The sequence below is a fragment of the Chromobacterium sp. Panama genome, assembly GCF_003052555.1.
Classification (GTDB): Bacteria; Pseudomonadota; Gammaproteobacteria; order Burkholderiales; family Chromobacteriaceae; genus Chromobacterium.
The window spans coordinates 3,140,623-3,197,201 of sequence record NZ_QARX01000001.1 but is presented as its reverse complement, the minus strand read 5'-3'; the positions used below and the strand labels follow the sequence as shown (position 1 = coordinate 3,197,201).

The following is a 56,579-nucleotide window of genomic DNA, read 5'->3' as shown; positions in this document are numbered from 1 at the left end:
AAATAGTGGACTCAATGGGTAGGTTCCAGACCCATAGCTCCTAGATGTTGATGAGTTAGTGTGGCCGGTGAGGGCATCGTGTGTTTCTTCATCTACCTCAGCTTCTCTGCATATGTCCTTGAAGCTATGCCGGAATGAGTGAAACACCATGCGCTTGTCTGTAATTCCTAATTGCCTTCTACACCACTTTCCCCACCACTGTGACCATAGAGATGAACGCTTTCCATATTTGTCGGGCGTTAATTCTGGGAATAGGTATCCAGTGGGAGGCAGTGTCTCTAGGTAATTGCCAAATCCCATTCGTTCCAGTTCCGAATGAAGAGGAACTCGACGCCTTGACTCGTTGGTTTTCACTGAACCTTCATCGTCTCTGTCCGTGATATGAATATGCCACCCTAGGCTATCCTTAACAATGTCCGATACTTTGAGTTGAGCCAGTTCTTCTAGCCTTGCTCCCGTAAATAGGCCCAACAGCGGCAGCCAGAAAGCTGTTTCTCCCTTGCCAGCTACAGGCCGTGTATTTTCGGTGGCGTAGATCGGGCTGTTGAAGATAGCTTGGAGTGTCTTCAGGTCATAGGAGGTCCGCGACTCTTTTTGAACTTTTCCGACTACGACGCGGACGGAGGCGATGGGGTTTTGTTCGATGTAATCGTTTTGTGCAGCCCAATTCAGTAGCGTTTTCAAGAACGCCAGGTGCTTGGAATTGATCGTTTTGGCGGAGAGGCCTTTCTGCAAGAGGGCTTCCTTGTACTTGAGGCCATGTGCTTTAAGTATCTGCTTGACTGGTAGGGTGCCGATGCAATCATGAAAACGGTTAACCACTTGAAGCATATCGTCAAATGATTTGCTTTTCAGCTTCCGTTCGGTTTGGTATTTGTTGAGAATATCTACTAGAGTCGGCGCTCCCTTGCTGGCTATGGCCGCCCTAGCCTGTAAAGGGGCCAAAGAGGGCATAGGCACATCGTCGACTACTTCGCCCTCGTGGCGGGCTTTCAAGGCATCTACGGTGCGTTTGTATGCCTTGGATGCGGCTGAGACGAGCCTCTTGTAGTCGACAGAGCTTGTATCCAACTCGATGCCTTCAAAGCGGAGGCTGTCTTCAAGGGCATTTACAACTGACCAAGTGTCTCCTCGAGCGATGGCCGCACGTGCATCTTGATCCAGCCGGGAGAGATCGTCTCCTAGTTGTTCATATCTCGCGTTGTCCAGGCCCTGTGATCGTAACTCGCTATCGAACGTCATCATACGAGATTGGTGCATATGAACGATGCGGCTTATGTCATCGTCTGAGAGGGCTACGACTACAGTGGCCTTGTCCTTGGCGCGAAGTTCGGCAAACTGATCGTCCCACTCCACGCGTATTCTTGCGGCAAGGCGGTTCGCCTCTCGGAGGTCTCGTGTTTGCAGTGAGCGCCACACGTCTTTTTTGCCGTTGAAATGGGGGCGTAAATCAGTAGGGATCGTGATGCGGAAGTAGTAGACTGAAGAGCCTGTGCGGCGGAGTACATTGGTATGCTTAGGCATGTCTGGCATGGGGCCAAGTGTAGCACACAACTGTAGCAGTTGGCCTGGAATGGCCTTTGAAATCAGTAAGTTATTGAGGCTTAACAGATTTAATGGTGCGAAAGGAGAGACTCGAACTCTCACGCCTTGCGGCGCTGGAACCTAAATCCAGTGCGTCTACCAATTCCGCCACTTTCGCTTTGATGCCGCTTGCAAATCCGGCCAGAAGCCCTAATTTGCAAGGGAGTGCAAGAATACCCGAAGCGCTTTCCCGGCGCAAGCCGGCCCGCCTGGAAACTTATTGCCACGGCGGCGGTCACTGTCGGTACAATTTGATAAAAATCCCTTTGGAGAAAGGCTTAATTATGCACCCGAACCTTGAGACGGCCTATCAGACGACCGGTATGGCCGAGGTACGCCATAAGGTTCTTCGCAATACTTATGGTTTGCTGGGCTTGTCGATGATCCCCACAGTGATGGGGGCCATCGTCGGCACCAATATGAATTTCGGCTTTCTGGCCGGCAGCCCCATCATCGGCATGCTGGCGATCCTGGCCGTGTTTTACGGCCTGGTGTTCGCCATCGAGAAAAACCGCTACAGCTCGGCCGGCGTGTTCCTGATGCTGGGCTTCACCTTCCTGATGGGCTTGCTGTTGGGGCCCTTGCTGCAACTGGCGTTCAAGTTTTCCAACGGCGGCCAGCTGATCATGACCGCGGGCGCGGCCACCGCGCTGGTGTTTTTCGTGATGGCGGGCATCGCCACCACCACCAAGCGCGATCTGAGCGGCCTGGGCAACTTCCTGACCGTGGGCGCCATCGTGCTGATGGTGGCGGTGGTGGCCAACATCTTCCTGCGCATGCCGGCCTTCCATCTGATGATCTCGGCGGCCTTCGCGCTGTTCAGCTCGCTGATGATTCTGTGGCAGGTCAAGGTGGTGGTGGACGGCGGCGAGGACAGCTATATTTCCGCCGCGCTGTCCATCTACATCAGCATCTACAATCTGTTCACCAGCTTGCTGCAACTGCTGCTGGCCTTCGCCGGCGAGCGCGACTAAAACCCGCGCCGGCATCGCCTTCCAATCAAAACGCCCCGTCCGGGGCGTTTTTTTGTTCCTTTTTTTTCCCTTCCCTAGCGTTTCTGTCTGACAAATCCTGACGCCCGCCCACCGGTCCGGCGGCGCTTTCGGCTGGCCGCTCGCGGCGTGGCTGGCGGTGGCTTGTCTAGTCCTTTCCCTGCTAAGCGGTTGATTTTGACAAGATTTTTCGGGCTTTGTTGCTTCGTGTTGTCATATTTGCGAATGGGAATTATTGCATTTTGTATTATGAAGTTTTTATATACGATAAAAATAAATAGGACTTTGGCATTTTTGGCTTTGATGATTCACTGCTTAGGCAGGCGCCGCTTGGGCCGGCTGAACGCGGCGACGGACGCCGCCTCGGCGGCCCGGCGCGAGCGCCGACGCAGGTTCGCCGCATGGCGCCCGGAGCAGGGCGGCTAGTGTTCCGGGTTTGGGCGCCGGCGAAGAACCGAGGATTTCACCGTCGCTGGCAGGCGGCGGCGAATGGCCGGGAGCGATGGGGTGGCAGCCTCGGACTCACGGCGGTTGTTCCCTATCGACAGCAGTTTCGACACTTAGGAGATGCAATGCGTATCCATATCACGGTGGGCGCGGTTTCGCTGGCCCTGGCGTCCCTGGCCGGTCAGGCCGCAACGCCCTTGCAAGCGGGAGATCCGCTGGTGTCCCAGCAATGGTTCCTGCAAAACACGGGGCAGAACGCGTTCTCGCAGCGCGGCGGCGTGGCCGGCATCGATCTGAATCTGGCGCTCAGCCATTCGCGCAGCATCCAGGGCCGCGGCGTGACGGTGACCGTCATCGACGACGGCTTGGAAATCCGCCATCCGGACCTGGCGGGCAATGTGGTGCCCGGTTCCAAGAACCTGGCCAACAATAGCGACGACCCGACCCCCAGCTCGGCCACCGACAGCCACGGCACGGCCGTGGCCGGCATCGCCGCCGCGGTGGGTTTCAACAATCTGGGCGGCCGCGGCGTGGCGCCGGCGGCCAGCCTGAACGGCTTCAACTGGCTGAAGGCGCAAACCACCGCCGGTTGGATGTTGTCTCACGGCAAGTCGCCGAGCGACAGCGCCGGTCAGTCGTCCACCCTCTCCCGCGTGTTCAACCAGAGCTACGGCAGCTCGGCGATCCGCTCGATCCCGGGCAATCCGGACACCGATATGACGCTGCGGGTGCGCGACGAGGCGCACGAGGACGTCAGCCTGCGCAGCAACGGCGGCAAGGGAGCGGTCTTCGTCAAGTCGGCGGGCAACGCCTACGTCAGCTTCCAGTCCGGCTCTGACGACGACGGCAAGCCCACTTATGTCTTGGCCAAGGCCGGCAACGACGGCCTGCCGATCCAGGACTCCAACCTGACCACCGACAACAGCAATTACTGGAACGTGGTGGTGTCGGCCTTGAACGCCGACGGCGTGCGCTCGTCCTACTCCTCGGTGGGCGCCAACGTGCTCTTGACCTCGCCGGGCGGCGAGTACGGCACCGCCAGCCCGGCGATGGTGACCACCGATCTGGTGGGTTGCGACCGCGGCTCCAACTCCACGCTGCGTCCGTCCACCAATCAGTTGCACGGCGGCACTACGCTGGACCCGAATTGCGATTACCGCGGCACCATGAACGGCACCTCCGCCGCGGCGCCGGCCGCCTCCGGCTCGTTTGCGGTGCTGATGTCGGCGTATCCCAATCTGAGCGCGCGCGATGTGCGCGATCTGCTGATCAAATCGGCGCGCAAAGTGGACGCCAATCATGCCGGCGTGACCCTGGCATTCAAGGACGCCAAGGGCGGCGCGCATAGCTATCAGGCTTTGCCGGGATGGCAGAACAACGCCGCCGGCCTCGCTTTCCACCCGTTCTACGGCTTCGGCCTGATCGATGTGGACAAGGCGGTGGAACTGGGCCGCAATCACAAGCCGCTGACGGCGCTGGAGAAGACGCGCTGGCAGACGGTGTCGGTGATGAAGGCGATTCCGGACGCCAGCGAAGCCGGCCTGGACAGCGCGTACACCCATGCCGAGGATTTGACGGTGGAAGCGGTGCAGGTGCTGGTGGACGCGAAGCACGGCCGCGCCAACGACCTGGCGGTGGAGCTGATCTCGCCGGCCGGCACCCGCTCGGTATTGCTGTCGCCGCGCACCGGCCTGGTGAATGAGAGCTACGGCCTGAACCAGCAGCGCCTGTTGTCCAACCACTTCTACGGCGAATCGGCGCGCGGCCAATGGCGGCTGCGCGTGATCGACACCAACGGCGCCGAGTACTATTACGACTACCGCGACGCTCAGGGTCAGCGCACGCTGAGCCTGCCCAACGCCGCCGGCACCCTGCGGTCTTGGTCCATCCGCTTCATCGGCCACAAAGGAGCATAACGATGAAACATTCCCTGATTCTGGCCGGCCTGCTGGCCCTGGCCGCCGGCGCCCAAGCCGCCGACGTTCCGTCCTTCAAGCAGAAGCCGGGCGGTCAGCCGCTGGTGATCAACGGCAAGACTTATTACAAACAAGCGGCGCCGGCCGGCAAGCTGCCGCTGGGCGTCAGCGCCCGCTCGGCGGCGAGCGAAGGCGGCGCGACGCTGAAGCGCGGCGACGTGCTGCGTTCCGAAGGAGAACTGGCGCCGTCCAAGGTCAGCGGCGTGGTGATGGTGAAGCTGGCTTCGCCGCGCGACGAGGCCGCGCTGGCGCGCGATCACAGCCTAAGCGTGCGCTACCGCACCCAGAGCGTGGTGGTGTTCGACGCGCCGGCCCAGGCCGAGCTGCTGTCCTTGCAGCAGCGTCTGGCCGCGGACAAGCGGGTCAAGCAGGTGCAGTTGGAGGTGTTCAGCAATAGCGAGTTGCCGCAGTAAGGGTGTTCGCCAGTCCAAAGGACGACGCCGGCCCGGGGCCGGCGTTTTTCATGCCTCGGCGGTGTGCGGCTGCAGGTGGCGGGTGTTTTGGCCCAGTTCCACCAGCAAGCGATCCAGCCGCGCGATGGCGTCGGCGATGGCCTGGGTTTCGCCGGACAGGCTGCGCGTGGATTCGCCCACCGCGGTGATGTCGTGGGCGAACTGGGCGAAACCCTGGTTCTGATTGGCTTCCGCTTGAGACATTTGGCTGAGCAGGCTGGCCAGCTCGCCGGTTTCGCGGATGATGCCGGAGAGTTTTTGCTGGGCGTCCACCGAGTGGTCGCGGCCGGTCCGCATCTGCTGATTGCCGTCCCGCATCGCCACCAGCGCCTGATTGGTGCCGTCGACGATCAGCCGGATCTTCTGCTCAATGTCCAAGGTGGCGTTTTGGGTGCGCTCGGCCAGCTTGCGCACCTCGTCGGCCACCACGGCGAAGCCGCGGCCCAGCTCGCCGGCGCGCGCCGCCTCGATGGCGGCGTTGAGCGCCAGCAGATTGGTCTGGTCGGCGATGTCGCGGATCAGCTGCACGATGCCGCTGACCTCGGCGCTGCGTTCGCCCAATTGTTCCAGCCGGCCGGAGGCCAGCGCAATCACCTCGCCGGCCTTGCTCAGCTGGCGCACCGCCTGGTCCATCGCCTCGCCGCCGCCCAAGGCCGCCTGGCCCGCGGTGTGGGCCAGCTGGGTGGCGGTCACCGATTGCTCGGCGTTCTGGCTGGTGACCACCGCCATCTGCTGGGCGATCACCACCATGTCCTCGGAGCGTTCGCGCTGGCTGGCCATGGTGTCGGCCATATTGCCGGTGCTGCCGGCGATGTCGCGGCTGGCGCTGGAAGCGGCCTGGATGGACTGGGTCAGCTGGGCCATCAGCTGCCGCATCGCCTGTTGCGCCTGTTCGGCCTCGCGCCGCGCGCTTTCCAGTTTCTCGAAGCTTTTGACCTTGGCCTTGTCGAAAGCCAGCGCCAGGGCCAGCACCACCAGGGACAGGCCGGCCAGAGATTTGGCTTGCAGCTTGGGGATTTCCGCGTGGGGAATCGGGTTGGCCGGCAGCAGGCCCCGGGCGCTCAGCCACAGGAAGAGGCCGATGGCGGCCGCGGTCAGCGCCAGCCAGACCATGCCGGAGACGCGGGTGGCGACGAAGACGGCGGTGAAGGGAATGGCGGCGAACCAGACAATGCTGGTGGATTGGATGCCGCCGTTGACGTAGACCATCCAGCACACCATCGCGTACATGCAGCTGGTGATGAATTCCGCGCTGAAGCGCACCGCGCCGCTGAGCTTGAGCAGCAGCGGCCCCAGCAGCAGGCCCAGGCCGCCTAGCGCGATGCCGGCGGCCATCGCGCGGTGGCCCAGTTGCAGGTATTCGACGGCGAACAGCGGCGCCACCAGGCCGGCCAGCAGGCCGACGCCGACGACGGTGCGGCCGCGGATCGCCTGTTCCGGGGATAGGCGGACGCGGTCCGGGATGAACCATTCGGTGATGGTTTGAATCGACATGGAGTGCCCCTCTGATGCGTTGTAGACGCGGCTGCGGACGCAGCTTGTTGTTGTGCGGCTCTTATGGCGCTCCAATGTAAAACAATTGTTTGAATTAACGCAATGGCATGACCGGACAGGCCGGCGAAGGGGAGGGGCGCTGTTGCGCGGAACGGCGAAACCGCCTGCCGGGCGGCAGGCGGTTGGGGGAGGGCGGCTTCAGTTCAAGCGGACTCGCCTTGCTCCGCCTGCAGCGCGGTCAGCGCGATGGTGTAGACGATGTCGTCCACCAGCGCGCCGCGCGACAGATCGTTGACCGGTTTGCGCAGGCCTTGCAGCATCGGGCCCACCGACACCACGTTGGCCGAGCGCTGCACCGCCTTATAGGTGGTGTTGCCGGTGTTGAGGTCCGGGAACACGAAGACGGTGGCGCGGCCGGCCACCGCGCTGTCCGGCGCCTTCTGGCGGCCCACCGATTCCACGCTGGCGGCATCGTACTGCATCGGGCCGTCTATCAGCAGGTCCGGCCGCTTTTCCTTGGCGATGCGGGTGGCTTCGCGCACTTTTTCCACGTCCGAGCCGCTGCCGGAGGAGCCGGTGGAGTAGGAGATCATCGCCACTCGCGGCGGAATGCCGAAGGCGGCGGCGGAGTCCGCCGACTGGATGGCGATGTCGGCCAATTGCTCGGCGTCCGGGTCCGGGTTCACCGCGCAGTCGCCGTAAACCAGCACCTGCTCCGGCATCAGCATGAAGAACACGCTGGAGACGATGCGGGCCCCCGGCGCGGTCTTGATCAGCTGCAAGGCCGGGCGGATGGTGTTGGCGGTGGTGTGCACCGCGCCGGACACCAGGCCGTCCACTTCGTCCAGCGCCAGCATCATGGTGCCCATCACCACATTGTCTTCCAGTTGCTGCTCGGCCATCGGCGCGTTCAGGCCCTTGCTCTTGCGCAGTTCCACCATCGGCGGCACGTAACGGCCGCGCACCTCGTTGGGGTCGATGATTTCCACCGATTCCGGCAGGGCCACGCCCTGGGCTTCCGCCACTTGCAGGATTTCGGCGCGCTGGCCGATCAGCACGCAGCGGGCGATGCCCTTCTCGTGGCAGATGGCGGCGGCCTGGATGGTGCGCGGCTCGTTGCCTTCCGGCAGCACGATGCGCTTATTGGCCTTGCGCGCTTTTTCCATCAGCTGATAGCGGAAGGCCGGCGGCGGCAGGCGCAGTTCCTGCGGCGCGCCGATGTATTGCTTCAGCGGCGCCACGTTCAGGTGTTCGGCGACGAATTCGATCACGCGCTCCATGCGCTCGCGGTCGTCGGACGGCACTTGCAAGCTCATATTGTTGAGCGCGCTGCTGGTGTCGAAGGTATTGGATTCGCTGGCCATCACCGGCATGCCGCCGGTGAAGGCTTGCTGGCACAGCAGCATGATGCGCGGGTCCGGCATCGAGTCGCAGGTCAGCAGCAGGCCGGCCAGCGGCACCCCGTTCATCGCCGCCATCGCGGTGGCCAGCACGATGTCCTCGCGGTCGCCCGGGGTGATGATCAGCGCGCCGGGCTTGAGCAGGTGCACGATATTGGGCACGGTGCGGGCGGTCACCACCATGGTGCGCACGCGCCGGCTGGTCAGTTGGCCGGCGTGCAGCAGCCGCGCCTTCAGATGATTGGCCACGTCCAGCGTGCGCGGCGCCAGCAGCTCGGGTTCGTGCGGGATGGCGCCCAGCAGCGGCAGTCTGACCTTCTTCATCAGGCTGCCGCTTTCCAGCACCTCGGTGGCGATGTCCTGGGCGTTCTGATCCTTGGGCACCCGGTTGAGGATGTAGCCGGCGACTTGTCCGCCCTGACCGCCGCCAAAGGCCTGGATGCTCATTTCCAGTTGCTCGGCGATCTCATGGCTGGCCAGATTGTCGGCGGCGCTGACCAGGATGGTCTGCGCCTGCAGATTGCGGGCGATCTTGGTGTTGAGGAAGGTGGAGAACACCTGCTTCTGGTCCGGCACCAGGCCTTCCACCAGCACCACGTCCACCTGATGGGCCGCCTGCTGATACAGGCTGACCACTTCCTCCATCAACTGATCCACCTGGCCCTTGGACAGCAGGTGTTCCACCCGCTCCATCGGAATCGGCTCCGGCGGATTGAGCCGGCAGATGGCGCGCGCGAAGTGGGTGGAGCGCTCCGGCTCCTTGGGGTCCGCGCCCTGGGCGATGGGCTTGACGAAGCCGACGCGCAGGCCGGCCTGTTCCAGGCTGTGGATGGCGCCCAGCGCCACCGAGGTCAGGCCGGCGTTGAAGCCGATGGGTGCGAGGAAAAAGGTTTGCATGGTTTCAGAGACTTTCCTGTGACGCGCGGCGGGAATGGGCGCGAATGGCGGTCCGGCACCGACCGAACGGTGTCGCAGGCTGCAGGCGCTTGGCGCGATGAGTCGTTAAATTCAGCATTTCGGCAAAAATCAGCGGTTTTGTCGCCATTGGACCCGAGCTCGCGGCCGCGGCGGCGGGCATGGATTCCCGCTGCGTCGGACGTGGCTTTCAATCGGTATAGCATTGCCGGAAGCCGGCGTCAGCGCCGCGGGGTCTCCGGCGAAAAGCATGGCTGCGCCTGCTTTTACGCGGCAGGCATTGTAACTGGCGGCATATCGGCTACAGTCCAGATGGGGTCAGACTCCAGGGCCGGACGGCGGCGATGACGGCGATTATAACATCATGAATTAAGCGACTCTAATATTGCATTGCAGCGTGAATGCTAAAGCTTTGATTCCTATCAAAAATATTATTCTAAGTATGATTTGGGTATGGCAAGCTGATGTTTTTACGCCAAGAACCCGCTTCCAGCAGAGAGGAAAGGCTTGCCCCGGTGGGGGGGCGGGGGCATAATCCGCCCCTCGGCCGCAAGGTTCGGCCTTGTTTTTGTTGATTGTTTTTGATAGTCCCGCAAACTCGTTTTAAGCGAGATTCGGCTGGTCTTATATCTTCGGGTCTGTTGACGTTTGTTTTTCTGCCGCGTTCGCTTTCAGTCGGACGCTTAGCGCGAAGGCCGTCTCGTCGCAGTGTCGTTCACTGCCAGAGGTGGCCGACAAAGCGAGGCGCTGGTTGGGCGCAGCAAGGAAGGCAAACGTCAACAGGCCCTACCACGGAGGTGTGGGAATAATGTCTGATCTGGCTTCCGCGCAGTTGCTTCAAGCTTCTGCTGCCCAGCTACCCGTCTATACCTATTTCGATCCTGCCTATTACGCTCAGGAACAGCGGCTGCTGTTTGGAGACGCGCCCCTCTACTATGGCCATGAGCTGATGACGCCGAACGCCGGCGATTATCAGACTCTGGAATGGATGGGCCACGGCAAGATGCTCAAGAACGTGGATGGACGGGTCAAGCTGATCTCCAATGTCTGCCGCCATCGCCAGGCGGTCATCTATAAAGGCCGCGGCAACGGCAATCATATCGTCTGCAATCTGCATGGCTGGACTTACGATGCCGAAGGCGCTTTGCTGGGCGCGCCGCATTTTCCGGAAACGCCGTGCCTGAAGTTGAACCAGACCGAGCTGACGCGTTGGAACGGCCTCTTGTTCGACGCGCGCCGCAATGTGGCGCGCGATCTGGAAAACCTGGGCGTGGCCAAGCACATGAGTTTTGACGGCTACGCCTACCATTCCAGCCATCTGAGCGAGTACGGCTTCAACTGGAAGACCTTCATCGAAGTGTATTCCGAGGATTACCACGTCGATCCCTTCCACCCCGGCCTGGGCAATTTCGTCGATTGCGGCGACCTGAAATGGGAGTGGGGCGCGCAATACCATGTGCAGACCGTGGGCGTGAAGAACCAGCTGGCCACTTCCGGTTCCCGCGCCTACGGCAAATGGCATGAGGAAGTCCGCCGGCGCTACGCCGATCAGCAGCCGGAGTTCGGCGCCATCTGGCTGACTTACTACCCCAACATCATGGTGGAGTGGTATCCGCACGTGCTGGTGGTCAGCGTGGTGATGCCGCGCGGGCCGGAGCAGTGCACGGTGTTGACCGAGTTCTACTACCCGGAGGATGTGGTGTGGTTCGAGCCGGAGTTCATCGAGGCGGAGCAGGCGGCCTACTTCGAAACCGCCAAGGAAGACGACGAGATTTGCTACCGCATGCACGAAGGCCGACGCGCCTTGTGGCTGCGCGGCGAGAACGAGGTGGGGCCTTATCAATCTCCCACCGAGGAGGGCATGTTGCACTTCCACGAGTTCTACCGGCGCAAAATGGGCGCGGCGCTGGCTGGTTAAGCGGCGGCTTGCAGTGTCATAATGGAAAGGCGCGGACCATGTCCGCGCCTTTCTTATTCTGGTTTGCCCGATTCCATGCTCAAAACGCTTTTCCGCTGTTTGCCCTTGTCGCTGGCCTTGCTGGCTCCGCTGGCCCAGGCCGCCGTCTATACCGACGCCGCCAGCCGGGTGCGTTTCAATGTGCCGCCGGGCTGGAAGGTCCGCCCCAGCGTGGTGGACGGTCAGCGCGTGCTGCGCGTGGTGCCGCCCAAGGCGGACCAGCGCGAGCGCGCCGCCATCGATGTGCAGGTATTCGCGCGCAAGCCGGGGCGCGGCGACACCCTGGCCCGGCTGGCGCAGAAATACCGCCGCGAGGGCGATAACCGCGAAGCCGCCAATTTTGCCCGCGGCAACAGCCGCAGCGGCCGGCTGGTCACCGAATACCGCGACGGCCGTTTCGTCTCCAACCGCTTGTGGATCGTCCGGCATAATCTGCACGTGTTCCAGCTGGGGGACAAAAAGCGCATGGCGGAGGCGCGCTGCGCCGCCAACGCGTCGGAGTTCAAGACCTACCGCCGGCAGATGGAGGCCATCTGTCTGTCGCTGGAATTGTTGAAGCGATGACGCCGGCGCTGAGCGAGGGCGCGAGAACCCTGGGGCTGCGCTTGCGCCAGGGACGTTTAGGCTCCGGCTGGATGGTGGTGGCGGCCCTGTGCTTCGCCTTGATGAGCATGTTCGTCAAGCTGGGCGCCGACGCCTTCGGCTCCACCGAGCTGCTGTTCTGGCGCACCGCCATCGGCGCGCTGACCTTGGGCGCGGCGATGGCCTGGAAGCGCCAGTCGCCGCGGACGCCGCATTGGCGCGGCCACATCAAGCGCAGCTTCGTCGGCTATATGTCCATGGTGGCGCTGTTCTACGCGCTGACTCGGCTGCCCTTGTCCACCGCGGTGACGCTGAACTACACCTCCTCGCTGTTCTTCGCCTTATTGTGCGTGGTCAAACTGAAGGAGCGCCTGACGCCGCGCACCGGCCTGGCCTTGTTGCTGGGCTTCGTCGGCATCGTCATCCTGCTGCGGCCCACTTTCAGTTCGGCGCAGTGGCTGGCCGGCCTGATTGGACTCTTGTCCGGCGTCAGCGCCGGCTACGCGGTGTTTCAGGTGAGGGAGCTGGGCCGGATGGGCGAACCGTCCTGGAAGGTGGTGTTCTGGTTCTTCTCCGTTTCCAGCCTGTTCGGCGGCGTCTGGCTGATCCTGGGGCCGGGCTTCAGCGCGGTGACGGCGGACAATGTCTTGCCGCTGCTGGGCGTCGGCGTTTGCGGCATGCTGGGCCAGCTGGCGATGACTCGCGCTTACAAGGACGGGCGCAAATACCTGGTGGCCAGCTTTGCTTATCTGACGGTGCTGTTTTCCGTGCTGCTGGGCGTGGTGTTGTGGGGCGACCCGCTGAGCGGATGGTCGCTGGCGGCGATGGCCTTGATTGTGGGGTCCGGCCTGATGGCGGCCCTGCGTTGAAACAGAACTTGGATATTCAACAACAATGCATAAGGATAACGTGGTTTGACTAGCGGAAAGTGGCGCCTGGGTTCGGGCTGGATGGTGGTGGCGGCGGTGTTTTTCGGCCTGATGGGGGTGTTCGTCAAGCTGGGCGCCGAGTATTTCTCCTCCACCGAGCTGGTGTTCTGGCGCACGCTGATGGGCGTGGTCACCCTGGGCGCGGCGGCCTTGTGGCGGCGCGATCGCTTCGCCACCCCCTTGCTGCGCTATCACGTGCAGCGCGGCCTGATCGGCTACGTCTCGATGCTATTGTATTTCTACGCCATCGCCCATTTGCCGCTGTCCACGGCGGTCACGCTCAACTACACCTCGCCGATGTTCCTGGCGCTGTTGTCGGTGGTCCTGCTGCGCGAGCGCCTGCCCAAGCAGGCGCTGGCCGGCCTGGCGCTGGGCTTTGTCGGCGTGGTGCTGTTGCTGCGGCCCACCTTGTCCAGCGAGGCCTGGGTGGCCGGCCTGCTCGGCGTCGGCTCCGGCCTGCTGGCCGGCTGGTCCTATCTGCACGTGAGGGAACTGGGCCGCCAGGGCGAGCCGGAATGGAAGGTGGTGTTCTATTTCGCGCTGATCTCCACGCTGGGCGGCCTGCTGCTGATGTTGTTCGAAACCTGGCACCCGGTGACGCTGGAAAACGTCTGGTTGCTGCTGGGCCTGGGCGCCACCGCCACCATCGCCCAATTGGCGATGACCCGCGCGTATAAAGTGGGGCGCAAGCTCTTGGCCGCCAATCTGTCCTATCTGACCGTGGTGTTTTCCACCCTGTTGGGCGTGGGGCTGTGGGGCGACCCGCTCAGCGCCGCCGGCTTGGCGGCGATGGGTTTGATCATCGTCAGCGGCATGCTGGCCAGCCGGCGTTAAGCTGGAAGCGAAATCCGGCGCTGCGCCGGACCCGGCCTGGAGGGTGGGAGGATGGCGGTACCGGCGGACAAGGCGGCTTTGCTGGCGGCGATGAGGGACGAATACCGGCGCTTGCGCGCGGTGTTGGCGCGGGTGCCGCCGGAGCGCGCCTTCGTCCAGGAACTGGACGGCCACGCCAAGAACAGCCGGATGAGCGCGGCGGACCTGCTGGCCTATCTGCTGGGCTGGCAAGCGCTGGTGCAGAAGTGGCACCGGCTGGAGCGGGAAGGCCTGCCGATAGACTTTCCCGACGCCGGCTACCGCTGGAACCAACTGGGCCTGCTGGCGCAGAAGTTCTACCGCGATTACCAGGGGATAGGCGACTGGACGCGGCTATGCGCGATGCTGGACGACAGCCAGCGCCAGGTGGAGGCGCTGGTGGAGAGCTACTCCGACGAGGCGCTGTACGGCCGCGCCTGGTACGACAAATGGACGCGCGGGCGGATGATACAGTTCAACACCGCCTCGCCCTGCCGCAACGCCCGCGGGCGGCTCGTCGCCTGGCTCAAGACGCTGCCGGCCGCCTGAAAAAGCTTGCCGCGCCAATGCGGCCAGGCCTTAAAATGAAAGCGACACCGCAAAGGAGAAGCACATGATCTCGATACGCGAACAACACTACGGCCTGGACGTGGCGCTGTACAACGAATTCACGCTGGCGGACTTCAAGCTGCTGGAAGAGGCCTTGCTCAAGCGCCAGTCCGAGTGCGCCAAGCCCGACCTGCTGCTGGACCTGACCGAGTTGAAGGACTTCACGCTGGACATGGCGGTGGAAGAGGTCAAATTCATGCGCGCCCATGAAAACCACGTCGGCCGCGTGGCGCTGGTGGTCAGCGATGTCTGGATCAAGCTGGCCGCCCACATCGCCGGCCTGCTGTCCAATACCCGCACCCAGTATTTCGATACCGCGGAAGAGGCCCAGGCCTGGTTGGAAAGCCCGGTGGCGGCGGGCACCTGATTTGTCCGGTTGCGCTGATTTCGGGACGCCCTATGCGGCGTCCCGGTTGATTTTGTCGGCAATGGCGGTAGAGTAGCGGTTTTTGTTCAACTCGAAAGAATAAAAACCGATGTTGAAAAGCATTTCCCATCGTCTGGCGGCGGAACTCTCCGTCCGCGAGGCGCAAGTGGCCGCCACCATCGAACTGATAGACGGCGGCGCCACCGTTCCCTTCATCGCCCGTTACCGCAAGGAAGTCACCGGCGGTCTGGACGACACCCAGCTTCGCACTCTGGCCGAGCGCCTGGTGTATCTGCGCGAACTGGACGAGCGCCGCGTCAGCATCCTCGGCAGCATTTCCGAGCAAGGCAAGCTGAGCCCCGAACTGGAGGCCGCGCTCTACGCCGCCGACAACAAGACCACGCTGGAAGACCTTTACCTCCCCTACAAACCCAAGCGCCGCACCAAGGCGCAGATCGCGCGCGAAGCCGGGCTGGAGCCCTTGGCCGACGGCCTGCTGTCCGATCCTAGCCAGGACCCCAACGCCGCCGCGGCCGCCTATGTCAACGCCGAAGCCGGCGTGGCCGACGCCAAGGCGGCGCTGGACGGCGCGCGCGCCATCCTGATCGAGCGCTTCGCCGAGGACGCCGAACTCTTGGGGCGGTTGCGCGAAAAACTGTGGAGCGAGGGCGAGCTGGCCGGCCAGGTGGTGGCCGGCAAGGAGCACGAGGGCGCCAAGTTCTCCGATTATTTCCAGCACCGCGAAGCCATCCGCGCCACCCCCTCGCACCGCGCGCTGGCGCTATTGCGCGGCCGCAACGAGGGCGTGCTCAGCCTGACGCTGAAGTATCAGCCGGACGAGACGCCGATCACCGAGCGCTCCGCCTATGAGCAGTTGATCGCCGCGCGCTTCGGCGTGAGCGACGCCGGCCGCCCGGCCGACAAATGGCTGCTGGACGGCGTGCGCCTGTGCTGGCGCGCCAAGATATTCCTGTCGCTGGAACTGGAACTGGTGTCGCGGCTCAAGGACGCCGCCGACGCCGAGGCGATCAAGGTGTTCGCCGACAATCTGCACGACCTCTTGCTGGCGGCGCCGGCCGGCCGGCGCGCCACCCTGGGCCTGGACCCGGGCTTGCGTACCGGCTGCAAGGTGGCGGTGGTGGACGACACCGGCAAGCTGCTGGACACCGCCACCATCTATCCGCACGAGCCGCGCCGCGACTGGGACCGCTCGCTGGCGGTGCTGGGCGCCTTGTGCGCGCGTCACCGCGTGGATCTGATCGCCATCGGCAACGGCACCGCCAGCCGCGAAACCGACAAGCTGGCGCAGGAACTGATCCGCGCCTATCCGCAGCTGGGCATGACCAAGATCGTGGTGTCCGAGGCCGGCGCCTCGGTGTATTCGGCCTCGGAGCTGGCGGCGCGGGAATTCCCGGATCTGGATGTGTCGCTGCGCGGCGCGGTGTCCATCGCCCGCCGCTTGCAGGACCCGCTGGCGGAGCTGGTCAAGATCGACCCCAAGTCCATCGGCGTCGGCCAGTACCAACACGACGTCAACCAGAGCCAGCTGGCGCGCGCGCTGGACGCGGTGGTGGAGGATTGCGTCAACGCCGTCGGCGTCGACGTCAACACCGCCTCGGCGCCGCTGCTGACCCGCATCTCCGGCCTCAACGCCACGCTGGCGGCCAATATCGTGTCCTACCGCGATCAGAACGGCGCTTTCCGCAACCGCAGGCAATTGCTGAAAGTGCCGCGGCTGGGCGACAAAACCTTCGAACAGGCGGCCGGCTTCCTGCGCATCCGCGACGGCGACAACCCGCTGGACGGCTCCGCCGTGCATCCGGAAGCCTATCCGGTGGTGGAGCAGATTGTGCTCAAGACCGGCCGCGAGATGAAGTCGCTGCTGGGCGATTCCGGTTTCCTGAAAACGGTGAAGGCGGTGGATTACACCGACGAACGCTTCGGCCTGCCCACGGTGATGGATATTCTGCGCGAGCTGGACAAGCCGGGCCGCGACCCGCGTCCGGAGTTCAAGACCGCCACCTTCCAGGACGGCGTCGAGGACATCAAGGACTTGCAGCCGGGCATGGTCTTGGAGGGGGTGGTCACCAATGTCGCCAACTTCGGCGCCTTCGTCGACATCGGCGTGCACCAGGACGGCCTGGTTCACATCTCCGCCTTGTCCAACAAGTTTGTCGACGACCCGCGCAAAGTGGTCAAGGCCGGCGACGTGGTCAAGGTCAAGGTGATGGAAGTGGACGCGGCGCGCAAGCGCATCGCGCTGACCATGCGGCTGGACGACGCGCCGGGCGCCGGCAACAGCCGCGGCCCGCGCAACGACGGCCCGCGCGCTCAGGACCGGCGTGGCGGCGATCGTCAGCGCGGCCAGCAGCCGGCCGGCGACACCGCGATGGCGGCGGCGTTCGCCAAGCTCAAGCGCTGAGGGGGCTGAAGTCAAAAACGGCGGGGATATTCCCGCCGTTTTTCATTCCGGCACCGAGGACAGCGGCAGCTTCATCGTCTGTTTGATCGCGTTCAAGGCGATGGTGGATTTGACGCTGCGCACCAGCGACAGCCGCATCAGCCGGTTCATCACGAAGGTGGACAGCGAGGGCAGGTCCGGCACCACGATGCGCAGCAGATAGTCCGCCTCGCCGGCGGCGGCGTAGCATTCCAGCACTTCCGGCAGTTCGTTGATGGCCTGGGCGAATTCCTGCAAGGCGCTTTCGCTGTGGCGCTCCAGGCTGACGTGGGCGAAAGCCATCACCGACAAGCCCACCTGTTCCGGCTTCAGCGCCACCTGATAGCCCTGGATCACGCCGCTTTCCTCCATGCGCTGGATGCGGCGGCCGATCTGGGACGCGGACAAAGCCACTTGCTGCGCCAGTTTCTGATGGGTGACGCGGGCGTCGTGCTGCAACGCGTCCAGGATCTGGTAATCGAAGCGGTCCAATTCAATTTTGCGCATAGTGAGCATTTCATGGCGGTTATATGCGGCAAGTGTGCAAAAAAAATCGCATACAGGCAAATTTTGCGGTCTTCCCGCATCGCTCCGGGCCTAAAATAGAGTTATCCACCTAAATATCCGGACCCACCGCCATGAACGACCGAGCCGATTTCGTCGTGCCCGACATCACCACGCGCAAGAACGTCGGACTCAGCCACGACAGCGCGGACTTCACCCTGCCGCAACCGCTGGAGCGCTACACCGCCGCCGACCACGCCACCTGGGCCACGCTGTACCGCCGCCAGAGCGAGATGCTGCCGGGCCGCGCCTGCGACGAATTCCTGGAAGGCCTGGAGCGCCTGGGCGTGGACGCGGACCGGGTGCCGGACTTCGCCAAGCTGAATGAACAACTGATGGCCGCCACCGGCTGGCGGATCGTCGCGGTGCCGGGCCTGATTCCGGACGACGTGTTCTTCGAGCATCTGGCCAACCGCCGCTTCCCGGTCACCTGGTGGCTGCGCGAGCCGCATCAGCTGGATTATCTGCAAGAACCCGATGTGTTCCATGATTTGTTCGGCCATGTGCCGCTGTTGATCAATCCGGTGTTCGCCGACTACCTGGAGGCTTACGGCAAGGGCGGGATGAAGGCCAAGGCCTTGGGCGTCTTGCCGATGCTGGCGCGCTTGTACTGGTACACGGTGGAGTTCGGCCTGATCAACACGCCCAAGGGCATGCGCATCTACGGCGCGGGCATCGTGTCCAGCAAGGGCGAATCGGTGTACTGCCTGGACAGCGCCAGCCCCAACCGCGTCGGCTTCGATCTGGAACGCATCATGCGCACCCGCTACCGCATCGACACTTTCCAGAAAACCTATTTCGTCATCGACAGCTTCCAGCAGTTGTTCGACGCCACCGCGCCGGACTTCGCGCCCATCTACGCGCGGCTGGCGGCGGAACCGACGCTGGGCGCCGGCGACGTGGCCCCGGCAGACAAGGTGTTCAACATTGGCGACCGCAGCGGCTGGGGCGATTCCGAGGATGTGTGAAGCCCGGCCGTGATGGCTGGCAAGCTTGGGATAGACCCGCCGTGGCGGGTCTTTTTATTTGTTTCGATTAAAACGGAATCGGTGGTGTTTACTAGATTGATAAGCATTCTCATTTTTGTTAGATTGAGGCTCCGATTCCTATCGCTCAACCCAACAGGGGACACACCTTGAAAACGCACCTGATGCTTGCCGCCGTCCTGGCGGGTTTCGCCGGCCACGCCATGGCGGAAGACGTAGTGGTTTACAGCGCTCGCGCCGAGCAACTGCTCAAGCCCATCATCGAGGTTTACAAGAAGGAAACCGGCGTCAACATCAAGCTGGTGTCGGACAAGGAAGGTCCGCTGATGGAGCGCCTGCGCGCCGAGGGCAGCAACAGCCCGGCCGATCTGCTGCTGACCGTGGACGCCGGCAATCTGTGGCAGGCCGCCAAGATGGGTCTGTTCAAGCCGGTGAAGTCGCCCTTGCTGGACGCCAACATTCCGTCCTATCTGCGCGATCCGGGCCATGAGTGGTACGGCCTGTCCATCCGCGCGCGCACTATTTTCTACAACACCCAGAAAGTGAAGCCGGGCCAGCTGTCCAGCTACGCCGACCTGGCCGACCCCAAGTGGAAGGGCAAGTTGTGCCTGCGCACGTCCAAGAAAGTCTACAACCAGTCGCTGGTGGCGATGATGTTGTCCGATCTGGGCCCGGTGAAGACCGAGAAAGTGGTCAAGGGCTGGGTGGATAATCTGGCCACCCGCGAATTCCCGGACGACACCAAGATGCTGGAGGCCATCGCCGCCGGCCAGTGCGAAGTGGGCATCGCCAACACCTATTACTACGGCCGCCTGATGGAAAAATCGCCGAATCTGCCGGTAGGCATCTTCTGGGCCGACCAGGCGGGCAAAGGCACCCATGTGAACGTTTCGGGCGCCGGCGTGGTCAAGTACGCCAAGAACGAAAAGGGCGCGCTGAAGTTCCTGGAGTGGCTGTCCAGCGCCAAGGCGCAGAATATGTTCGCCGACGTGAACATGGAGTTCCCGGTCAACCCCAAGGTCAAGCCTGACGCGCGCGTGGCCGCCTGGGGCGACTTCAAGCACAGCTACATCAATGTCGCCAACGCCGGTTCGCGCCAGGCGGAAGCGGTGAAGCTGATGGACCGCGTCGGCTACAAATAAGCCGCGGCGGGCAGCCAGTCCGCATTTATTTACAGCCTGTCGGGCACCAAAGCCCCGGCAGGCTGTCTTTGCTTGTTTCCCTGCGTTTTTGACATGGTTTCTCCGCCGATGATCCGTTCTCTGTCGCCTTGGCGCGGCCTGGCCTTTGGCGTCAGCCTGCTGACCGTCGCGCCCTTGCTGGTGATTTTATGGTCGCTGCTGGCGCCGGATTGGGAGGTGTGGCGGCATTTGTACGATTACACGCTGCCGGAGCTGCTGCTCAACACCGTGTATCTGATAGGCGGCGTCGGCGCCGGCGTGCTGCTGTTGGGCGTGCCGCTGGCCTGGCTGACCGCGGTGCATGATTTCCCCGGCCGCCGTTTCTTCCACTGGGCGCTGATGCTGCCGCTGGCGATGCCGGCCTATGTGCTGGCGTTTTCGCAATTGGGCCTGTTCGATTTCACCGGGCCTTTGCAGACTTGGCTGCGCGAGCGTTTCGGCGATTCGTCCTGGGTGCCCAATATCCGTTCCACGCCGGGCGTGATCCTGGTGATGTCGCTGGCCTTCTACCCCTATGTCTATCTGTTGGCGCGCAACGCCTTCACCACCATGGGCCGGCGCGCGCTGGAGGTGGGGCAGTCGCTGGGCCTGTCGCGCTGGCAGGGCTTCCGCCGCGTGGCGCTGCCGATGGCGCGGCCGTGGATCGCCGGCGGCCTGATGCTGGCGTTGATGGAAACGCTGGCGGATTTCGGTACCGTGGCCATTTTCAATTTCGACGCCTTCACCTCGGCCATCTACAAGGCCTGGTTCAGCCTGTTCTCCTTGCCGGCGGCCAAGCAACTGGCGTCCTTGCTGGTGTTGATGGTGCTGTTGCTGCTGTGGCTGGAGCAGCGTTCGCGCGGCCGCCGCGCCTATACCCAGGCCGGCAAGGCGGCGCCGCAGCCGCGCTTGCGGCTGGAAGGCGCGGCCGGCTGGCTGGCTGCCGCCGCCTGCTCGCTGGTGCTGGCGCTGGCCTTCGTCTTGCCCTTCGGCCAGCTGCTGGTCTGGGCCGGCGCCCACCTGGCCGAGGACCTGGACGCGGATTTCCTCGGCCACGTGGCCAACTCGCTGCTGCTGGCCTCGCTGGCCGCGGTTCTGGTGGCCATGATCGCCTTATTGCTCAGTTACGCGGCGCGGCGCGATCCTACGCGCTGGACCCGCTTGTGGAGCCGGCTGGCGACCCTGGGCTACGCGGTGCCGGGCACGGTGCTGGCGGTGGGGGTGTTCGTGCCGGTGGCCTGGTTCGACAATCTGTTGCTGGACTGGCTGCGCCCCTGGCTGGCGGCGGACGCCAGCGCGGTGATCAAGGGCACGTTGCTGGTGCTGATGCTGGCCTATGTGGCGCGCTTCCTGGCCGTGGGGCATTCCGCGGTGGACGCGGCCATGCACCGCATCAGCCGCAGCCAGGAGGAGGCGGCGCGCAATATGGGCTACAGCGGCTTGCGCCTGCTGGCGCGCCTGCATCTGCCGCTGCTGCGCGGCGGCCTGTTCACCGCGGCGCTGATGGTGTTCGTCGACGTGATGAAGGAGATGCCGATCACGCTGATGACCCGGCCTTACGGCTGGGACACGCTGGCGGTGAGAATTTTCAATTTGACCACCGAGGGCGAATGGGAGCGCGCGGCCTTGCCGGCGGTGGCCATCGTGCTGGCCGGCCTGTTGCCGGTATGGGTGCTGTCGCGGCAGAAGGATGCGGCCTGAGATGAAGCGTATGGATATGCAAGCGTTGCTGGAGTTCGATCTGGTCAGCCAGAAGTACGGCGAGACCCGCGTGGTCGACAATATGAGTTTCGAATTGCGGGCGGGCGAAATCGCCTGCCTGTTGGGCAGTTCCGGCTGCGGCAAAACCACGGTACTGCGCTGCATTGCCGGTTTCGAGGGCCTGCTGGGCGGCGAGATCCGCCTCAACGGCCAGGTGATCAGCTCCATCCGCGAGCAGGTGCCGGCGCATCAACGCCGCATTGGCATGGTGTTTCAGGACTACGCCTTGTTCCCGCATCTGACCGTGGCCGGCAACGTCGGCTTCGGTCTGGACGCCTTGCCCAAGGCCCAGCGCGCGGCGCGGGTGCTGGAGGTGCTGGAGGTGGTGGGCCTGGCGGAGTGGGCGCGGCGTTACCCGCACGAGCTGTCCGGCGGCCAGCAGCAGCGGGTGGCGCTGGCGCGGGCTCTGGCGCCGAGGCCCAGCCTGCTGCTGCTGGACGAGCCCTTTTCCAATCTGGACGTGGACCTGCGCGAGCGCTTGTCGCGCGAGGTGCGCGACATACTGAAAAGCCAGGGCGCCACCGCCATCATGGTGACCCATGATCAGCACGAGGCCTTCGCCATCGCCGACCGCGTCGGAGTGATGCAGCAGGGCCGGCTATTGCAGTGGGACACGCCGTACCGGCTGTACCACGAGCCGGCCACCCGCTACGTCGCCGACTTCATCGGCCAGGGCGTGTTCCTGGCCGGCAAGGTGACCGGGCCGCGTTGCGTGGCGTTGGAGATAGGCGAGTTCTGCGGCATCGTGCCCTTGCAGTTCGAGACCGGGGACGAGGTGGACGTGCTGGTGCGGCCCGACGATGTGCAGCACGACGACGCCAGTCCGACGCGGGCCTTGGTCTGCGCCAAGGTGTTCCGCGGCGCGGAGTTCCATTACACGCTGGCGCTGCCTTCCGGCCAGCGGGTGCTGGCCCAGGTGCCCAGTCATCACGACCACGCGGTGGGGGAGGCGATAGGCATCCGGCTGGAGCTGGATCATTTGATCGCCTTTCCGCGCGAGGGCTAAGAACCTGTTTACGATCTGCTGCGCGTCGGTAGAGACATTGTGCGATGAGTGCCCGCTTCGAAATGCTCATGTACCGTGTGTACATTCCGCTTTCTCAGCCGTTTTCGCCTTGTCTCGCCTTGTCTCGCGAGATCGTGAACACGCTCTTAGCGTTCCAGTATCGCCTTGCGATGGCGGCGGAACACCCATTTCTCCCACAGCAGGCGAGTGGTTTCGTCGAAGGCGCCGGCGATGTCGGCGCGGATCAGGTAATTGCCGTTTTCGCCCGGCGTCACCGTGTTGATGCGGGCGGCGAGGAAGAGCAGCAGCGCGGAATCGGGATTGGGGCATAGCGCCACCAGCACCGGCTCGCTGCCGTGGTTGGCGTGCTCGGAGATCCAGGCGATGCTGTCCAGGCCCAGCCGGCACGGCGTCAGCGGCGGGCGCTCCGGGTGGCGGGACAGCAGCGACACTTCCAGCGCCAGGTCCAGCTTGGCCTCCAGCCTGACCAGCATCGGATCGGCCTCGGGCAGGGTTTCGGTGGGCGCGGCCAGCACCCGCAGCGCCAGTCGGGTTTCGCGTTCCTGGCGCGCCGGGCAGATCCCGCCCGGCAAGGGCTGGACCGAGAACGGCAGTTCGGCGTCGAAACTGGCGCTGCCCAGTTCGGGAAATAAGCTCATCGGTCGGCTCCCGCGGCGTGGCCGTTCAGTGATACAGGTTCAGGATGCGGTCCAGGCCGCCGTGGTTGACGGCGATGTCGGCCTGGGCGCGCACCACCGGCTTGGCGTGCACGGCGATGCCGACGCCGGCTTCGGCCAGCATCTGCAAGTCGTTGGCGCCGTCGCCCATCGCCAGCACCTGTTCCGGTTTCAGTCCCAGCGCCTCGCGCTGCTGGATCAGCAAGCGCTTCTTGGCGGCGGCGTCGACGATGGGGCCGCGCACCCGGCCGGTCAAGACGCCGTTTTCCACTTCCAACTGATTGGCGAAGGCGAAGTCCAGGCCCAGCTCGGCTTTCAGTCTGTCGGTGAAGAAGGTGAAGCCGCCGGACACCAGCATGAATTTGACGCCGTGGCGCTTGCAGGCGGCCAGCAAGGCCTCGGCGCCCGGCATCAGCCTGACTCTTTCACGATAGACCTGTTCCAGCGCGCTTTCCGGCAGCCCGCGCAGCAGCGCCACCCGCTCCGTCAGCGAGGCGGCGAAGTCCAGTTCGCCATGCATCGAGCGCTCGGTGATGGCCGCCACCTGAGGCTTGAGGCCGTTCATGTCGGCGATTTCGTCTATGCATTCGATGGTGATCAGCGTGGAGTCCATATCCGACACCAGCAGGCCGAAGTCGGCGAAGCTGCGGCCGGCTTCGACATAGGCGCCGTCGTAGCCCCATTGCTCGCACAAGGCCAGCGCCGCGGTCCGTTGCGCCGGCGCCGCGCCGCGCAGGCGCGCCACGTTTGGACTGGGATGGTCCATATGGGTGGCCTCGGCGAGGTGGGCCAGTTCATGCAGATGATGCGGGTCCAGCGCGTCGGCTTGGATCACCAGGGTGTAGGCGAGGCTCATGGCGTGGCGGGTCAATGCGTGTCGGAACGGGCATTATGCCACGCCGCGCCGGCCGCCGGTTCAGTCCCGCGCCGCATGGCACCGGCTCCAGCGCCGCAGCGGCGCGTCCAGGGACAGCAGGCCGGGGCCGAAGGCGAACACGGCGGCGATCAGCATGCCCCAGTAGTAATGGAATTCGCGGGTGGCCTCGGTCAGCCCCGGATAGCTGATCACCGCCACCGCGTTGAGGATGAACAGGCCGGCGGCGGCGAAGCGCGCGCCCAGGCCCAGCGCCAGCAGCGCGGATAACCCCAGTTCGCCGGCCGTGGCCAAGGCCGCGGCGATGGCGGGCGGCAGCAGCGGCACGTGGTATTCCTCGGTGAACAACAGGATGGTGGTGTCCCAGTCGTCTATCTTGGTCAGGCCGGATTTGAAGAACACATTGGCGATCCACAGCCGGAACAGCAGCAAGAGCAGCGGTTGCAGCAGATCGCCGCCGCGGATCAGCCAGCGGTAAGGCGCGTTGAGGCGGGAGCAGGTCAAGGGGTTCATGGCGGGTGTCTCCTGTGTGTTGAGTATGGTTCAGCGGCGGCGGATGGCAAACCGCGGGCGTGCGTTCCCCCTCCATGCCCGCAAGCTTGGATGAGATTCCGCACTCAGGGTTTAAGCGTGTTTACAGCGTGACGTCTTGAATCAGGCGCTGCTGGAACAGCCGCAGCAGGCCGGCCTGCAGGTCGAAGTCCGCTTCGGCGGCCAGCGCCTGTTCCACCGCGGCTTCCAGCGTCGCGCCGTCGCGGAAGGCTTGCAGCAGCGCGGCCAGGCCGGGCCCGACGATGTCGACCTGAACCCGGCCCTGGAGGCGGTAGACCAGCGTCGCCTCCGGCTGTCGGTGCAGATCCACGTCCAGCTCCACCGGTTGGCGTTGATGGGCCAGCCAGATCGACGCCGCCGGCCAGGGGCTGAGCAGGGCGGCGACGTCGGGCAGCGGCCGCAGCCTGAGTTCGCCCCAGCGTTGCTGCGGGAAGGCGGCCAGCGCGGCGCTGTCGGCCGGCGCGGCGTCGGCGGCGTAGTAGGCGCGGTGGACCCGCCATTCCAGCCGCGCGACGTCCGCCAGATAGGGTAGTTCGCGCGCGTGTTCGAAGCCGGCGATGAAGTCGCCGAAACCGGCGCCGTACAGGTGCAGATTGCCGCTGAGCGACGGGTGGCCGCCGATGAAGACGCGGGCCAGGCCGGTGAAGAAGTCCTCGCCCACCAGTTGGCGGCAGACCGGGTAGATGAAGGCCAGGGTGTCGATCAGCCCCACCCGGTAATTGTTGCGGTAGACCGCGAGGCCGGCCGGGTTCAGCGCCAGCGCCGCTTCCGCCGCGCGCGCCGGATCGGCGATCTGTTCCAGCAGTTCTGCCTGCCAATCAAACCCGTTCATACGCGGCCTCCAGGATGGCCTGGGCCTTGGCGGCCTCGCCGCGCAAGGTGGCCAGCGGCGGAATCTCCAGATCCCATTCGATCAAGGTGGGCCGCGGGCCCAGCCGGGCGATGGCTTCGCGGTACAGCTGCCAGACGCCGTCGTGCACCGGCTGGCTGTGGGTGTCCACCAGCATGCCCTCGCGTTCGCTGTAGCCGGCCAGGTGGATCTCGCCTATCGCCTCCGGCGGCAGCGCGTCCAGCACCGCGTCGGTGTCCACGCCCAGATTGACGCGGTTGACGTAGAGATTATTGATGTCCAGCAGGATGCCGCAGCCGGTGCGGCGCACCAGTTCGGCCAGGAATTCGCCCTCGTGCATCTCGTTGCCGGGGAACTCCAGATAGCTGGACAGGTTTTCCAGCAGAATGACTCGGCCCAGCGCGTCCTGGGTTTCCGCGACGTGGCCGGCGATCACCGCCAGCGATTCGCGGGTATAGGGAATGGGCAGCAGATCGTTGACGAAGCGGCGTTCGGAGTGGTTGAAGGACAGGTGTTCCGACACTGCGGCCGGCTGTACGGCGTCCACCAGCCGCTTGAGCGAGGCCAGATGGGCCGGGTCCGGGCGCGCGGCCGAGCCCAGGCCCAGGCCGACGCCGTGCAGCGACAGCGGCCAACAGGCGGCCACTTCGCGCAGCATGCTCCAGGGCATGCCGCCGTCGAAGAAGTTCTCGCTGTGCACTTCCACCCAGCCCAGGTCCGGGCGGCTGTCCAGCGCTTCGCGGTAATGCGGGGCGCGCAGGCCGACGCCGCACACCGCGGGAAGCTTGGTTTCCATCATCATTCACCTCGGGTCGCCCGTCCGGGCGGGCCCGGCGGCGCGATTAGGATTGCTTCGGCGGCGGCGTGGTGCGGCCGCCCAGGCCCTCGCATGTGCCCTTGGGCACGTTGTGCCACTCGTTGGGATCGTTGTCCACCTTGGCTTCGCCGGCGCAGTAGTGGGCGCCGTCGGCGGACGCGCAGTCGTTCTTGCCGGCCGGGGTGACGCCGTAGCATTTTTCCTTGGGCTGAGGCGGATCTTCGGCCTGAGCCGAGGCGGCGACGCCCAGCGCGATGACGGCGCCGACGGCGGAAGCGAGCAGTTTGCGAGCGGTGTTCATGTCAGTCTCCTGTGAGGTGGGTGCGGGCCGGTTTGTGAGCGGACTCCAAGACCGGCGTTTGGCAAACCTCGCTGAGACTACATGGATTTGAAATTCGTTCTTTCAGATTTCGTTCAGATTCCGGCCGGTGCGCGACAAGGGCCGCGCTCCGGCCGGGTCCGGCTTACTTCTTGGGAGCGGTGCTGCCGCCCATTTTCTCGCAGCTGCCCTTGGCCACGTATTTCCAGTCGCCCGGGTCCTTGTCCGTCTTGGCCTGGCCGGCGCAGGAGTGGGCGCCGGTGGCGGACGCGCAGTCGTTCTTGCCTGCCTGGGCGATGCCGTAGCACTTTTCCTTGTCGGCGGCGGCCGCCGGAGCGGATGCCAGCGCGCCGATGGCGACGACGGCGCCGAGAGCGGATGCGATCAGGGTTTTGCTGGTACTCATGGTGGTTCTCCTGTTTAACGGCCTGTGGCCGAAACTTGATGGTGCGGATTATAAACGAGCCCGCGTTTCCCGCCCTTGCTTTCACCGGGTCGGACATGGATTGAGTCGGGGGCCTTGCCGGCTTCTTACACTGTAGATGCGATTTTTTGATTCACCGCGCCGCCTGGCCGCCCTTCTTGCCGGTAAGTCGGCGTCAAGGCGGTTCCATTACGGCGGAACGCGATTTTTTTTGCGGGGGGAGCGAAGGGGCGAGGGAGGCGGATAAGGATTGGGCCCCGAAGGGCCCGGCAAGTTCAGCGGATATTGGTAACTTTATGTGTCTGCACCGACAGCCGCCAGCGCGGATGGGCCATGCAGTAGGCGATGGCGGCGCGGGTGTTGGCGGCGAGGTTCGGGCCGTCCATCGGTTGCAGATAGAAGGTGTCGAAGTCCAGCTGTTCGACGCTTTCCGGCGTCTGCGTCGCCTGCGGATAGACCAGCTTCAGTTCGTCGCCGCTTTGCAGCAGCAGTTCCGCGCCGGCCTTGGGGCTGACGCAGATCCAGTCCAGCCCCGGCGGCGCGGCCACGGTGCCGTTGGTTTCCACCGCCACCTCGAAGCCGAGCCGGTGCAGTTCGGCGATCAGCTCGGCGTCCAGTTGCAGCAAGGGCTCGCCGCCGGTGCACACCACATAGGGCGCGCCGCCGGCGCCGGCCGGCCATTCCGCGGCGATGCGCTCGGCCAGCGCCGCCGCGCTCTTGAATTTGCCGCCGTCCGGGCCGACGCCGACGAAGTCGGTGTCGCAGAATTGGCAGACCGCCTTGGCGCGGTCCTCCTCGCGGCCGGACCATAGATTGCAGCCGGAGAAGCGGCAGAACACCGCGGCGCGGCCGGCCTGCCGGCCTTCGCCTTGCAGCGTGTAGAAGATTTCCTTGACCGTGTAAGTCGTCACAGCGCGTTCTCTAAATGTAATGAAGGGACAGGCATAGAACGTGTTTACGATCTTGCGAGCTAAGGCGAGACAAGGCGAAAACGAGCGAAAAAGCGGAATGTACACGTGGTACATGAGCACTGAGCTTGGTTTCAACGCCCATTTCTATCCATCCCGCCGACGCGCGGCAGATCGTAAACAGGTTCTTACAGCAGGGGCCAGCGCATATCGTCGCGGAACATCAGCGACACGCCGCGCAGCTCCTGCTCCATCAGATCGATGCGCGCCAGTTCCGGCACCAGCGGCGACAGATGGGCGTGCACCCACTCCGCCACCGAGGCGCTGTCGCCGCCGCGTACGCCGCTGAGCCGGTCCAGCGGATTGTGGTCCAGCTGGCGGTAGATGGGCTTGAAGCGGTCCTTGACGTCGCCGAAGTCCAGCAGCCAGCCCATGGCCTGGTCCAGCTCGCCGCTGAGCATCAGCCGGACCAGATAGCTGTGGCCGGTGTAGGCGCCCTGGTCGTTGAAGGGCCGGGCGCTTTCAAAGCGCTGTTCCTTCCAGATGCGGAAGCGCCGGCCGTCGAACTGGCTGCCGGCGCTATGGGTTTCGCGCACCTCCACCCAGGCCAGGCCCGGCAGCGTGTCGGCCAGCCGCTGATGCAGCCATTGCGCCAGCACCTCGCTGGTGGGGTTGTCCAGGCCGGCGATGTCGTTGAGGTAGCGGTGATTGAGTTCCTGGAACAAGGGCCGCCAGGCGGCCTCCAGCCGCGGATGGCCGCTGAGCCTGGCGTCGGCGGCGAGACGCACGCCGAAACCGTGGCCGTGCAGACGGCCGCATTTATGGCCAGCCGGCACATGGGGCAGTTGATGGGCGGCCTCGAACTGAACCTGTATCCAGTTGAGCGCGAGGTCGCCGTCCAGCGTCACGCCGCGCTGCGGCGAGCTTTGCAGGCTCAGCGCCGCCGGGCAGGGCAGGGCGGCGGCGAGGTGGGCGGCCAGCGCCAGATCGTCGCATTGGCTCAGTTGGCGGTTCAGATCGGCGTAGTCCAGCGGCGCGACGGCGGCGTCCAGCGCCGCCTGCAGCCGCTCGTGGGCCGGGTATTGGGCGTCGGCGCGGGCGATGACGCGAAAGCTGTGGCCATGCGGGCGCGCGGTGAGGTCGGACGCGCCGCTCACCTGCCGGGCGGCTTCGAAGCAGGCGCCGGCGATCAGGCTGGAGGTGTGCATCTCAGTCCTCCTGGCGGGTTTGGCAGCGGACGATCAGCGGGTCGGGCACGCCGGCTTCGGCGAAACCCTTGGCGCGCAACTCGCAAGACGCGCAATGGCCGCAGGGCGGCACCTGTCCGTTATAACAGGTGTGGCTCCAGGATAATGCGTCCATCGCGCCGACTTGTTGCGCCAAAGCCACGGTTTCCGCCTTGGACAGATACATCAGCGGCGCGTGCAGCTCCACTCGGCTGTCCATGCCCAGCCGCAGCGCCACTTCCAGCGCCTTGAGGGTGTTTTCGCGGCAATCGGGATAGCCGGAATAGTCGGTCTGGGCGACGCCGGCGACCAGGTGGCGCGCGCCGCGGGTATAGGCCAGCGCGGCGGCGAAGGTCAGGAAGATCAGGTTGCGGCCGGGCACGAAGGTGTTGGGCAGCGCGTCGTCGTCGCGGGCGCCGTCTTCCGGCGCGATGTCGGCGTCGGTCAGCGCGTTGCCGCCGATGGCGGCGAAGGTGTCGATGGGCAGCACGGTCTGGCGCACGCCGGCGAGCGCGGCGATCTTGCGCGCGCAGTCCAGCTCCACGCGGTGGCGCTGGCCGTAGTCGAAGGTGACGGCTTCGACATTGTCGCGGCCGAAGGTCTGCAAGGCCCAATACAGGCAGGTGGTGGAGTCCTGGCCGCCGGAAAGGACGACCAGAGCCTTTTCAGGAGTCTGATTCATTGTGTTCGCCATTCGATAAACAGTCGAAGGTTGAGATGCGGAGCCGGGCGCGGCGCGGGCCTGCCGGCATGTCGCCTGCCTGGATCGGTCTCACCAAGCAGGGCAACCCGCTACTTTAACCTAGAACAGGCTGTTTTATGAAGCGTGCCAAAAATCAGACAGCCGCCGATTTCGTGTCGGCAAGGCCGCTTTTCTTGATTGAAATCATGTCTTCGTCATGTAATTAATGACTTTCGCATTCGAAATATGTTTGCGATCCATTTTAATAAACACGTGATGACAAAGGGGTTGGAAGGGCTGGCAACGCGCTGTCGGGCCACAAGCGCGGCAGAGGGGCCGGTGTTTCCGCCAGGAGAAGATCAATGAAAAAAGTGTTGCCGATTGCCTTGTTCGTGATGGCTTTGGGGGGCGGCTTCGCCCAGGCGCATGATCTGCAAGTGAGCGTGGCCAAGCAGCAGGCCGCGGTGGCGGCGGATCAGGACGTCGAGGTGGTGTTGAATTACCGCAATACCGGCAAGGAAACTTTGCATATCTACAAGTGGTACGTGCCGGGGCAGGATTTGCAGGAACAGATTTTCGAGGTCAGCCGCGACGGCAAGCCGGTCAGCTATCTGGGGCCGCGCTACAAGCGGGCGGTGCCCACCATCAAGGATACCGTGGCGCTGGCGCCGGGCGCTTCGCTGAGCGTCAAGGTCAAGGTGTCCGACTACTACGATATGTCGAAAAGCGGCCGTTTCGACGTGCGCTTCCAGGCGGCCAGCTCCCGCGTGCTGAACCGCGCCGCGCCGCAGCTGAACGCCAAGATCGCCTCCGGCGTGGACGCCGCCGTCGCCGCCGACGAGGTGCTGAGCTCCAATACCGCCAGCGTGTCGGTGGCCGGCCGCAGCAGCAAGCTGTTGAAGCAGTCGCTGGACGCGCAACGCGAATGGTCCATCCTCAGCCGCAAGGCGGCCGCGTCCAGCGTCACTTACGCGGCCAATTGCTCGGTGACCCAGCAAAGCCAGACCAACGGCGGCGTCAGCGCGGCCATCAATATGGCCAACGATTCGGTCAGCTATCTGTCCGGTTCTCCGTCCGGCACCCCGCGCTACACCACGTGGTTCGGCAAGTACGCGCTGGCCAACTGGAACACCGCCAAGTCCCATTACGTCAGCATCAAGGACGCGCTGGACACCAAGCCGATCAGCATCGATTGCGGTTGCACCCAGGCCGGCACTTACGCCTACGTCTATCCTGCGCAGCCGTACAAGATCTATCTGTGCGGCGCCTTCTGGAACGCGCCGACCAGCGGCACCGACTCCAAGGGCGGCACCCTGGTGCATGAGTTGTCCCACTTCACCGTGGTGGCGGGCACCGACGACCACGTTTATGGCCAGGCGGGCGCCAAGAACCTGGCGAAGACCAATCCGACCCAGGCCTTGAACAACGCCGACAACCACGAATACTTCGCCGAGAACACCCCGGCCCAGCAATAAGCTTTCTCTTGCGCAATGAGAAGCGGCCGCCCTCAGGCGGCCGTTTTCTCTTCGGCGGGAACCGGGTTTGGCGGCGCTTCTAACGCCTTATTGCTGAAGCGCAGCAGATCGGAAACGGGTTCTCAGAGCCTGTTCAAAGTCTCGCGAGCTAGGGCGAGACAAGGCGTTGCGGCTAAGGAAGCGGAATGTACATACGGTACATGAGCATTTCGGAGCTGTTTTCAACGCGCTTCTTATATCCATCCTGCCGACGCGCAGCAGACATTGAACGGGTTCTCAGGCCGGCACCAGCGCCAGCGTGCCCAGCACCACAATCACCAGGCCGACGATCACCGGCACCGAGGTGCGCTTGACGATCTCGAACGGCGACACCTGACCCATGCCGGCGCAGGCCACCACCACGCCGGACACCGGCGACACGGTGCGGCCCAGATTGGACGCCTGCAGCATGGGGATGGCGAGGAAGGCCGGGTTGATGCCGGCTTCGGCCGCCAGTTTGGGGATCAGTTCCACGAAGGCGTAGAAGGGCGCGTTGCCGGAGCCGGTGGTCAGCGCCGCCAGCGTGGTGATCGCCACCAACACCAGCATCAAGACCATGGCGCCGGAGCCGAAGGACTGCGCCAGGCCGATCAACTGATTGATGAAGCCCAGCGCGGACAGGCCGTGGGCGAACACGCCGGCGGCCACGATCAGCATCACCACGCTGCTGAAGGCGTCGCCCATGCCCTTGTAAGCCACTTCCAGGCCGGCGAACACCGGCGCGGCGCGGCGATGGCGCAGGAATTCCACCAGCGCGGCCAGCGCGATGCACAGGATCAGCACGGTGACGATGTGCAGCTCCGGCGCCAGCTTGCCGTTGAACACCAGCACGCCGGCAATGGGCGTGAACGGCAGCAGGCAGTACAGCGCCGGCGCGTCGGTGACGATCTCGTGCACGTCCTGGCGCGTCAGCGGCAGGTTTTCCTTGCGGTCCAGATAGCGTTGCCAGAAGAAGTGGGCGCAGCCTATGCCGGCGATGGCCAGCAGCGAGATGGGCAGCGTGGTCTTGAAGGCGAAATCGATCAAGGGCATGCCCGAGGCCTGGGCGGCGATCACCACGTCGCCGGAGGTGGGCGACAGGATCAGCGCCGCCGGCGACGCGCAGATGGCCGCCGCCGCGCCGCGGCTGATGCCCATGTTCACCATCAGCGGGAACAAGGTGGCCATCAGCAACACGCCCAGGCCGGTGGCGGACGACACCGCCAGCGACAGCAGGCAGGCGACGAAGTAGGCCGCCACCATCAGCACGTACGGCGACTTGATGCGGCTGAGCGGCTTGGAGGCCAGCTTGACCACCATGTCGTTGGCGCCGATATGGGTCATGTAGCCGGCGAAGCCGCACAGCGCCATCACCATCAGGCCCAGGTCCGCGGCGCGGCTGCTGAGCAGGGATTTGACGAACTCGGCGATGTCCGTGGCGGCGTGGCCGGTGGCGGCCACGTTTTTGGGCAGCACCGGCATGCCTTGCAAGGCGGTGGCGATCAACAGTGCCAGACCGCCCAGCATCAGCACGCCGGTGGCGGAGTAGCCTTTGAAGATAGCCCGGCCCACCAGCAGCGTGACTATCGTGCCTATCAGTAATTCCATATCCAGCTCAATGTAAATAACAAAATTATAATTTACTAAAAAATACGAATGAGCATATTTCTAGATGAATCAAAATTGATATGGGGCAAGAACGCGGCGCTCGGCCGCGCTTAGGGAGGGCAGGGAGAGAGGGACAGGCGCCTGAAGCGCGTTCCGCGCTAGAGCCGGAATCGTTGCCTAGACCGGCGGCTGGCCGAAGTTGATCAGCGCCACCGTCACTTGCTCCTTGGCCGAGACCAGATCGTGGTAGGCGAGGTGCAGCATATTCATGTTTTCCAGCACCTGGTGGGTTTCATTGAAGCCGCAGTCCAGGCTCTGCCGCGCGACGGCCAGGAAGATGAACAGCTGCTGCATCGGCGATTGCTTGGGGTGTTGCTGCCGGTAGAGGGCGTACAGCTGGTAGAAGTCGCGGACGATCCGTTCCGCCGCGTAGCCGGGATTGTGTTCCAGGCCCAGGCCGCTCAGCAGGTCCTTGCCCATCAGCGGCAGATCCAGCGCGCAGCTGAGCGGGTCCATCACCGCGTGGTGAAATAAATCCAGGAATTGCTTGTCGGCGGAAAAGCGGCTGTCGGCGCCGGGCTTGGCCGCGGCGGCGGCGGGCTCGCGCTGGCGGCCGTGTTTGCCGCCATGCTCTTGTTGCGAGAGCTGGTGTCCGGCGGCGCGGCCGGCATGGGTCAGGGTAATGGGCAGGATGGGCATGACGGTCTCCTTGCGAGCATGCCGCCGGTCTGGCTGGCGGCGTTCGGTCGGAAACGCGGTGCGGATCTGTTTCGCTTCCCCGGCCATGACCTATTTTCGGCATGGTCGGGGAAAACTTTATTTTTAATTTAACGCTGCATTCAGTTTTAACCGTCAGCTTGTTGCCGCGGCGGCGTCGCTCTGGGTCTTGGGCTTCATGCTGGCGACGAAGTCGTCAAAGCCCTTGTTGACCAGATCGCGGGTTTTCTTGATCTCGTCGGCGATATTGCCGTTGAACACCTTGAGGCCGTTGAGGACGTCCACGGCCTCGGCATAGCCTTTCTCGAAGCCGCCGCGCACGATGTCGACAAAGTTCTTGGCCTGCTCTTCCTGGCTCAGTTCCGGATGTTGCTTGGCGTAGGTGCTGAAGAAGCTGAGCGCGCCGGACAGGATGCGCTGGGACGTGCCTTCCGGCGAATTGTCCTCGCTCATCTTCTGTTGCAGGATGTTGGGCGTTTGCTGCGCGCCCTGGGCGCTCTGGCCGTCGGACGCGGCCTGGGCGTCGCCGCCGCCGTTCAGCTGATCGGCCAGGATCTGGTTGATGCTGTCGATGGCGGTGCGGTAGAGCAGGGACAGCGATTTGCCGTCGGCGTTGGTGGAAACGTCCAGATTGGCCACCAGCCGCGCGTTCAATTGATTGCGCGCGGTGACGGTGCTGCTGACGTTCTGGCTGCTGCTGCTGGTCTGGCTCTGCTGGACGCTGGCGCTGAGCTGACTGCCGACGGACGGGTTGTTCACGGAATTGACGGACATAGTGCGCTCCTAAGCGGAAAGGGCGGTTGCGATCGACGGCCGGAAGCGGCGCGACGCCTTCATGCCCAAGGCGCTGTTGGTGTTGGTCGACCTGGTCTGAATCTGCTGTGTTGTTGGGGGCTTGCGCAGCGGGCGCAAGGACACCGAGGGCTGCCTTACCTCAGTATGGCCATATTTTCGGCCGGGCCCGCGGAAACTTGAGGCTTATTTCGGTGAGCGCGTGCATGCGGCAGGCAGAGCCCAGGCTGGCTTTGGGCCGGCCCGGCTCTGGCGTTGACAGCCGGCGGCCGCTGGCTTCGGAACACGCGTTTAGGGCCGCTAACAAAAGCTCGCAGAGAACCTGAGCCAAGGCGCGCCGACGCAGGCAGTACGAGTAGTACGACAAGGAGGCGCAACGCAGGATCAGGGGTTTTGTTAGCGGCTCTTAGCGGTGCTGTTTCTGGCGGCGCAGGAAGTCGACCGCCAGGTCCGGGAAGTCGCTGAAGGCGCCGTCCACCTGGGCGCGGTTGTACACCGCGTCCAGCAGTTGGTCCATATTCTTGGCGTAGGCCGGCAGCGCGTCCTTGCGCAGGGTGTAGGGGTGGATCACTAGGCCGTTGGCGTGCGCGGCGCGGCCCATGCCGGTGAGCTTGATCTTGCCCGGGGCGGAGGCCTTGTCTATCAGCATCGGGTATTGCGGGCCGATGCCGTCGGCGTACTTGGCGATTTCCTTCATGCCTTCCGGACGGAACATCCAGTCGTAGTTGTAGTTCACCCACTGACCGGCGGCGTTCTGTTCGAAAGTTTCCTGCCAGTCGGTGTAAGCGATCAGCTGCACCAGCTTGAGGTCCATGCCGGCCTTGGGCATCAGCTCGGTCTTGATGCGTTTCAGTTCGTTGAAGTCGAAGCACTGCAGGTAGACCTTGTCGTTCTTGCCGGTGTAGCCGTAGCGCTTGAGCACTTCCAGCGCCTTCACCGTGATGTCCTTGCCTTCCTGGCGATGGAACCACGGCGCCTTGATCTCCGGATAGATGCCGATATTGCGGCCGGTGGAGTGGTTCAGGCCCTGGATGAACTCGATTTCCTCTTCAAAAGTGTGGATGCGGAAATCGGACTTGCCCATGGGGAAGCGGCCGGGATAGCTCTGACGCTTGACGCCCTTGTCGATGTCGAAGCCTTCGGTGAAGCGCAGCGATTTGATTTCGGCCAGGGTGAAGTCGATCGCGTAATAGCGTCCGTCCTTGCGCGCGCGCTCGGGAAAGCGTTCGGCCACGTCGGTGACGCGGTCCAGGTAATGGTCGTGCAGCACGACCAGCCTGTCGTCCTTGGTCATCACCAGGTCCTGCTCCAGATAGTCGGCGCCCTGGGCGTAGGCCAGCGCCTTGGACGGCAGCGTGTGTTCCGGCAGGTAGCCGCTGGCGCCGCGGTGGGCGATGACGATTTTGTCCGCGGCCTGGGCGGACGCGGCCAGACCGATGGCCAGCGCGACGGCGGCGAGCAGGGGTTTGCAAGCGAATGACATGGCTTCTCCTTATATAGGGTGGTTCGCAATGGGCGTTGGCGCGACGCCATGATCGGATGCGCGGATGTCGGCGTGATGAAACCCGGCCAGTCCATCGTCATCGTCATGGTTTTGTTTTGGTGAAAAGGAGTAGGACGATAGGGTATCGCCGCGCCGGCGGCAAGCCCCCCGGCGCGGTAGTTTTGAAGGTGCTCACGCTCTTGCGGCGACCGCGAGGCAAGCGGTTTTCAACGCCGTATCGCCGACGCGCAGCAGATCGTAAACAGGTTCTACAACTCCACCGCCTGCCGGGTCCTCAAGGCCTCCGCGATGGCCAGGCCGATGCGGGTGGCTTCGCGGGCGTCGGCCAGGCTCAAGGCCAGCGGCAGGTCCAGGCGCGCGGCGTCGACGAAGTGCTGCAGCTCCAGCGTGAAGGCTTCGGCGAAGCGCTGATAGAAATCCGTCACGCATTCATTGCGCACGCCGTGGCGGTCGCTGATCTCCACCCGGTTGGCGCGCGGGTTGGCGCCCACGCTCAGCCGGCCCTGGGTGGCGAAAATCTCGGTCAGCGTCTCGTGGCCGTGGGCCTGAGTGCGCGAGGCGTAGAAGCAGGCCAGCTTGCCGTCCTCGAACTCGCACATCGCCACGCCGTTGTCCACGTCGCCGTATTGCGCCAGCGCGCCGTGCACCGCGTTGACGCCGCTGGCCCATACCCGCAACGGACGCGGCGCGCCCAGCAGCCAGCGCGCCAGATCGATGTCGTGGATGCTGCAATCCATGAAGATGCCGCCGCTGGCGGGGGCGAATTGCACGAAGAAGCCGCTGTCGTCGTTGAGATCGCAGGTTTGCGAGCGCACCAGATAGGGCCGGCCCACCAGGCCCTGCGCCAGCTTGGCGGCGGCGTCCTGGTAGCTGGGGTCGAAGCGGCGCACGAAACCCACCATGGCCTTGAGCTCCGGGTGGCGGGCGGCGGCGCGCTCCACTCGCAGGCAGTCCTCCAGATTCAGCGCCAGAGGCTTTTCGCAGAACACGTGTTTGCCCGCGTCCAGGCAGGCGATGATCTGCTCGGCGTGCAGCGCGGTGGGGGTGGCCAGCAAGACCGCGTCCAGCCCCGGTTCGGCCAGCAGTTCGTCCAGCGCGGCGTGGCCGGCGGCGTCGGGCAGTTCCCGGCGCGCCCAGTCCAGTTCTTCCGGCAGCGGCGAGCAGACGGCGATCACGCGCGCGCCGACGATGCGCTCGCGCAGATTGAGCGCGTGGCGGCGGCCCAGCCGGCCCAGGCCGGCGACGCCGAGGTTTAATGTAGACATGACAAGCCTCCCTGTTGAGTTGGAACCTGTTCACGATCTGCTGCGCTGCGGCGATACCGCGTTGAAAACCGCTTCGAAATGCTGATGTACCATTTGTACATTCCGCTTTCTCAGCCGCAACGCCTTGTCTCGCTCTTGCTCGCGAGATTGTGAACAGGCTCTTAGACCTGATCCAATTCGACGACCTGACCCGAGCGCCAGGAGCGGGTGGCGGCGTCGGCCAGTTCCAGCGCGCGCACGCCGTCTGCCACCGTGGTGCGCGGCGCGGCGCCGTCGCGGATCACCTCCAGGTAGTGCGCCATCTCGGCGGCGTAGGCCTGGCGGTAGCGCTCCAGGAAGAAGGGCTCCGGCAAGTCGGCGGCCACGGCGCGCTCGCCGTAGGCGATCACCTCGGTGGGCCGGTGGTTGCCGGCCTGCAGCATGCCGCGGCTGCCCAGCACTTCGAAGCGCTGGTCATAGCCGTAGGCGGCGCGGCGGCTGGTGTTGATCTGGCACAGCCGGCCCTGGCGGGTGCGCAGCGTCACCGCCGCGCTGTCGGCGTCGCCGGCGGCGGCGATGGTCGGGTCGCTCAGCGCGCTGGCGCTGGCGTGCACGCTGAGGACTTCGTCGTCCAGAATCCAGCGGCAGATGTCGAAGTCGTGGATCAGCATGTCCTTGAAGATGCCGCCGGAGCGGCGGATATAGTCCAGCGGCGGCGCGCCGGGGTCGCGGCTGGTGACGATCAGCATTTCCGGCGCGCCGATCTCGCCGGCGGCCAGCCTGGCCTTGAGCGCGGCGAAGGTGGGGTCGTAGCGGCGCTGGAAGCCGATCAGGCAGGGCACGCCGGCCGCGGCCACCGCCTGGGCGCACTGGCGCGCGCGCTCCAGCTCCAGGTCCACCGGTTTTTCGCAGAAGATGGCCTTGCCGCGCGCGGCGGCGGCCAGGATCAGCTCGGCGTGGGTGTCGGTGCTGGCGGCGATGATGACGGCGCGCACCGCGGGATCGTCCAGCGCTTGTTCCGCGGCGCAGGCCTCTGCGCCGTGGGCGGCGGCCAGCTCCCGCGCCGCCGGCGCGTGACTGTCCACCACGTATTTGAGCCGCATGCCCGGCAGGCGGGCTAGGTTGGCGGCGTGGATCTTGCCGATGCGGCCGGCTCCGAACAGCGCTGCGTCAATCATCATATCCTCCAGTCTCCTTGGTTTCTTCTATGTTCAGCTCCAGCCGGCAGGCCAGCGCGATGAACAGCGCCTGGCACAGGCAGATGGTGCTGGTCAGCGAACGGAAGGAGAAGGCCGAGCCTTCCCTGACCGTCAATACCGCGTCGGCCCCGCGCGCCAGCGGGCTGAGCTGGCTGTCGGTGATCACCAATTGCCGGGCCTTGTGCTGCGCCGCCACCCGCGCGCAATAGCGGCTTTCCTTGCCGTAGGGCTGGAAGCTGATGGCGATCAGCACGTCTTGTTCGCCAATGCTGCGGATTTGCTGCGGAAACATGCCGCCCAGGCCGGACAGCAGATGCACTTTCTTGGCGGTGTGCTGCAAGGCGTAGGCGATGTAGGAGGCGATGGGAAACATGCGCCGCACCCCGGTCACGTAGATGTTGTCGGCGTTCAGCAGCAGTTCCACCGCCGCCTCCAGCTGCGCCTCGTCCAGCGCGGCGTCCAGCTCTTGCAGGCCTTGCTGGCAGGCGGAGATGAAGTCCCGGGTCATGCCGGCGGCGGAGCGCTGCTCGTCGCGGCTGGCGATCAGGCTCTGGATGCGCTGGCGGTAATTGGGCTGCGGCGCGCCCTGTGGCGTAAATGCGTCACGGAACACGGCCTGCATATCGGAAAAGCCGGCAAAGCCGAAGCGCTGGGCGAAGCGGACGATGGCCGAAGGCTGCACCTCGCAAGCCTGGGCGATGTCGGTAATGCGTTGCAGCATCAGCGTGCCCCGGTGCTGCTCCACGTAGCCGGCAATCACTTTCAGCTGCTTGCTCAGCGTGTCGTATTCGGCGGCGATGCGCTGCATCAATTCCTCGGCGGGGACGGTGTTGGCCATGGGCGGGCTTTCCTAAGGTTTTGACCAGTATACGTTTTGTCCTTGTGTTCGAAAATAATTTTCTATTGAAAAACATATTTGGAAAATTATTTGCAGAATAGAGCGAAAGCTCTTAAGGTGATTTCACGCCCGACGCCAGACAGCGGCCGCGGCCGACACCATAGCGGGCCCCACGATGGGCCGGCGGAGAAGAAGGAGGAGAGAGATGCAGCAGCGATCCTGGAAGTGTAAGTGGAGGCGGGCACTGCCCGCGGCGGCGCTGGCGCTCTGCGCGCTGGCCCAGCCGGCCTTGGCGGCCGACGCCCGTTTTGTGCTGGTCAGCCACGCGCCGGATTCCGACGCCTGGTGGAACACCATCAAGAACGCGATCAAGCAGGCCGGCGAGGATTTCAACGTGCAGGTGGATTACCGCAATCCGCCCAATGGCGACCTGGCCGACATGGCGCGCTTGATCGAACAGGCGGCGGCGCGCAATTACGACGGCGTGATCGCCAGCATCGCCGATTACGATGTGCTGAAGCGGCCGCTGGGCCAGGTGGTGGCCAAGAAGATTCCGCTGGTCACCATCAATTCCGGCACCGTCAAGCAAAGCGAAAGCCTGGGCGCCTTGCTGCACGTAGGCCAGCCGGAATACGACGCCGGCTTCGATTCCGGCAAGCAGGCCAAGGCCGCCGGGATCAAGACCTTTCTCTGCGTCAACCACTACGCCACCAATCCGGCCTCCTTCGAGCGCTGCAAGGGCTTCGCCGACGCCATCGGCGCCGATGTGCGCAAATCCACGCTGGACGCCGGCGACGACCCCACCGGCATCGAAAGCAAGGTCAGCGCCTATCTGCGCAACAATCCCGGCACCCAGGCGCTGCTGACGCTGGGGCCGACCTCGGCCAGCCCGGCGATCAAGGCGGTGAAGAAGATGGGCCTGGCCGGCAAGCTCTACTTCGCCACCTTCGATCTGTCCGAGGACATTTCCAAGGCGATCAAGGACGGCACCATCAAGTTCGCCATCGACCAGCAACCCTATCTGCAGGGCTATATCCCGGTGGCGGCCTTGGCCATCATGAAACGCGACAAGACCGCGGACCCGGCCAAGGTGGAAGCGGCGCTCAAGGCCAATCCCAAATTCCAGGCCCGGCTGAAGGAGTACGGGCTGGTCCCCCTCTACAAGGGCCGCCACATCAACTCCGGCCCCGGCTTCGTCACCAAGGACAATATCGCCAAGGTGGAGAAGTACGCCGGGCAGTTCCGCTGACCGCCGTTTCCCGATGGATCTGACGCCCGGCGCCGCGACGGCTGCGGGGCGAGGAGCATAGCTATGAGCATGAGCAAGGCCAGCCCGGGCAAGGCCGCGGGCATCCGCATGGCGCCGCCCGGCGACGATGAAAGAGTGCGGCGGCTGTCGCTGTTCGACCGGCTGATGGGACGGCCGGAATTCGCCGCCGTGGCCGGCGCGGCGCTGGTGTTCGCGGTGTTCGGCGTCGGCGCCGGCGGTTCCGGCATGTTCGCCGTGGACGGCATCGTCAACTGGTCGCAGGTGGCGGCCTATCTCGGCATCATCGCCATCGGCGCCTGCCTGCTGATGATAGCCGGCGAGTTCGATCTGAGCCTGGGCTCGATGATAGGCTTCGCCGGCATGATGGTGGCGATCCCGCCGCTGTACTTCGGCTGGCCGTTCTGGCTGGCCGTCCTGTTCGCCTTCGCCGGTTCGCTGGCGGTGGGCTGGCTCAACGGCTATCTGGTGCTCAAGACCCGGTTGCCGTCCTTCATCGTCACCCTGGCTTTTCTGTTCATCCTGCGCGGCCTGACGCTGGCGCTGTCCATTCTGTTCGCCAACCGCACCATCGTCAGCGGCGTCGGCGATCTGGCGGCGGCGGACCCGCTGGCGCAATGGCTGTTCGTCGGCCATGTCGGCGCCGGCCTGTTCCACTGGCTGGCCGGCATCGGCGCCATCGCTTCCTTGCCGGACGGCGGCGCGGCGGCGGCCGGTGTGCCCAAGGTGCTGCTGTGGTGGCTGGCGCTGGCGGCGATCGCGGCCTTCGTGCTGGCGCGCACCCGGATCGGCAACTGGATCTTCGCCGCCGGCGGCGACGCCAACGCCGCCAAGAACGTGGGGGTGCCGGTCAAGCAGGTGAAGATAGGCCTGTTCATGTTCACCGCCTTCTGCGCCTGCCTGTTCGCGGTGCTGCAAGTGTGCGATGTGGGCTCCGCCGCCGCGGACCGCGGCCTGCAAAAGGAGTTCGAGGCCATCATCGCCGCGGTGATAGGCGGCTGTCTGCTCACCGGCGGCTACGGCTCGGTGGTGGGCGCCTGCTTTGGCGCGCTGATCTTCGGCGTGGTGCAGATCGGCATCACCTACACCAATATCAACTCGGACTGGTTCCGCGTCTTCCTCGGCCTGATGCTGCTGATGGCGGTGTTGTTCAATCACTATGTCCGACGCCGCGTGACGGAGGCCAAATGATGGTCACGACCGGCAAAATCCCTGCGGCCGCGTTGCGCCTCCTTGCCGTACTCGATGTACTGTCCGCGTCGGCGCGCCTTGCCGCGGCCGCTGCGCCGAACAATCCTGGCCGCGGGCCGCAAGGAGTCGAAGATGAAACCGTGTGACGACTACATCCTGGAGCTGGATCAGGTCAGCAAGACCTTCGGTTCGGTGATCGCCTTGCAGAAGGTGGATCTGCAACTGCGCCGCGGCGAGGTGCATTGTCTGCTGGGCGACAACGGCGCCGGCAAGTCCACGCTGATCAAGACCCTGGCCGGGGTGCACCGGCCCAGCGGCGGCGAATACCGGGTGGACGGACAGCCGGTGCGCTTCGACTCGCCGCGCCAGGCGCTGGACCAGGGCATCGCCACCGTTTACCAGGACCTGGCCCTGGTGCCGCTGATGTCGGTGGCGCGCAATTTCTTCCTGGGCCGCGAGCCGATGAAGAAATGGCTGGGTCTGCTGCCGGTGCTGGATCTGGAACTGGCCGGCGAGGTGGCGCACGACAAGCTGGCGGAAATGGGCATCCACATCCGCGACCCGCATCAGGCGATAGGCACCCTGTCCGGCGGCGAGAAGCAATGCCTGGCCATCGCTCGCGCCATTTACTTCGGCGCGCGGGTGCTGATCCTGGACGAGCCCACCGCCGCGCTGGGCGTCAAGCAGAGCGTCAATGTGCTCAAGCTGATTTCCAAGGCGCGCGACAAGGGCATCTCGGTGATCTTCATCACCCACAACGTCAACCACGCTTACCCGATAGGCGACCGCTTCACCCTGCTCAACCGCGGCCGCTCGCTCGGCACTTACGCCAAGGACGCGGTCAGCAAGGAGGAGGTGCTGGACATGATGGCCGGCGGCGCAGAAATGCAGAAACTGATGGCCGAGCTGGACGGCGTCCATATCTAACAACGGTATCGCCACGAAATCCAGGAAACCATTTTTAGCCACGGAAACACACGGAAGGACACGGAAAAAGACAGCGTGGATACAAACGTGGCTTGCGTGCTGTCTCGTGGGTTTCGTGGTTGGCGTTTTGGATTTTGAGCCACGGAAATACACGGAAGCACACGGAAAAAAGCGGAAAACGAATAGCGCCAACTAGGACCTCCAAGTTAAAGAACCCCCAAGGTTTTGTTGGGTTTGTCAGTGTATTTCCGTGTGTTTCCGTGGCTAAAAATGCCTGCTGATGTCTCTTTATGTATTCCGTGGCCAATCAAGCTTTCGAAGGAGGATGAATGCAAAACACCACCCGTTTCGCCAGCGGCCGCGACCGCGACCTGGTCTGCCTGGGCCGGCTGGCGGTGGACCTGTACGCGCAGCAGCTGGGCGCGCCGCTGGAAGACGCGGCCAGCTTCGCCAAATACCTGGGCGGCTCCTCCGCCAACATCGCCTTCGGCGCGGCCCGGCTGGGTTTGAAATCGGCGATGCTGTCCCGCGTCGGCGACGAACAGATGGGCCGCTTCCTGCTCAAGACCCTGAGCGCCGAAGGCTGCGACGTCAGCCAGGTGAGGGTGGATCCGGAGCGGCTGACCGCCCTGACCCTGCTGGGCATCAAGGACCGCGACACCTTCCCTCTGCTGTTCTACCGCGAAAACTGCGCCGACATGGCGCTCGGCGCCGAGGACATCGACGAGGATTTCATCGCCGGCAGCCAGGCCTTGCTGATCACCGGCACCCATCTGTCCCGGCCCGGGGTGGAGGCGGCCAGCCGCCGCGCGCTGCAATACGCGCGCCGCCACGACGCGCGCACGGTGCTGGACATCGACTACCGGCCGGTGCTGTGGGGCCTGGCCGGCCGCGGCGACGGCGAAACCCGCTACATCGCCAGCGAGGAGGTCAGCACTCATTTGCAGAGCCTGCTCCCCGAGTTCGACCTCATCGTCGGCACCGAGGAGGAGTTCCTGATCGCCGGCGGCGCGGCCGAGCTGATGCCGGCCTTGGCCCGGGTGCGCGCACTGAGCCGGGCGGTGCTGGTGGTCAAGTTGGGGCCCTTGGGCTGCGCGGTGATTCCCGACGCGGTGCCGGCGCGCATCGAGGACGCCTTCAGCGTGGCCGGCGCGCCAGTGGAGGTGATGAACGTGCTGGGCGCCGGCGACGCCTTCCTGGCCGGCTTCCTGTCCGCCTGGCTGCGCGGCGGCGACTACGCCGAATGCTGCCGCCGCGCCAACGCCTGCGGCGCGCTGGTGGTGTCGCGCCACGGCTGCGCGCCGGCGATGCCGACCCCGGCCGAACTGGAGCGCTTTCTCGCCGAGCCGATGCGGCGGCCGGGCGAGGACGCGGCCTTGAGCCGGCTGCATCGGGTCAGCGCGGCGCGGCCGCGCTGGGACGAATTGTGCGTGTTCGCCTTCGACCACCGCAGCCAGTTCTTTGAACTGGCGCGCGCGGCGGGCGCGGACGAGGCGCGGCTGCCGCGTTTGAAGCAACTGCTGGTGCAAGCGGTGGCCGACGTCGAGCAGCGGCTGGATCTGCACGGGCGGGTGGGGGTGTTGATCGACGAGCGCTACGGCGCCGACGCGCTGTCCGCCGCCACCGGCCGCGGCTGGTGGGTGGGCCGGCCGGTGGAGCTGCCCGGCTCCCATCCGCTGGTGTTTGAGCAAGGCCGCGCGATGGCCGGCGCCTTGAACGCCTGGCCGCGCGAGCAGGCGATCAAATGCCTGGTCCAGTACCACCCGGACGATGAGCTGGACAACCGGCTGGAGCAGGAGGCGCAGGTCCGCGCGCTCTATGACGCCGCCCAGGCCAGCGGCCACGAATTGCTGCTGGAAATCATCCCGTCCAAGGATTTGCCGCGCGCCGACGACACCGTCTACCGCGCGCTCAAGCGCCTGTACAACCTGGGCGTTTATCCAGACTGGTGGAAACTGGAGCCGCCCGCCGCCGCGCAATGGCCGGCTCTGGACGCACTGATCGCCGAGCGCGATCCCTATTGCCGCGGCGTGGTGCTGCTGGGGCTGAACGCGCCCTTGGACGCGCTGCGCCAGGGCTTCGCCGCCGCGCGCGCCAGCCGCAGCTGCCGCGGCTTCATGGTGGGTCGCAGCCTGTTCCAGCGGCCGGCGGAACGCTGGCTGGCCGGCGAGATCGACGACGCCGGCCTGGTGGCCGAGGCCGGCGCGCGCTTCGCCGAGCTGGTGGCGGTGTGGCGCGAGGAGAGGGCGTTGGCGCTTGAGTCACAACATCCACGGAAAAACGCCGACTAATTCTTGCCACGGAAACACACGGAAGGACACGGAAAAAGACAGCGTAGATACAAAGGTGGCTTGCGTGCTGTTTCGTGGGTTTCGCGGTTGGCGTTTTGGGTTTTGAGCCACGGAAACACAAGGAAGAACGCCGTGTTTGACCCGATTTTTGTCATGCAGCTCAGGGAGTGACACAAATGCAGTCATCGTTTTTGGCATTGTCGGTGTGCTTCCGTGTGTTTCCGTGGCTAATAAATGGTTTCGTGGGTTCCGTGGCAAGAAAAGCCGCGCTGATTTTATAAGGAATGAGCATGAGCACGATCCGTTTGACTATGGCCCAGGCGCTGGTGCGCTACCTGGCCGCGCAGCGGGTGGAACTGGACGGCGAGGAGGTGCCGCTGTTCGCCGGTGTGTGGGCCATCTTCGGCCACGGCAATGTCGCCGGTCTGGGCGAGGCGCTGCAGCAGGCCGGCGACAGCCTGCCCACTTGGCGCGCCCACAATGAGCAGGGCATGGCCCACGCCGCCATCGCCTACGCCAAAGCCCATTTCCGCCGCCGGATGATGGCGGTGAGCAGCTCCATCGGCCCCGGCGCCACCAATCTGGTCACCGCCGCGGCGCTGGCCCACGTTAACCGGCTGCCCTTGCTGCTCTTGCCCGGCGACGTGTTCGTGTCGCGCGCGCCGGACCCGGTGCTGCAGCAACTGGAAGCGCCGCAGGACGGCACGCTGTCGGTCAACGACTGCCTGCGGCCGGTGTCGCGCTATTTCGACCGCATCGTCCACCCGGCGCAGCTGCTCACGGCCTTGCCGCGCGCGCTGGCGGTGCTGACCGATCCGGCGCAATGCGGGCCGGCCACGCTGGCGCTGCCGCAGGACGTGCAGACCATGGCCTGGGATTATCCGGCCGACTGGTTCCGGCCGCGGCTGTGGCGCATCGCCGCGCCGCCGCCGGAACCGGACGCGCTGGAGCGGGCGGCGCGGGCGCTGGCCGCCGCGCGGCGGCCGCTGATCGTGGCCGGCGGCGGCGTGCTCTACAGCGCCGGCGGCGCGGCGGCCTTGCGCGCCTTCGCCGAGCGCCACGGCGCGCCGGTGGCCGAGACCCAGGCCGGCAAGAGCGCCTTGTCCTGGGACCACCCGCTGCAACTGGGCGCGATAGGCGTCACCGGCTCGCCGGCCGCCAACCGGCTGGCGGAACGGGCCGACCTGGTGCTGGCGCTGGGCAGCCGCTTGCAGGACTTCAGCACCGGCTCCGGGCAGCTGTTCCGCCAGGCGCGGTTGCTCAGCGTCAACGTCAATGCGCTGGACGGGATCAAGGCCGACGCCGTGGCCCTGAGCGGCGACGCCGCGCTATGCCTGGACGCGCTGTCGGCGCGGCTGGACGGCTGGAGCGCCGACGCCGGCTGGAGCGCCGAGGCGCGCGCGCTGGCCGAGGACTGGCGCGCGGAGACGGCGCGCGTCACCGGCCAGCGACAGCCTCACGGCCTGCCTTGTCTTCCTTATGAAGGCGAGGTGATCGGCGCGGTACAGCGCCACCCCGGCTCCGAGCGCGACGACATCGTGGTCTGCGCCGCCGGCACCCTGCCGGCCGAGCTGCACAAGCTGTGGCGCGCGGCGACGCCGGGCGGCTACCACCTGGAATACGGCTATTCCTGCATGGGCTATGAAATCGCCGGCGGCCTGGGCGTGAAGATGGCGCGGCCGGAGCGCGAAGTCATCGTGATGGTGGGCGACGGCAGCTATCTGATGATGAATAGCGAGTTGGCCACCTCGGTGATGCTGGACCGCAAACTGATCGTGGTGCTGCTGGACAACCGCGGCTACGGCTGCATCAACCGCTTGCAGCAGGCCTGCGGCGGCGCGCCGTTCAACAATTTGCTGGACGACTGCCGCCAGGGCCGCCACGGCGCGCCGCGGGTGGACTTCGCCGCCCATGCCCGCGCGCTGGGCGCCGAGGCCGAGCACGTGGCCGACATCGCCGGCCTGGAGGCGGCGCTGGTCCGCGCCCGCGCCGCGGAACGCAGCTATCTGATCGTGATCGACACCGACCCGGCGCGCACCACCGAGGCCGGCGGCTGCTGGTGGGAAGTGGCGGTGCCGGAGGTATCGGAACGGGCCGAGGTGCGCGCCGCGCGGCGTGAATATGAGGAGCGCCTGCGGGCCAGGGCTTAGCTTCTAGCCAGGAAAATCTTTTTTGCCACGGAAACACACGAAAGGACACGGAAAAAGACGACAGCATGGATACAAACGTAGCTTGTTTATCGTTTCCTGGGGTTCGTGGTCAGCGTTTTGGGGTTTTAGCCACGAAACCCATGGAAAACACGAAATCGTCAGTGCTGCGGTGTGCACCGTTTTAAATCCCCTTTACCACGGAAACACACAGAGTAAGCACATCGCGAATACAAACGTAGCCTGCGTGTCATTTCATGGACTTCGTGGCAAAAATACGCCTTTTTCCGTGTTCTTCCGTGTGTTTCCGTGGCTAAGTCGGTTTTTCCTTACTCTTGCTTTCATGTTTTTTCGTGGATTTCGTGGCGAGTTTTTGAATGAGGGCACTATGCAGACATTCGACGTGAAAATCGGCATCAATCCGATTTCCTGGAGCAATGACGACCTGCCGTCGCTGGGCGGCGAGATCTCGCTGGAACAGGCGCTGGCCGAAGGCGCGGCCATCGGCTACCGCGGTTTTGAGCTGGGCAATAAATTCCCGCGCCAGCCGGAAGCGCTGGCGGCGGCGCTGGCACCGCACGGCCTGCAATGCGTGTCCGGCTGGCATTCCGGCCGTCTGGCCGAGCGCGGCGCGGATGAGGAAATCGCCGCGGCGGAGCCGCATCTGCGGCTGTTGGCCGCCAGCGGCTGCCGGGTGATGGTCTACGGCGAAGTGGCCCAGGCGATACAGGGCCAGCCGCGGCCCTTGAGCCAGCGTCCGCGCTTTGGCTCGGAGCGGCAATGGCGCGATTACGGCGAGCGGCTGAACGCCTTCGGCCGCCATCTGCAAAGCCACGGCCTGACGCTGGCCTACCATCACCATATGGGCGCCTACGTCGAAACCCCGGACGATGTGGACGCGCTGATGGCGGTCACCGGCCCGGAAGTGGGCCTGCTGTTCGACAGCGGCCACATCGCCTTCGCCGGCGGCGAACCGCTGGCGGTGCTGCGCCGCCATATCGGCCGCGTGGTCCATGTCCATTGCAAGGATATCCGCCCGCAGGTGGCGCGGCTGGCGCGCAACCGCGGCTGGAGCTTTCTGGAGTCGGTGCTAAACGGCGTGTTCACCGTGCCCGGCGACGGCGTCATCGATTTCGAAGCCCTGCTGCGCATGCTGGCCGAGCACGGCTATCGCGGCTGGCTGGTGGTGGAGGCGGAGCAGGACCCGGTGGTGGCGCCCAGCTACCGCTACGCCGAGCTGGGCTTCCGCACCCTGGCCGGGCTGGTGGCCGCCATCCGCGCCGGCGCGCCGGAAAGGAGCTGCGCATGAATCAGCCTGATTTGCGCGTCAAGGCGACGGCCGGCCGCGTCGCCGCCGACATCACCCCGGCCTCCGCCGGCTGGCGCCATGTCGGTTTCCGCGCCTTGCGCCTGGCCGACGGCGAAGTCGAGGACTGGCTGCAAGCGGAGCGGGAATGCTGCGTGGTGGTGCTGGCCGGCGTCGTCGACCTCATCGCCGGCGAACAGCGCTGGCCGGGCGTGGGCGGCCGCGCCGATGTGTTCGACGGGCAAGCGCCGTGGGCGGCCTATATTCCCGCCGGCTGTGCGTTGCGCATCGTCGCCCGCGGCGCGGCCGAAGTGGCTTTGTGTTCGGCGCCGGGCCGGCCGCTGACCCGGCCGCCGCGGCTGATCCGGCCGCAAGACATGGCGCAGAGCGTGCGCGGGCAGGGGAGCAACACCCGCTACGTCACCGACATCCTGCCGCAGCAGGCGGAGGCGGACGGCCTGCTGGTGGTGGAAGTGCGCACCCCGTCCGGTCATTCGTCCAGCTATCCGCCGCACAAGCACGACCGCGACGCGCTGCCGGCGGAAAGCCAGCTGGAGGAAACCTATTACCACCGGGTGAGCCCGGCGCAGGGCTTCGTGTTCCAGCGCGTCTACACCGACGAGCGCGATCTGGACCAGTCGCACGCGGTGGAGGACGGCGACGTGATGCTGGTGCCGCGCGGCTATCATCCGGTGTGCGTGCCGCACGGCTATGAATCCTACTACCTCAACGTGATGGCCGGGCCGCGCCGCGAATGGCGCTTCCACAACGACCCGGCGCATGAGTGGCTGTTGTCTCCCGCCACTTGATAGCGTGTTGACGATCTCACACTTGCTCGCGGGATTTTGAACGGATTCTTGTTGGGTAGGCGTTTGCATGGCGGCGGGGTGCTCCCCGCCGTTTTTTTGGATGACCATGGCGAAAAGCATAAGCGGACAAGGCCCCGCCATGGCATGGCGGCGGTTTTGGGTCGCATTGCTCATGACATTTAGGATTAATCCTCTATTGCCGCTCTGTCTCTCAGCTTAAGGTATTCAACTTCTTCGCGTGTTCAGCCGGGGAAGTCGCCATGCCGCCACAATATCGCCATCAGATTACCATTCCCGCTTGCTGGGCGAGTCCATGTGCGCCGGCCGCGTTCAGCTCATTCCCCTTTCCTCGACAAAGTGCTGGACCTTTTTTGAACCGCAACCACGATCTTATTTGGTTCATCCTCTCCCTGCCCCAAGTTTCACAAATTCGCCTGCGAGAAACTGTATGCGGGTATGGGAGACAAGATCACAGAGCCGGAGCAATTCCAACGCTATTAACAGTCGCTAAGCCAAATCCCAACTCAAGATCGTGTTTGAGCCACAAGGAGAATAAGCATGGACTTCTGGATTACCGGCGAAGGCGTGACCCAGGCCGCCAGCTTGGCCAGCTATACCGCTATCTATTTTCCGCGCCAAATGAGCCGCGTCCGCCTCAAGCGCATTCCGTTTTGGGGCAAGGGCATCGCCCACAAAGGAGGGGCGCTTTGGGAGGGAGCACCCGGCCACTACTGGGTGGAAATTGACCACAACGATCCCAACACCAAGGAAAGCTATGGCTGGTATCCGGCGGAAAACATCAAAGGCATGGAAAGCAAGAAGGATCAGCTCAGCGCGATGTGGGATGTTGAGGGCTGCATCAATGGCGATTCGGGTGCAAGGCGTAGGGCAGATGAAGAAGGTCTGAATAAAAAGAAAAAGTATGATCTCCTGGCTGGTCGCGGCATCGGTCACAAGCCATACCCCTACGACCCGAACCACGGCAACCCGGACGCCCGCAGTGTCCAGCCGCTCTACCTGGGCTTGACCGACCAACGCTCAGAGGCGGAGGTGATAGACGAAATCCGCGCCTTCGCCGCCGCTTACGAGAAGCAATATGGCGGCCGCTGGAGCTATCGGCTGGACAGCTTCGGCGAAAACAATTGCCATACCTTCATTTGGCTCTTGCTGCACGACTGCCAACTGATTGATCTGGAATTACTCAACGCCGACATCGACCCCCACTTCGACAAGCTGCGCGGCCAGGTGCTAAAGGAGGCAGCCAAAGGCGCGGCCTATGGCGGGGCCGGTATCGCCGTGGCAGCCGTCACCAGCGCCGCGCGTCGGCTCATCAAGCCCGACTATGCCGACACATTGGCTGAGCGCACCGCGATGACGCGCGACGAATTAAAGCGACGGAACTGGTTATGAAAGTCTGGCAAAAAGCCTCATTGATCGGCGTGTTGCTGCTCATATTGCTGCTGCCTATGGCGCTGTTTATCTACCAAGTCCATCACACCCCGCTCGCCCAACGACTATTTAACTGGATACTCCCCATGAGCCTCAACTACACCACCGACCGCAATGGCGTGCGACTGCACGTCAATACCCCCTACTACGTGCGTGAAAGCCCTAGAACCTTTTCTACGGATTACTTCCTCGGAGAAGTTCTGAGTTTGGAGGCCACAGAACTCAAAGACGACTACACCCAGATTGCTATCAATCAAAGCCAAAAAATCGCTTATCGAAAGGGTAGCAGCTTTAAGCGCGAACCCTTCACTGGCCCCATCGACTATGAGCGCTTCGGCATCAAGGTCAACGGCATCTATTTCTTCGGCCTGGATGCGGATGGTCAGATCAACCGGCTGCTGACCATAGAGCAGGCGCTGTGGGAGCCGGTCTATATCAAGGCGGACATCTTTGTTGCCGAGGTCCGCTCTGCCGAGAAAGTGACCAGAACAGAGATGGGTTCTGTTCTATTCAGCTATTGGCCCGAAAATGGACCACCTAAAGAAATACGCGGCTTTTATGTCGAGTCCAACGGACGTAAGAAGTCCTGGCTAGTCCACTTTCCTGAACAAAATCGAAATAAAACTAATCACACGCGCTACTTCCAAGCCCAATCTACCCCCTTCACCGCCGACATCCCCCTCAAGATTCTCGGTATCAAAACCGATGGACGCTATCTACTCAGCGTCCTCCCCGACGGCAGCGCCGGCTTCCCCCGCCCGGAGCTCGATGCGCTGGAAGACCAACGCCACATCGAACTGTGGGTAGCCGATGGCCAGGTCTATCGAGCCACACAAACGACCTTTGTTGTTACCGGCGAACGCTGGACTTTCAACAATGACAAGGGGGAGTTCGATCGTCAGCATGGCTACGATATCGAGAATGGCCGCAAGGTGGAATGGCAGCAAAAGTTCGACCGAACCGTAGGCCAACGCGGCGGCGAATGGGTGCCTCCGAGGCCGCAAGATGAGCAAGAGAATTGAACATCGGGGAATCTTAAGCCGCTCTGCTGTTTGGTTCGAAGCGGAGAAGCGGTTTCGCGGCCCACATACTGCTTTCCAGCGAGCCACCGGCTTGGAGTGCTGAGTCGGGCATGGACCGGGCCTTGCCCGGCGGCGGGGCTTGGGTTGGCGCGGGCGGCGGTGTAAACTGCCGCTTTTACGACCGCGTCGGTCCCTTGCCTGGATTCCGCCATGCCCACGCCTCATGCCGCACGCCGCGCCCGCCTGCTGTCCGCCCTGGGCGACGCCGTCGCGGTGCTGCCCACCGCGCCGGAAGCGGTGCGCAACGCCGATAATTTCTATCCCTATCGCCCGGACAGCCATTTCCTGTACCTGACCGGTTTCGCCGAGCCGGAAGCGGTGTTGGTGCTGGACGGGCGCAGCGGCAAGTCCATCCTGTTCTGCCGCGACAAGAGTCCGGACATGGAAATCTGGGAAGGCTTCCGCCACGGGCCGCAGGCGGCGGCGGAGGCTTTCGGCTTCGACGAGGCTTATCCCGTCGCCGAGCTGGACGCGCGGATGCTGGAGCTGCTGTCCGGTTGCGGCCGGCTGTGCTGGAGTCTGGGCCGCGACGCCAAATTCGACGTGCGCGTCAACGGCTGGCTGGATAGCCTGCGCCAGCGCGCCTATCACGGCGCGCCGGCGCCCAGCTGCTACGGTGACGTGCACGCGCTGCTGGACGAGATGCGCCTGATCAAGGACGACAGCGAGATCGCGCTGCTGCGCCGCGCCGGCGAGATTTCCGCCGCCGGCCATGTGCAGGCGATGCGCGCCACCCGGCCCGGCCTGCATGAATATCAGATCGAGGCGGAAATCCTGCACGCCTTCGTCAGCCGCGGCGCGCGCCAGCCTTCCTACGAAAGCATCGTCGCCGGCGGCGCCCATGCCTGCACCCTGCATTACTGCGCCAATAACGGCTTGCTGCGCGACGGCGAGATGCTGTTGATCGACGCCGGCTGCGAGCTGGAAGGCTACGCCGGCGACATCACCCGCAGTTTCCCGATCAACGGCCGTTTCAGCGGCCCGCAGCGCGACGTCTACGAAGTGGTGCTGGCGGCGCAGGCGGCGGCCATCGCCGCCTTGGGGCCGAATGTGCCCTGGAACGCGTCCGGCGACTCCGCGCTGGCGGTGCTGGCCCAGGGCATGCTGGACCTGGGGCTGCTGCAAGGCAGCGTGGACGGGGTGATCGAATCCGGCGCCTACCGCCAGTTTTACATGCACGGCATCGGCCATCTGATCGGCCTGGACGTGCACGACGTGGGCGCGCGCAAGCGCAACGGCCTGTGGCGCGCTTACCAGCCCGGCATGTGCGTGACGGTGGAGCCGGGCTTGTACATCCGCCCGGCGGACGGAGTGCCGGCCGCGCTGCACCATATCGGCGTGCGCATCGAAGACGATGTGCTGATCACCGAGCAGGGCTGCGAGGTCTATACCGGCGGCGTGCCCAAGCGCATCGACGAGATCGAGGCGCTGATGAATCAGGATTGAATTCCGGAGCCTGTGTCCCGAGGAAACAGGAGGAAACAGAATGCAGCAACAGACAAATGAACATGCGGACGTGGTGATCATAGGCGGCGGCCCGGTGGGGGCGCTGGCCGCCTTGCGGCTGGCGCGCGCCGGCCGCGAGGTGACGCTGGTGGAGGCCCGCGGCCGCGACGAGGCGGTGCGCGACGCGCGCGCGCTGGCGCTGTCCTGGCACAGCCGCGAGCTGCTGCGCGAAGCCGGCGCCTGGCCGGAGGATTTACCGGCGTCCGTGATCGACAGCGTGCACGTGTCGCAGCAAGGCGCTTGCGGCCGCACCCTGTTGCAGGGCGAGGACGTGGGCCTGCCGCACCTGGGCGCGGTGGTGGATTATCCGGCGCTGGTGGCGGCGCTGGGCGGCGCGCTGGAGCGCGCCGGCGTGCGCGTGTTGTGGCGGCACCGGGTGCGGGCGGTCAAAAGCCTCAGCCATTACGCGGTGGCGACGGTGGAGTCGGACGCCGGCGAGAGCGTGTTGACCTGCCGGCTGGCGGTGATGGCCGAGGGCGGCGCATTGGCGGAAAGCCTGCCCGGCGTCAAGCGTCTGAGCCACGATTACCGCCAGTGCGCGGTGCTGGCCGAGGTGCGCACCGAATTGCCGCCCAAGGGCGTGGCCTATGAGCGCTTCGCCCATGACGGACCGCTGGCCCTGCTGCCGCACGGCGACGCTTATATGTTGGTGTGGACCCGCAGCGCGGAGGACGCCGCCCGCTTGCAGGCGGCCGACGACGCCGAGGTGGCCGCCGCCTTGCAGCAGGCTTTCGGCGAGCGGCAAGGCCGCATTCTGAGCGTGGGGCCGCGCGCGGCGTTTCCGCTGGCGTTGAAGCAGCTCAACCGCGTGGTCAGCGGCCGGGTGGCGATGATAGGCAACGCCGCGCAAACCATGCACCCGGTGGCGGCGCAGGGCCTGAATCTGGGCCTGCGCGACGCCGCCGGCCTCAGCGCGGCGCTGGCCGGCGCGTCCGATCCCGGCGACGCCGCCGCGCTGGCGGCCTACGCGGCGTCGCGGCGGGTGGACAGCCACGCGGTGGTGGGCTTCACCCACGGTTTGATCAAATTGTTCGACGGCCACCATCCGGTGGTCAGCGCGATGCGCAGTGTCGGCCTTAGCGCGCTGGACGCGCTGCCGCCGCTGCGGCGCAAGTTCGCCAGCCATTTGGTGTTCGGCGTCTGATGGGAGCGGATGTGAAAGCATTGCAGTACGACGTGATCGTGGTCGGCGGCGGCCTGGTGGGCGCCAGCCTGGCGCTGGCGCTGGACCGCGCCGGCAAGCGGGTGGCCTTGCTCGAAGGACGGCCGCCCGAGCTTCAGGACCTGGACCAGGGCTGGGACGCGCGCATCTACGCGGTGAGCCCGGCCAATCGCCGTTTCCTGGAGAGCCTGGACGCCTGGCCCGGCGCCGAGCGCCTGGGCGCGATCGAGGCTATGGACGTGCGCGGCGACGCCGGCGGCCGCATCGAGTTCGCCGCCAGCGACGCCGGCGAGCCGGCGCTGGCCTGGATCGCAGAGAACCGCTGGCTGCTGGCCGCCTTGTGGCGGCGGCTGGCGGCGTCCGGCGTGGATTGCCTGGCGGGCATCAAGCCGCAGGCGCTGCGCGCCGACGCGCTGGGCGCGGAGCTGACGCTGGAAGACGGCCGCCGCTTGAGCGCCGCCTTGCTGGCCGGCGCCGACGGCGCCAACTCCTGGGTGCGCGAGCAGGCCGGCTTGAACGCCAGCGTCAAACCCTACGGCCAGAGCGGGGTGGTGGCCAATTTCGACTGCGAACGCCCGCACGGCGGCGTGGCGCGGCAATGGTTCACCGGCGACAGCATCCTGGCCTGGCTGCCCATGGCCGGGAACCGAATTTCCATGGTGTGGTCAACTTCTGATCCCTCGCGCTTGCTGGAGCTGCCGCCGGAGCAACTGGCGGCGACGGTGGCGGCGGCCGGAGGACGGGAGCTGGGCGAGTTGACCTGCCTCACCCCCGCGGCGGCGTTTCCGCTGCGTTTGATCCAGCCGGAGCGGGTGGCGGCGGAACGCGTGGTCCTGGTGGGCGACGCGGCCCACACCGTGCATCCCCTGGCCGGCCAGGGGGTGAACCTGGGCTTCCAGGACGCGGCGCAATTGGCCGCGCTGTTGGCCGGCGAACGCGACGCCGGAGACTGGATGCTGCTGCGCCGTTACGAGCGCCGGCGGCGCGAAGCGGTGAAAACCATGCAATTGGGCTGCGACGGCTTGTTCCAGCTGTTTCACGCCCAAGGGCCGGGCCTGTCCTGGCTGCGCAACACCGGCTTGAACCTGACCAATTGCCTGAAGCCTTTGAAGCGGCAATTCGCTCGGCAGGCGATTGGTTACTGAACCTCCTTTCAAGGATAAAGATTGATGAAGAAGAACCTGAAGTCCCTGGCGCTGGGCGCCTCCCTGATGATGGCGCTGGCCGCTTGCTCGCAAGCCGCCGGCAGCGGCAACGCCGGTGACGTGAAGAAGGCGTTTGAAGGCCGTTTCCCCGGCAAGCCGGTCAAGGCGGTGAGCGCCACCCCGGTGAAAGGGATTTTCGAGGTGGTGGTGGACAATAAGCAGGTGGTGTACACCAACGCCGACGCCAGCTATCTGTTTGTCGGCGATCTGATCGACGCGGTGAAGAAGGAAAGCCTGACCGAGAAGAAAATGGCCGAGCTGAACAAGGTGGACTTCAAGTCGCTGCCGTTTGAATACGCGCTGAAGGAAGTGCGCGGCAAGGGCGAGCGCAAGCTGGCGGTGTTCTCCGATCCGGACTGCCCGTTCTGCAAGAAGCTGGAGCGCGAAGGCCTGAAGAACCTGGACAACGTGACCATCTACACCTTCCTCTACCCGCTGTCCCAGTTGCACCCGGACGCGATGCGCAAGTCCAAGCAGATCTGGTGCTCGCCCGACAAAGTGGCGGCCTGGTCCGGCTTCATGCGCGACGGCAAGCCGCTGACCGGTCCGGACAATTGCGACACTCCGCTGGAGAAGATTCAGCAGCTGGGCGAGAAGCTGGGCATCACCGGCACGCCGGGCCTGATCTTCGCCAACGGCCAGCTGGTGCCGGGCGCGATCGATGGCGACGATATCGAGAAGCTGCTCAACGCCAAGTGAGCGCATGAAGGCAGGCGCCGCTAAGCGGAATTCCACGGCCTGCCCCTGCGTCCGCGCGACGCCGGGGCAGGCCGTTGTCGCGCCTGGCGGACGGCGACGCCTGGCGGACGGCGATGACGGCGCGGCCGGGCCGGCGCTTGTCCGACGGCGACCGCCTGTTGCTGGGCCTGTCGCTGTCGCTGGCCTTGCACGGGTTGGCCTTGTTCGCGCCGTGGCCGGCCGGCGGCGCGCAGGGCGCGGTTTCCGGTCTGAACGTGCGTCTGTCCGCCGCGCCGCCGCCTGCCAGCGCGGCGCGGGACGCCGTCCGGCCCGCGGCTTCCGGCCTTGCCGCGGAGCCAGCC

At 64.9% G+C, this 56,579-nt stretch carries 51 protein-coding genes, 1 tRNA gene and 1 pseudogene (1 of these 53 running past the window's edge); 30 read left to right on the top strand and 23 right to left on the bottom strand.

Features of this window, described 5'->3' with window-relative positions:
- Together DB032_RS14475 and DB032_RS14470 are read right to left on the bottom strand one after the other, a co-directional pair.
- A protein-coding gene (locus DB032_RS14475) for a site-specific integrase (protein WP_158274311.1) crosses the window boundary here: on the bottom strand, positions 1-1,524 show its 5' portion. 69 nt of this gene lie to the left of the window's left edge; the window shows 1,524 of its 1,593 coding nt (coding positions 1-1,524); the start codon lies at positions 1,522-1,524; its stop codon lies off the left edge, out of view.
- Positions 1,525-1,617: 93 nt separating this feature from the next.
- Positions 1,618-1,702 (bottom strand) — tRNA-Leu (locus DB032_RS14470).
- A 166-nt stretch (positions 1,703-1,868) separates the two neighbouring features.
- On the opposite strand from DB032_RS14470, the gene DB032_RS14465 reads away from it, so the two are divergent.
- From DB032_RS14465 to DB032_RS14455, 3 genes are all read left to right on the top strand, one after another.
- Positions 1,869-2,558: a Bax inhibitor-1/YccA family protein gene (locus tag DB032_RS14465; RefSeq protein ID WP_039753556.1), complete on the top strand. Its 690-nt coding sequence runs from the start codon at positions 1,869-1,871 to the stop codon at positions 2,556-2,558.
- A 590-nt stretch (positions 2,559-3,148) separates the two neighbouring features.
- Positions 3,149-4,939 carry a S8 family serine peptidase gene (locus tag DB032_RS14460; protein WP_107800097.1) on the top strand — a complete coding sequence of 597 codons (1,791 nt, stop codon included), beginning with the start codon at positions 3,149-3,151 and terminating at the stop codon, positions 4,937-4,939.
- 2 nt (positions 4,940-4,941) lie between these two features.
- Entirely contained in the window at positions 4,942-5,412 is a 471-nt protein-coding gene (locus DB032_RS14455) for a hypothetical protein (RefSeq protein ID WP_107800096.1), read from the top strand.
- 48 nt (positions 5,413-5,460) lie between these two features.
- Here DB032_RS14455 and DB032_RS14450 read toward each other — a convergent pair whose 3' ends face one another.
- Positions 5,461-6,945, bottom strand: a complete 1,485-nt coding sequence (locus DB032_RS14450; RefSeq protein WP_107800095.1) for a methyl-accepting chemotaxis protein — start codon at positions 6,943-6,945, stop codon at positions 5,461-5,463.
- Between the two features lie 203 nt (positions 6,946-7,148).
- On the bottom strand, positions 7,149-9,242 hold the full coding sequence (gene pta / locus DB032_RS14445) for a phosphate acetyltransferase (protein WP_107800094.1): 2,094 nt from the start codon (positions 9,240-9,242) through the stop codon (positions 7,149-7,151).
- An 826-nt stretch (positions 9,243-10,068) separates the two neighbouring features.
- Between pta and DB032_RS14440 the strand changes: the two genes are divergently transcribed.
- The 7 genes from DB032_RS14440 to DB032_RS14410 all read left to right on the top strand — a co-directional run bounded on the left by DB032_RS14440 (position 10,069) and on the right by DB032_RS14410 (position 16,978).
- Positions 10,069-11,178, top strand: a complete 1,110-nt coding sequence (locus DB032_RS14440) for an aromatic ring-hydroxylating dioxygenase subunit alpha (protein WP_107800093.1) — start codon at positions 10,069-10,071, stop codon at positions 11,176-11,178.
- A 75-nt stretch (positions 11,179-11,253) separates the two neighbouring features.
- Positions 11,254-11,781, top strand: coding sequence for a hypothetical protein (locus DB032_RS14435; RefSeq protein WP_107801906.1), 528 nt, complete (start codon positions 11,254-11,256; stop codon positions 11,779-11,781).
- The gene (locus DB032_RS14430) at positions 11,778-12,668 is read left to right on the top strand and encodes a DMT family transporter (protein ID WP_233246720.1); all 891 of its coding nucleotides are present in this window, start codon (positions 11,778-11,780) and stop codon (positions 12,666-12,668) included. The genes DB032_RS14435 and DB032_RS14430 overlap by 4 nt, the downstream gene beginning before the upstream one ends.
- Positions 12,669-12,749: 81 nt before the next feature.
- The gene (locus DB032_RS14425) at positions 12,750-13,562 is read left to right on the top strand and encodes a DMT family transporter (protein WP_107800092.1); all 813 of its coding nucleotides are present in this window, start codon (positions 12,750-12,752) and stop codon (positions 13,560-13,562) included.
- Positions 13,563-13,613: 51 nt separating this feature from the next.
- Entirely contained in the window at positions 13,614-14,129 is a 516-nt protein-coding gene (locus DB032_RS14420) for a ClbS/DfsB family four-helix bundle protein (protein WP_107800091.1), read from the top strand.
- Between the two features lie 64 nt (positions 14,130-14,193).
- Positions 14,194-14,556, top strand: coding sequence for an STAS/SEC14 domain-containing protein (locus DB032_RS14415; RefSeq protein ID WP_048415463.1), 363 nt, complete (start codon positions 14,194-14,196; stop codon positions 14,554-14,556).
- Between the two features lie 109 nt (positions 14,557-14,665).
- Positions 14,666-16,978: a Tex family protein gene (locus tag DB032_RS14410; RefSeq protein WP_107800090.1), complete on the top strand. Its 2,313-nt coding sequence runs from the start codon at positions 14,666-14,668 to the stop codon at positions 16,976-16,978.
- Between the two features lie 42 nt (positions 16,979-17,020).
- On the opposite strand, the gene DB032_RS14405 is transcribed toward DB032_RS14410, so the two are convergent.
- Positions 17,021-17,503, bottom strand: coding sequence for an Lrp/AsnC family transcriptional regulator (locus tag DB032_RS14405; RefSeq protein ID WP_227104270.1), 483 nt, complete (start codon positions 17,501-17,503; stop codon positions 17,021-17,023).
- 131 nt (positions 17,504-17,634) lie between these two features.
- Between DB032_RS14405 and phhA the strand changes: the two genes are divergently transcribed.
- From phhA to DB032_RS14385, 4 genes are all read left to right on the top strand, one after another.
- Positions 17,635-18,528, top strand: a complete 894-nt coding sequence (gene phhA / locus DB032_RS14400; protein WP_107800089.1) for a phenylalanine 4-monooxygenase — start codon at positions 17,635-17,637, stop codon at positions 18,526-18,528.
- 167 nt (positions 18,529-18,695) lie between these two features.
- Complete coding sequence (locus tag DB032_RS14395; protein WP_107800088.1) at positions 18,696-19,688, top strand: extracellular solute-binding protein; 993 nt, start codon at positions 18,696-18,698, stop codon at positions 19,686-19,688.
- A 108-nt stretch (positions 19,689-19,796) separates the two neighbouring features.
- Entirely contained in the window at positions 19,797-21,407 is a 1,611-nt protein-coding gene (locus DB032_RS14390) for an iron ABC transporter permease (protein ID WP_107800087.1), read from the top strand.
- A gap of 1 nt (position 21,408) precedes the next feature.
- Entirely contained in the window at positions 21,409-22,473 is a 1,065-nt protein-coding gene (locus DB032_RS14385) for an ABC transporter ATP-binding protein (RefSeq protein WP_227104266.1), read from the top strand.
- A 146-nt stretch (positions 22,474-22,619) separates the two neighbouring features.
- On the opposite strand, the gene DB032_RS14380 is transcribed toward DB032_RS14385, so the two are convergent.
- The 11 genes and pseudogenes from DB032_RS14380 to queC form a co-directional block, all read right to left on the bottom strand.
- Positions 22,620-23,132, bottom strand: a complete 513-nt coding sequence (locus DB032_RS14380) for a hypothetical protein (protein ID WP_107800086.1) — start codon at positions 23,130-23,132, stop codon at positions 22,620-22,622.
- A 25-nt stretch (positions 23,133-23,157) separates the two neighbouring features.
- The gene (gene serB / locus DB032_RS14375) at positions 23,158-24,006 is read right to left on the bottom strand and encodes a phosphoserine phosphatase SerB (protein WP_107801900.1); all 849 of its coding nucleotides are present in this window, start codon (positions 24,004-24,006) and stop codon (positions 23,158-23,160) included.
- A gap of 60 nt (positions 24,007-24,066) precedes the next feature.
- Positions 24,067-24,537, bottom strand: a complete 471-nt coding sequence (locus DB032_RS14370; protein WP_107800085.1) for a DoxX family membrane protein — start codon at positions 24,535-24,537, stop codon at positions 24,067-24,069.
- A 121-nt stretch (positions 24,538-24,658) separates the two neighbouring features.
- Positions 24,659-25,408 (bottom strand): DNA-binding domain-containing protein, encoded by a 750-nt coding sequence (locus tag DB032_RS14365; protein ID WP_107800084.1) that lies wholly within the window; start codon positions 25,406-25,408, stop codon positions 24,659-24,661.
- Complete coding sequence (locus DB032_RS14360; protein ID WP_233246718.1) at positions 25,395-26,222, bottom strand: DUF692 domain-containing protein; 828 nt, start codon at positions 26,220-26,222, stop codon at positions 25,395-25,397. Before DB032_RS14360 ends, DB032_RS14365 begins: the two co-directional genes overlap by 14 nt.
- Before the next feature lie 46 nt (positions 26,223-26,268).
- Positions 26,269-26,544 (bottom strand): DUF2282 domain-containing protein, encoded by a 276-nt coding sequence (locus DB032_RS14355; RefSeq protein WP_107800083.1) that lies wholly within the window; start codon positions 26,542-26,544, stop codon positions 26,269-26,271.
- Positions 26,545-26,707: 163 nt separating this feature from the next.
- Complete coding sequence (locus DB032_RS14350) at positions 26,708-26,968, bottom strand: DUF2282 domain-containing protein (protein WP_107800082.1); 261 nt, start codon at positions 26,966-26,968, stop codon at positions 26,708-26,710.
- Between the two features lie 293 nt (positions 26,969-27,261).
- Positions 27,262-27,897, bottom strand: a complete 636-nt coding sequence (queE, locus tag DB032_RS14345; RefSeq protein ID WP_233246717.1) for a 7-carboxy-7-deazaguanine synthase — start codon at positions 27,895-27,897, stop codon at positions 27,262-27,264.
- Between the two features lie 185 nt (positions 27,898-28,082).
- Entirely contained in the window at positions 28,083-28,526 is a 444-nt protein-coding gene (locus DB032_RS24825) for a 6-pyruvoyl tetrahydropterin synthase family protein (protein WP_370445217.1), read from the bottom strand.
- Positions 28,515-28,769 (bottom strand): annotated as a pseudogene (locus tag DB032_RS24820) (6-pyruvoyl tetrahydropterin synthase family protein); the annotation flags it as partial. The gene DB032_RS24825 and the pseudogene DB032_RS24820, both read right to left, overlap by 12 nt.
- A gap of 334 nt (positions 28,770-29,103) precedes the next feature.
- The gene (queC, locus tag DB032_RS14335; protein ID WP_107800079.1) at positions 29,104-29,802 is read right to left on the bottom strand and encodes a 7-cyano-7-deazaguanine synthase QueC; all 699 of its coding nucleotides are present in this window, start codon (positions 29,800-29,802) and stop codon (positions 29,104-29,106) included.
- Positions 29,803-30,164: 362 nt separating this feature from the next.
- Between queC and DB032_RS14330 the strand changes: the two genes are divergently transcribed.
- Complete coding sequence (locus DB032_RS14330) at positions 30,165-31,277, top strand: M35 family metallo-endopeptidase (protein WP_107800078.1); 1,113 nt, start codon at positions 30,165-30,167, stop codon at positions 31,275-31,277.
- A gap of 276 nt (positions 31,278-31,553) precedes the next feature.
- On the opposite strand, the gene dcuC is transcribed toward DB032_RS14330, so the two are convergent.
- From dcuC to DB032_RS14295, 7 genes are all read right to left on the bottom strand, one after another.
- Positions 31,554-32,903 (bottom strand): anaerobic C4-dicarboxylate transporter DcuC, encoded by a 1,350-nt coding sequence (gene dcuC, locus DB032_RS14325; protein ID WP_107800077.1) that lies wholly within the window; start codon positions 32,901-32,903, stop codon positions 31,554-31,556.
- A gap of 177 nt (positions 32,904-33,080) precedes the next feature.
- Positions 33,081-33,602, bottom strand: coding sequence for a DUF5610 domain-containing protein (locus DB032_RS14320; protein WP_107800076.1), 522 nt, complete (start codon positions 33,600-33,602; stop codon positions 33,081-33,083).
- 153 nt (positions 33,603-33,755) lie between these two features.
- On the bottom strand, positions 33,756-34,394 hold the full coding sequence (locus DB032_RS14315; RefSeq protein WP_107800075.1) for a DUF5610 domain-containing protein: 639 nt from the start codon (positions 34,392-34,394) through the stop codon (positions 33,756-33,758).
- Between the two features lie 424 nt (positions 34,395-34,818).
- A complete protein-coding gene (glpQ, locus tag DB032_RS14310; protein ID WP_107800074.1) occupies positions 34,819-35,895 on the bottom strand; it encodes a glycerophosphodiester phosphodiesterase in 1,077 nt (358 codons plus the stop codon).
- Between the two features lie 269 nt (positions 35,896-36,164).
- The gene (locus DB032_RS14305; protein WP_107800073.1) at positions 36,165-37,181 is read right to left on the bottom strand and encodes a Gfo/Idh/MocA family oxidoreductase; all 1,017 of its coding nucleotides are present in this window, start codon (positions 37,179-37,181) and stop codon (positions 36,165-36,167) included.
- A gap of 161 nt (positions 37,182-37,342) precedes the next feature.
- Positions 37,343-38,341, bottom strand: coding sequence for an inositol 2-dehydrogenase (iolG, locus tag DB032_RS14300; RefSeq protein ID WP_199225907.1), 999 nt, complete (start codon positions 38,339-38,341; stop codon positions 37,343-37,345).
- On the bottom strand, positions 38,331-39,197 hold the full coding sequence (locus DB032_RS14295; protein ID WP_107800072.1) for a MurR/RpiR family transcriptional regulator: 867 nt from the start codon (positions 39,195-39,197) through the stop codon (positions 38,331-38,333). Before DB032_RS14295 ends, iolG begins: the two co-directional genes overlap by 11 nt.
- A gap of 205 nt (positions 39,198-39,402) precedes the next feature.
- Between DB032_RS14295 and DB032_RS14290 the strand changes: the two genes are divergently transcribed.
- The 15 genes from DB032_RS14290 to DB032_RS24170 all read left to right on the top strand — a co-directional run.
- Positions 39,403-40,446: a sugar ABC transporter substrate-binding protein gene (locus DB032_RS14290; RefSeq protein ID WP_107800071.1), complete on the top strand. Its 1,044-nt coding sequence runs from the start codon at positions 39,403-39,405 to the stop codon at positions 40,444-40,446.
- A 63-nt stretch (positions 40,447-40,509) separates the two neighbouring features.
- Positions 40,510-41,655, top strand: coding sequence for an ABC transporter permease (locus DB032_RS14285; RefSeq protein WP_082150805.1), 1,146 nt, complete (start codon positions 40,510-40,512; stop codon positions 41,653-41,655).
- Positions 41,652-41,801, top strand: coding sequence for a hypothetical protein (locus tag DB032_RS24175; protein WP_158274310.1), 150 nt, complete (start codon positions 41,652-41,654; stop codon positions 41,799-41,801). Before DB032_RS14285 ends, DB032_RS24175 begins: the two co-directional genes overlap by 4 nt.
- A complete protein-coding gene (locus DB032_RS14280) occupies positions 41,788-42,582 on the top strand; it encodes an ATP-binding cassette domain-containing protein (protein ID WP_107800070.1) in 795 nt (264 codons plus the stop codon). The genes DB032_RS24175 and DB032_RS14280 overlap by 14 nt, the downstream gene beginning before the upstream one ends.
- A 329-nt stretch (positions 42,583-42,911) precedes the next feature.
- Positions 42,912-44,873 carry a 5-dehydro-2-deoxygluconokinase gene (gene iolC, locus DB032_RS14275; protein ID WP_107800069.1) on the top strand — a complete coding sequence of 654 codons (1,962 nt, stop codon included), beginning with the start codon at positions 42,912-42,914 and terminating at the stop codon, positions 44,871-44,873.
- Between the two features lie 290 nt (positions 44,874-45,163).
- On the top strand, positions 45,164-47,023 hold the full coding sequence (iolD, locus tag DB032_RS14270) for a 3D-(3,5/4)-trihydroxycyclohexane-1,2-dione acylhydrolase (decyclizing) (protein WP_199225906.1): 1,860 nt from the start codon (positions 45,164-45,166) through the stop codon (positions 47,021-47,023).
- Positions 47,024-47,408: 385 nt separating this feature from the next.
- Entirely contained in the window at positions 47,409-48,329 is a 921-nt protein-coding gene (gene iolE, locus DB032_RS14265; protein ID WP_107800067.1) for a myo-inosose-2 dehydratase, read from the top strand.
- On the top strand, positions 48,326-49,135 hold the full coding sequence (gene iolB / locus DB032_RS14260) for a 5-deoxy-glucuronate isomerase (protein ID WP_107800066.1): 810 nt from the start codon (positions 48,326-48,328) through the stop codon (positions 49,133-49,135). The genes iolE and iolB overlap by 4 nt, the downstream gene beginning before the upstream one ends.
- A gap of 558 nt (positions 49,136-49,693) precedes the next feature.
- Positions 49,694-50,545, top strand: coding sequence for a hypothetical protein (locus DB032_RS14255; RefSeq protein ID WP_107800065.1), 852 nt, complete (start codon positions 49,694-49,696; stop codon positions 50,543-50,545).
- Positions 50,542-51,606 (top strand): hypothetical protein, encoded by a 1,065-nt coding sequence (locus DB032_RS14250; protein ID WP_107800064.1) that lies wholly within the window; start codon positions 50,542-50,544, stop codon positions 51,604-51,606. The genes DB032_RS14255 and DB032_RS14250 overlap by 4 nt, the downstream gene beginning before the upstream one ends.
- A gap of 210 nt (positions 51,607-51,816) precedes the next feature.
- Entirely contained in the window at positions 51,817-53,112 is a 1,296-nt protein-coding gene (locus DB032_RS14245) for an aminopeptidase P N-terminal domain-containing protein (protein WP_107800063.1), read from the top strand.
- A gap of 40 nt (positions 53,113-53,152) precedes the next feature.
- Positions 53,153-54,316, top strand: coding sequence for an FAD-dependent oxidoreductase (locus DB032_RS14240; RefSeq protein ID WP_107800062.1), 1,164 nt, complete (start codon positions 53,153-53,155; stop codon positions 54,314-54,316).
- A gap of 11 nt (positions 54,317-54,327) precedes the next feature.
- Positions 54,328-55,479 (top strand): UbiH/UbiF family hydroxylase, encoded by a 1,152-nt coding sequence (locus DB032_RS14235; RefSeq protein ID WP_227104223.1) that lies wholly within the window; start codon positions 54,328-54,330, stop codon positions 55,477-55,479.
- A 24-nt stretch (positions 55,480-55,503) separates the two neighbouring features.
- Complete coding sequence (locus tag DB032_RS14230) at positions 55,504-56,238, top strand: thioredoxin fold domain-containing protein (RefSeq protein WP_107800060.1); 735 nt, start codon at positions 55,504-55,506, stop codon at positions 56,236-56,238.
- Between the two features lie 74 nt (positions 56,239-56,312).
- The coding region (locus DB032_RS24170; protein WP_158274309.1) for a hypothetical protein at positions 56,313-56,579 on the top strand (267 nt) is incomplete at its 3' end.

Excerpts from the sequence above, each read along its gene's own strand:
- DB032_RS24175 (WP_158274310.1), top strand. The coding sequence starts at position 41,652 with ATGATGGTCACGACCGGCAAAATCCCTGCGGCCGCGTTGCGCCTCCTT.
- DB032_RS14430 (WP_233246720.1), top strand. The coding sequence starts at position 11,778 with ATGACGCCGGCGCTGAGCGAGGGCGCGAGAACCCTGGGGCTGCGCTTG.
- DB032_RS14290 (WP_107800071.1), top strand. The coding sequence starts at position 39,403 with ATGCAGCAGCGATCCTGGAAGTGTAAGTGGAGGCGGGCACTGCCCGCG.
- DB032_RS14280 (WP_107800070.1), top strand. The coding sequence starts at position 41,788 with ATGAAACCGTGTGACGACTACATCCTGGAGCTGGATCAGGTCAGCAAG.
- DB032_RS14435 (WP_107801906.1), top strand. The coding sequence starts at position 11,254 with ATGCTCAAAACGCTTTTCCGCTGTTTGCCCTTGTCGCTGGCCTTGCTG.
- DB032_RS14450 (WP_107800095.1), bottom strand. The coding sequence starts at position 6,945 with ATGTCGATTCAAACCATCACCGAATGGTTCATCCCGGACCGCGTCCGC.
- DB032_RS14255 (WP_107800065.1), top strand. The coding sequence starts at position 49,694 with ATGGACTTCTGGATTACCGGCGAAGGCGTGACCCAGGCCGCCAGCTTG.
- DB032_RS14465 (WP_039753556.1), top strand. The coding sequence starts at position 1,869 with ATGCACCCGAACCTTGAGACGGCCTATCAGACGACCGGTATGGCCGAG.
- DB032_RS14365 (WP_107800084.1), bottom strand. The coding sequence starts at position 25,408 with ATGAACGGGTTTGATTGGCAGGCAGAACTGCTGGAACAGATCGCCGAT.
- DB032_RS14245 (WP_107800063.1), top strand. The coding sequence starts at position 51,817 with ATGCCCACGCCTCATGCCGCACGCCGCGCCCGCCTGCTGTCCGCCCTG.
- DB032_RS14350 (WP_107800082.1), bottom strand. The coding sequence starts at position 26,968 with ATGAGTACCAGCAAAACCCTGATCGCATCCGCTCTCGGCGCCGTCGTC.
- DB032_RS14455 (WP_107800096.1), top strand. The coding sequence starts at position 4,942 with ATGAAACATTCCCTGATTCTGGCCGGCCTGCTGGCCCTGGCCGCCGGC.
- serB (WP_107801900.1), bottom strand. The coding sequence starts at position 24,006 with ATGAGCCTCGCCTACACCCTGGTGATCCAAGCCGACGCGCTGGACCCG.
- iolE (WP_107800067.1), top strand. The coding sequence starts at position 47,409 with ATGCAGACATTCGACGTGAAAATCGGCATCAATCCGATTTCCTGGAGC.
- DB032_RS14415 (WP_048415463.1), top strand. The coding sequence starts at position 14,194 with ATGATCTCGATACGCGAACAACACTACGGCCTGGACGTGGCGCTGTAC.
- dcuC (WP_107800077.1), bottom strand. The coding sequence starts at position 32,903 with ATGGAATTACTGATAGGCACGATAGTCACGCTGCTGGTGGGCCGGGCT.
- DB032_RS14385 (WP_227104266.1), top strand. The coding sequence starts at position 21,409 with ATGAAGCGTATGGATATGCAAGCGTTGCTGGAGTTCGATCTGGTCAGC.
- DB032_RS14355 (WP_107800083.1), bottom strand. The coding sequence starts at position 26,544 with ATGAACACCGCTCGCAAACTGCTCGCTTCCGCCGTCGGCGCCGTCATC.
- queC (WP_107800079.1), bottom strand. The coding sequence starts at position 29,802 with ATGAATCAGACTCCTGAAAAGGCTCTGGTCGTCCTTTCCGGCGGCCAG.
- glpQ (WP_107800074.1), bottom strand. The coding sequence starts at position 35,895 with ATGTCATTCGCTTGCAAACCCCTGCTCGCCGCCGTCGCGCTGGCCATC.
- DB032_RS14295 (WP_107800072.1), bottom strand. The coding sequence starts at position 39,197 with ATGGCCAACACCGTCCCCGCCGAGGAATTGATGCAGCGCATCGCCGCC.
- DB032_RS14320 (WP_107800076.1), bottom strand. The coding sequence starts at position 33,602 with ATGCCCATCCTGCCCATTACCCTGACCCATGCCGGCCGCGCCGCCGGA.
- DB032_RS14240 (WP_107800062.1), top strand. The coding sequence starts at position 53,153 with ATGCAGCAACAGACAAATGAACATGCGGACGTGGTGATCATAGGCGGC.
- DB032_RS14360 (WP_233246718.1), bottom strand. The coding sequence starts at position 26,222 with ATGGAAACCAAGCTTCCCGCGGTGTGCGGCGTCGGCCTGCGCGCCCCG.
- DB032_RS14230 (WP_107800060.1), top strand. The coding sequence starts at position 55,504 with ATGAAGAAGAACCTGAAGTCCCTGGCGCTGGGCGCCTCCCTGATGATG.
- iolB (WP_107800066.1), top strand. The coding sequence starts at position 48,326 with ATGAATCAGCCTGATTTGCGCGTCAAGGCGACGGCCGGCCGCGTCGCC.
- DB032_RS14460 (WP_107800097.1), top strand. The coding sequence starts at position 3,149 with ATGCGTATCCATATCACGGTGGGCGCGGTTTCGCTGGCCCTGGCGTCC.
- DB032_RS14315 (WP_107800075.1), bottom strand. The coding sequence starts at position 34,394 with ATGTCCGTCAATTCCGTGAACAACCCGTCCGTCGGCAGTCAGCTCAGC.
- phhA (WP_107800089.1), top strand. The coding sequence starts at position 17,635 with ATGAACGACCGAGCCGATTTCGTCGTGCCCGACATCACCACGCGCAAG.
- DB032_RS14370 (WP_107800085.1), bottom strand. The coding sequence starts at position 24,537 with ATGAACCCCTTGACCTGCTCCCGCCTCAACGCGCCTTACCGCTGGCTG.
- DB032_RS14330 (WP_107800078.1), top strand. The coding sequence starts at position 30,165 with ATGAAAAAAGTGTTGCCGATTGCCTTGTTCGTGATGGCTTTGGGGGGC.
- DB032_RS14405 (WP_227104270.1), bottom strand. The coding sequence starts at position 17,503 with ATGCGCAAAATTGAATTGGACCGCTTCGATTACCAGATCCTGGACGCG.
- iolC (WP_107800069.1), top strand. The coding sequence starts at position 42,912 with ATGCAAAACACCACCCGTTTCGCCAGCGGCCGCGACCGCGACCTGGTC.
- DB032_RS14250 (WP_107800064.1), top strand. The coding sequence starts at position 50,542 with ATGAAAGTCTGGCAAAAAGCCTCATTGATCGGCGTGTTGCTGCTCATA.
- DB032_RS14440 (WP_107800093.1), top strand. The coding sequence starts at position 10,069 with ATGTCTGATCTGGCTTCCGCGCAGTTGCTTCAAGCTTCTGCTGCCCAG.
- iolD (WP_199225906.1), top strand. The coding sequence starts at position 45,164 with ATGAGCACGATCCGTTTGACTATGGCCCAGGCGCTGGTGCGCTACCTG.
- pta (WP_107800094.1), bottom strand. The coding sequence starts at position 9,242 with ATGCAAACCTTTTTCCTCGCACCCATCGGCTTCAACGCCGGCCTGACC.
- DB032_RS14380 (WP_107800086.1), bottom strand. The coding sequence starts at position 23,132 with ATGAGCTTATTTCCCGAACTGGGCAGCGCCAGTTTCGACGCCGAACTG.
- iolG (WP_199225907.1), bottom strand. The coding sequence starts at position 38,341 with ATGATGATTGACGCAGCGCTGTTCGGAGCCGGCCGCATCGGCAAGATC.
- DB032_RS14285 (WP_082150805.1), top strand. The coding sequence starts at position 40,510 with ATGAGCATGAGCAAGGCCAGCCCGGGCAAGGCCGCGGGCATCCGCATG.
- DB032_RS14390 (WP_107800087.1), top strand. The coding sequence starts at position 19,797 with ATGATCCGTTCTCTGTCGCCTTGGCGCGGCCTGGCCTTTGGCGTCAGC.
- DB032_RS14410 (WP_107800090.1), top strand. The coding sequence starts at position 14,666 with ATGTTGAAAAGCATTTCCCATCGTCTGGCGGCGGAACTCTCCGTCCGC.
- DB032_RS14305 (WP_107800073.1), bottom strand. The coding sequence starts at position 37,181 with ATGTCTACATTAAACCTCGGCGTCGCCGGCCTGGGCCGGCTGGGCCGC.
- DB032_RS14420 (WP_107800091.1), top strand. The coding sequence starts at position 13,614 with ATGGCGGTACCGGCGGACAAGGCGGCTTTGCTGGCGGCGATGAGGGAC.
- DB032_RS14425 (WP_107800092.1), top strand. The coding sequence starts at position 12,750 with ATGGTGGTGGCGGCGGTGTTTTTCGGCCTGATGGGGGTGTTCGTCAAG.